At 61.8% G+C, this 57,093-nt stretch carries 51 protein-coding genes and 1 tRNA gene; 14 read left to right on the top strand and 38 right to left on the bottom strand.

Annotated features, from left to right (window positions below):
• Positions 1 to 119 precede the first annotated feature (119 nt).
• Positions 120 to 1,091, bottom strand: coding sequence for a quinone oxidoreductase (locus tag JWP26_RS00135; protein WP_299721707.1), 972 nt, complete (start codon positions 1,089 to 1,091; stop codon positions 120 to 122).
• Positions 1,088 to 1,966 carry a TerC family protein gene (locus tag JWP26_RS00140; protein ID WP_367184043.1) on the bottom strand — a complete coding sequence of 293 codons (879 nt, stop codon included), beginning with the start codon at positions 1,964 to 1,966 and terminating at the stop codon, positions 1,088 to 1,090. The genes JWP26_RS00135 and JWP26_RS00140 overlap by 4 nt, the downstream gene beginning before the upstream one ends.
• Before the next feature lie 198 nt (positions 1,967 to 2,164).
• Between JWP26_RS00140 and JWP26_RS00145 the strand changes: the two genes are divergently transcribed.
• Genes JWP26_RS00145 through JWP26_RS00155 form a run of 3 tightly spaced genes read left to right on the top strand, consistent with a single transcriptional unit; the run spans position 2,165 to position 4,241 of the window.
• A complete protein-coding gene (locus tag JWP26_RS00145) occupies positions 2,165 to 2,617 on the top strand; it encodes a YeeE/YedE thiosulfate transporter family protein (protein ID WP_299721709.1) in 453 nt (150 codons plus the stop codon).
• Positions 2,617 to 3,087 (top strand): DUF6691 family protein, encoded by a 471-nt coding sequence (locus JWP26_RS00150; RefSeq protein WP_299721711.1) that lies wholly within the window; start codon positions 2,617 to 2,619, stop codon positions 3,085 to 3,087. Before JWP26_RS00145 ends, JWP26_RS00150 begins: the two co-directional genes overlap by 1 nt.
• Positions 3,084 to 4,241 (top strand): FAD-dependent monooxygenase, encoded by a 1,158-nt coding sequence (locus JWP26_RS00155; RefSeq protein WP_299721713.1) that lies wholly within the window; start codon positions 3,084 to 3,086, stop codon positions 4,239 to 4,241. The genes JWP26_RS00150 and JWP26_RS00155 overlap by 4 nt, the downstream gene beginning before the upstream one ends.
• A 200-nt stretch (positions 4,242 to 4,441) precedes the next feature.
• Here JWP26_RS00155 and JWP26_RS00160 read toward each other — a convergent pair whose 3' ends face one another.
• The 3 genes from JWP26_RS00160 to JWP26_RS00170 all read right to left on the bottom strand — a co-directional run bounded on the left by JWP26_RS00160 (position 4,442) and on the right by JWP26_RS00170 (position 9,158).
• Positions 4,442 to 5,221 (bottom strand): invasion associated locus B family protein, encoded by a 780-nt coding sequence (locus JWP26_RS00160; RefSeq protein WP_299721714.1) that lies wholly within the window; start codon positions 5,219 to 5,221, stop codon positions 4,442 to 4,444.
• A 170-nt stretch (positions 5,222 to 5,391) separates the two neighbouring features.
• Positions 5,392 to 8,883: a transcription-repair coupling factor gene (gene mfd / locus JWP26_RS00165; protein WP_299721716.1), complete on the bottom strand. Its 3,492-nt coding sequence runs from the start codon at positions 8,881 to 8,883 to the stop codon at positions 5,392 to 5,394.
• Positions 8,880 to 9,158 carry a succinate dehydrogenase assembly factor 2 gene (locus tag JWP26_RS00170; protein ID WP_299721718.1) on the bottom strand — a complete coding sequence of 93 codons (279 nt, stop codon included), beginning with the start codon at positions 9,156 to 9,158 and terminating at the stop codon, positions 8,880 to 8,882. Before JWP26_RS00170 ends, mfd begins: the two co-directional genes overlap by 4 nt.
• 111 nt (positions 9,159 to 9,269) lie before the next feature.
• Here JWP26_RS00170 and recG point away from each other — a divergent pair, with 111 nt between their 5' ends.
• The gene (recG, locus tag JWP26_RS00175; protein ID WP_299721720.1) at positions 9,270 to 11,378 is read left to right on the top strand and encodes an ATP-dependent DNA helicase RecG; all 2,109 of its coding nucleotides are present in this window, start codon (positions 9,270 to 9,272) and stop codon (positions 11,376 to 11,378) included.
• Between the two features lie 147 nt (positions 11,379 to 11,525).
• On the opposite strand, the gene glmS is transcribed toward recG, so the two are convergent.
• Together glmS and glmU are read right to left on the bottom strand one after the other, a co-directional pair.
• Complete coding sequence (gene glmS, locus JWP26_RS00180; RefSeq protein ID WP_299721722.1) at positions 11,526 to 13,352, bottom strand: glutamine--fructose-6-phosphate transaminase (isomerizing); 1,827 nt, start codon at positions 13,350 to 13,352, stop codon at positions 11,526 to 11,528.
• A gap of 2 nt (positions 13,353 to 13,354) precedes the next feature.
• Positions 13,355 to 14,707, bottom strand: a complete 1,353-nt coding sequence (gene glmU, locus JWP26_RS00185) for a bifunctional UDP-N-acetylglucosamine diphosphorylase/glucosamine-1-phosphate N-acetyltransferase GlmU (RefSeq protein ID WP_299721724.1) — start codon at positions 14,705 to 14,707, stop codon at positions 13,355 to 13,357.
• A 140-nt stretch (positions 14,708 to 14,847) separates the two neighbouring features.
• On the opposite strand from glmU, the gene JWP26_RS00190 reads away from it, so the two are divergent.
• Positions 14,848 to 15,630 (top strand): hypothetical protein, encoded by a 783-nt coding sequence (locus JWP26_RS00190; protein WP_299721726.1) that lies wholly within the window; start codon positions 14,848 to 14,850, stop codon positions 15,628 to 15,630.
• 214 nt (positions 15,631 to 15,844) lie between these two features.
• Positions 15,845 to 15,919: transfer RNA gene (locus tag JWP26_RS00195), tRNA-Lys, on the top strand.
• 147 nt (positions 15,920 to 16,066) lie between these two features.
• Here JWP26_RS00195 and JWP26_RS00200 read toward each other — a convergent pair.
• The 14 genes from JWP26_RS00200 to JWP26_RS00260 form a co-directional block, all read right to left on the bottom strand.
• Positions 16,067 to 16,948, bottom strand: a complete 882-nt coding sequence (locus tag JWP26_RS00200) for a hypothetical protein (RefSeq protein WP_299721728.1) — start codon at positions 16,946 to 16,948, stop codon at positions 16,067 to 16,069.
• Positions 16,949 to 17,272, bottom strand: coding sequence for a hypothetical protein (locus tag JWP26_RS00205; protein WP_299721730.1), 324 nt, complete (start codon positions 17,270 to 17,272; stop codon positions 16,949 to 16,951).
• Entirely contained in the window at positions 17,265 to 18,719 is a 1,455-nt protein-coding gene (locus JWP26_RS00210) for a hypothetical protein (protein WP_299721732.1), read from the bottom strand. The genes JWP26_RS00205 and JWP26_RS00210 overlap by 8 nt, the downstream gene beginning before the upstream one ends.
• A gap of 262 nt (positions 18,720 to 18,981) precedes the next feature.
• Positions 18,982 to 19,809, bottom strand: a complete 828-nt coding sequence (locus JWP26_RS00215) for a putative phage abortive infection protein (protein ID WP_299721734.1) — start codon at positions 19,807 to 19,809, stop codon at positions 18,982 to 18,984.
• Between the two features lie 54 nt (positions 19,810 to 19,863).
• Positions 19,864 to 20,604 carry a hypothetical protein gene (locus tag JWP26_RS00220; RefSeq protein WP_299721736.1) on the bottom strand — a complete coding sequence of 247 codons (741 nt, stop codon included), beginning with the start codon at positions 20,602 to 20,604 and terminating at the stop codon, positions 19,864 to 19,866.
• 165 nt (positions 20,605 to 20,769) lie between these two features.
• Positions 20,770 to 22,641, bottom strand: coding sequence for a prohead protease/major capsid protein fusion protein (locus JWP26_RS00225; protein WP_299721738.1), 1,872 nt, complete (start codon positions 22,639 to 22,641; stop codon positions 20,770 to 20,772).
• A gap of 108 nt (positions 22,642 to 22,749) precedes the next feature.
• The gene (locus JWP26_RS00230; protein WP_299721740.1) at positions 22,750 to 23,028 is read right to left on the bottom strand and encodes a hypothetical protein; all 279 of its coding nucleotides are present in this window, start codon (positions 23,026 to 23,028) and stop codon (positions 22,750 to 22,752) included.
• Positions 23,025 to 23,609, bottom strand: coding sequence for a hypothetical protein (locus JWP26_RS00235; protein ID WP_299721742.1), 585 nt, complete (start codon positions 23,607 to 23,609; stop codon positions 23,025 to 23,027). Before JWP26_RS00235 ends, JWP26_RS00230 begins: the two co-directional genes overlap by 4 nt.
• A 315-nt stretch (positions 23,610 to 23,924) precedes the next feature.
• Positions 23,925 to 24,857, bottom strand: a complete 933-nt coding sequence (locus tag JWP26_RS22370) for a helix-turn-helix domain-containing protein (protein WP_367184044.1) — start codon at positions 24,855 to 24,857, stop codon at positions 23,925 to 23,927.
• A 441-nt stretch (positions 24,858 to 25,298) separates the two neighbouring features.
• A complete protein-coding gene (locus JWP26_RS00240; protein WP_299721744.1) occupies positions 25,299 to 25,886 on the bottom strand; it encodes a hypothetical protein in 588 nt (195 codons plus the stop codon).
• Entirely contained in the window at positions 25,886 to 27,337 is a 1,452-nt protein-coding gene (locus JWP26_RS00245; RefSeq protein WP_299721746.1) for a site-specific integrase, read from the bottom strand. The genes JWP26_RS00240 and JWP26_RS00245 overlap by 1 nt, the downstream gene beginning before the upstream one ends.
• 281 nt (positions 27,338 to 27,618) lie before the next feature.
• The gene (locus tag JWP26_RS00250) at positions 27,619 to 27,801 is read right to left on the bottom strand and encodes a helix-turn-helix transcriptional regulator (protein ID WP_299721748.1); all 183 of its coding nucleotides are present in this window, start codon (positions 27,799 to 27,801) and stop codon (positions 27,619 to 27,621) included.
• 7 nt (positions 27,802 to 27,808) lie between these two features.
• Positions 27,809 to 28,729 (bottom strand): ABC transporter ATP-binding protein, encoded by a 921-nt coding sequence (locus tag JWP26_RS00255; RefSeq protein ID WP_299721750.1) that lies wholly within the window; start codon positions 28,727 to 28,729, stop codon positions 27,809 to 27,811.
• A gap of 13 nt (positions 28,730 to 28,742) precedes the next feature.
• Positions 28,743 to 30,473 carry an SMP-30/gluconolactonase/LRE family protein gene (locus tag JWP26_RS00260; RefSeq protein WP_299721752.1) on the bottom strand — a complete coding sequence of 577 codons (1,731 nt, stop codon included), beginning with the start codon at positions 30,471 to 30,473 and terminating at the stop codon, positions 28,743 to 28,745.
• 130 nt (positions 30,474 to 30,603) lie between these two features.
• Here JWP26_RS00260 and JWP26_RS00265 point away from each other — a divergent pair, with 130 nt between their 5' ends.
• The 4 genes from JWP26_RS00265 (at position 30,604) to JWP26_RS00280 (ending at position 34,128) form a co-directional block, all read left to right on the top strand.
• A complete protein-coding gene (locus tag JWP26_RS00265) occupies positions 30,604 to 31,755 on the top strand; it encodes a mandelate racemase/muconate lactonizing enzyme family protein (protein ID WP_299721754.1) in 1,152 nt (383 codons plus the stop codon).
• A gap of 8 nt (positions 31,756 to 31,763) precedes the next feature.
• Positions 31,764 to 32,660 (top strand): 2-dehydro-3-deoxygalactonokinase, encoded by an 897-nt coding sequence (locus JWP26_RS00270; RefSeq protein WP_299721756.1) that lies wholly within the window; start codon positions 31,764 to 31,766, stop codon positions 32,658 to 32,660.
• Positions 32,661 to 32,741: 81 nt separating this feature from the next.
• Positions 32,742 to 33,488 (top strand): SDR family NAD(P)-dependent oxidoreductase, encoded by a 747-nt coding sequence (locus tag JWP26_RS00275; RefSeq protein ID WP_299721758.1) that lies wholly within the window; start codon positions 32,742 to 32,744, stop codon positions 33,486 to 33,488.
• A gap of 112 nt (positions 33,489 to 33,600) precedes the next feature.
• Entirely contained in the window at positions 33,601 to 34,128 is a 528-nt protein-coding gene (locus tag JWP26_RS00280; RefSeq protein ID WP_299721760.1) for a hypothetical protein, read from the top strand.
• Here JWP26_RS00280 and map read toward each other — a convergent pair.
• The 3 genes from map to tgt are packed head-to-tail and all read right to left on the bottom strand — an operon-like array spanning position 34,125 to position 37,689.
• Positions 34,125 to 34,880 (bottom strand): type I methionyl aminopeptidase, encoded by a 756-nt coding sequence (gene map, locus JWP26_RS00285; protein ID WP_299721762.1) that lies wholly within the window; start codon positions 34,878 to 34,880, stop codon positions 34,125 to 34,127. The genes JWP26_RS00280 and map overlap by 4 nt on opposite strands.
• Before the next feature lie 4 nt (positions 34,881 to 34,884).
• A complete protein-coding gene (pgi, locus tag JWP26_RS00290) occupies positions 34,885 to 36,525 on the bottom strand; it encodes a glucose-6-phosphate isomerase (protein WP_299721764.1) in 1,641 nt (546 codons plus the stop codon).
• Between the two features lie 36 nt (positions 36,526 to 36,561).
• The gene (gene tgt / locus JWP26_RS00295; protein ID WP_299721766.1) at positions 36,562 to 37,689 is read right to left on the bottom strand and encodes a tRNA guanosine(34) transglycosylase Tgt; all 1,128 of its coding nucleotides are present in this window, start codon (positions 37,687 to 37,689) and stop codon (positions 36,562 to 36,564) included.
• Positions 37,690 to 37,773: 84 nt separating this feature from the next.
• Between tgt and JWP26_RS00300 the strand changes: the two genes are divergently transcribed.
• Positions 37,774 to 38,178, top strand: coding sequence for a hypothetical protein (locus JWP26_RS00300; protein ID WP_299721768.1), 405 nt, complete (start codon positions 37,774 to 37,776; stop codon positions 38,176 to 38,178).
• An 8-nt stretch (positions 38,179 to 38,186) separates the two neighbouring features.
• Here JWP26_RS00300 and queA read toward each other — a convergent pair whose 3' ends face one another.
• From queA to JWP26_RS00360, 12 genes are all read right to left on the bottom strand, one after another.
• Positions 38,187 to 39,269, bottom strand: a complete 1,083-nt coding sequence (queA, locus tag JWP26_RS00305) for a tRNA preQ1(34) S-adenosylmethionine ribosyltransferase-isomerase QueA (protein WP_299721771.1) — start codon at positions 39,267 to 39,269, stop codon at positions 38,187 to 38,189.
• A 50-nt stretch (positions 39,270 to 39,319) separates the two neighbouring features.
• Positions 39,320 to 39,769, bottom strand: coding sequence for a DMT family transporter (locus tag JWP26_RS00310; RefSeq protein WP_299721773.1), 450 nt, complete (start codon positions 39,767 to 39,769; stop codon positions 39,320 to 39,322).
• 162 nt (positions 39,770 to 39,931) lie between these two features.
• Positions 39,932 to 40,411, bottom strand: a complete 480-nt coding sequence (locus tag JWP26_RS00315) for a peptidylprolyl isomerase (protein WP_299721775.1) — start codon at positions 40,409 to 40,411, stop codon at positions 39,932 to 39,934.
• Between the two features lie 198 nt (positions 40,412 to 40,609).
• Positions 40,610 to 41,167: a peptidylprolyl isomerase gene (locus JWP26_RS00320; RefSeq protein WP_299721777.1), complete on the bottom strand. Its 558-nt coding sequence runs from the start codon at positions 41,165 to 41,167 to the stop codon at positions 40,610 to 40,612.
• The gene (gene coaD, locus JWP26_RS00325) at positions 41,164 to 41,658 is read right to left on the bottom strand and encodes a pantetheine-phosphate adenylyltransferase (protein WP_299721779.1); all 495 of its coding nucleotides are present in this window, start codon (positions 41,656 to 41,658) and stop codon (positions 41,164 to 41,166) included. Before coaD ends, JWP26_RS00320 begins: the two co-directional genes overlap by 4 nt.
• Positions 41,659 to 41,703: 45 nt before the next feature.
• Entirely contained in the window at positions 41,704 to 42,912 is a 1,209-nt protein-coding gene (locus tag JWP26_RS00330) for an MFS transporter (RefSeq protein WP_299721781.1), read from the bottom strand.
• A complete protein-coding gene (locus tag JWP26_RS00335) occupies positions 42,909 to 43,388 on the bottom strand; it encodes a GNAT family N-acetyltransferase (RefSeq protein ID WP_299721783.1) in 480 nt (159 codons plus the stop codon). The genes JWP26_RS00330 and JWP26_RS00335 overlap by 4 nt, the downstream gene beginning before the upstream one ends.
• A complete protein-coding gene (locus tag JWP26_RS00340; protein ID WP_299721785.1) occupies positions 43,385 to 44,002 on the bottom strand; it encodes a LysE family translocator in 618 nt (205 codons plus the stop codon). Before JWP26_RS00340 ends, JWP26_RS00335 begins: the two co-directional genes overlap by 4 nt.
• A gap of 256 nt (positions 44,003 to 44,258) precedes the next feature.
• Positions 44,259 to 47,072, bottom strand: a complete 2,814-nt coding sequence (gene gyrA / locus JWP26_RS00345) for a DNA gyrase subunit A (RefSeq protein WP_299721787.1) — start codon at positions 47,070 to 47,072, stop codon at positions 44,259 to 44,261.
• 125 nt (positions 47,073 to 47,197) lie between these two features.
• On the bottom strand, positions 47,198 to 48,391 hold the full coding sequence (locus tag JWP26_RS00350) for a TCR/Tet family MFS transporter (RefSeq protein WP_299721789.1): 1,194 nt from the start codon (positions 48,389 to 48,391) through the stop codon (positions 47,198 to 47,200).
• A gap of 260 nt (positions 48,392 to 48,651) precedes the next feature.
• Entirely contained in the window at positions 48,652 to 49,458 is an 807-nt protein-coding gene (locus tag JWP26_RS00355; RefSeq protein ID WP_299721790.1) for an aminoglycoside phosphotransferase family protein, read from the bottom strand.
• 65 nt (positions 49,459 to 49,523) lie between these two features.
• Positions 49,524 to 49,934 carry a winged helix-turn-helix transcriptional regulator gene (locus tag JWP26_RS00360; protein WP_367184045.1) on the bottom strand — a complete coding sequence of 137 codons (411 nt, stop codon included), beginning with the start codon at positions 49,932 to 49,934 and terminating at the stop codon, positions 49,524 to 49,526.
• A gap of 144 nt (positions 49,935 to 50,078) precedes the next feature.
• Between JWP26_RS00360 and JWP26_RS00365 the strand changes: the two genes are divergently transcribed.
• The 3 genes from JWP26_RS00365 to JWP26_RS00375 all read left to right on the top strand — a co-directional run bounded on the left by JWP26_RS00365 (position 50,079) and on the right by JWP26_RS00375 (position 54,226).
• Positions 50,079 to 50,963, top strand: coding sequence for an NAD(P)H-binding protein (locus tag JWP26_RS00365; RefSeq protein WP_299721792.1), 885 nt, complete (start codon positions 50,079 to 50,081; stop codon positions 50,961 to 50,963).
• 160 nt (positions 50,964 to 51,123) lie between these two features.
• Positions 51,124 to 53,547: an efflux RND transporter permease subunit gene (locus JWP26_RS00370; protein WP_299721794.1), complete on the top strand. Its 2,424-nt coding sequence runs from the start codon at positions 51,124 to 51,126 to the stop codon at positions 53,545 to 53,547.
• Between the two features lie 151 nt (positions 53,548 to 53,698).
• On the top strand, positions 53,699 to 54,226 hold the full coding sequence (locus tag JWP26_RS00375) for a hypothetical protein (protein WP_299721796.1): 528 nt from the start codon (positions 53,699 to 53,701) through the stop codon (positions 54,224 to 54,226).
• A 58-nt stretch (positions 54,227 to 54,284) separates the two neighbouring features.
• On the opposite strand, the gene JWP26_RS00380 is transcribed toward JWP26_RS00375, so the two are convergent.
• Together JWP26_RS00380 and JWP26_RS00385 are read right to left on the bottom strand one after the other, a co-directional pair.
• Positions 54,285 to 54,962, bottom strand: coding sequence for a hypothetical protein (locus JWP26_RS00380; RefSeq protein ID WP_299721798.1), 678 nt, complete (start codon positions 54,960 to 54,962; stop codon positions 54,285 to 54,287).
• A gap of 50 nt (positions 54,963 to 55,012) precedes the next feature.
• A complete protein-coding gene (locus JWP26_RS00385; protein WP_299721800.1) occupies positions 55,013 to 56,986 on the bottom strand; it encodes a primary-amine oxidase in 1,974 nt (657 codons plus the stop codon).
• Positions 56,987 to 57,093 lie beyond the last annotated feature (107 nt).

Raw genomic sequence — 57,093 nt, forward strand, 5'->3', positions numbered from 1 at the left:
CGTTCGCCGGTTTTCAAGACCGGAGCAATCAACCGCTCTGCCACCTGCCCAGCGCGTCTCGTTTAGCCACTTGGCCCGAAGCTGTCCAGAGGCGCCCGCAGGCGCCCCTGGAGTTCGCATCAGGGGATCAGCAGGATCGAGCCGGTAGTACCGCGCGAGGCCAGCGCCTCATGCGCCTTTGCCGCATCGGCCAGCGGGAATGTCTGGCTGATCGAAACCTTGATGTCTCCACGCGCGATTGCACCGAACAGAGCCCCTGCCCCTTCGAGCAAGTCCTCGCGGCGAGAGACATAATGCGCGGTGGTCGGCCGCGTCAGGTAGAGCGAGCCTTTGCGCGACAGCACGGTCACGTCGGGAATGGCGACAACGCCCGAGGCATTGCCGAAGCTGACCATCAGGCCACGCTGGCGCAGGCAATCCAGCGACTTTTCGAACGTCGCCTTGCCCACACCGTCATAGACGACATCGACACCCTTGCCGCCAGTCAGCTCGCGCACGCGGGCGGCGAAGTCCTCGGTATTGTAGTTGATCACAGCGTCGCAGCCGTTCTGCTCGGCGAGCGCGGCTTTCTCGGCACTGCCGACGGTGGCGATGACCCGCGCGCCGAGGGCCTTGGCCCATTGCGTGGCGATCTGGCCGACGCCGCCTGCTGCGGCATGCCAGAGAATGGTTTCTCCGGGTTGCACAGCCCAGGTCTTGAACAGCAGGTAATAGGCCGTCAAGCCCTTGAGCATCACAGCTGCCGCAGTCTCGTCGCTGACGCCCTCAGGGATGGCCACGACACGTTCCGCGACCAGCAAACGCTCCTGCGCATAGGCGCCGATCTGGCCTTGATACGCCACCCGGTCACCCGGCTTGAACATAGTGACGCCCGCGCCCACGGCTGTGACCACGCCGGCGCCCTCATTGCCCGCCACGAAGGGCGTCGGCACGGGATAAAGGCCGGAGCGCTGGTAAGTATCGATGAAATTGACGCCGATCGCAGTCTGGCGAACGGCGATCTGGCCTTCGCCAGGAGCGGCCAGCGGCCACTCCTCCCATTGCATCGCCTCTGGACCGCCCGGCTGGCGAACGACCAGCGCCCGGTTCATGGCTTGGGCGTCCGCGGCTTGCGCGGCGCCGATTTGGGCCGAGATTGCGCGCGCCTGGCTGGCGTGGCCTTGGGCTTCGGCTTCACCGCCGCCTCGATCTCACGCGTCGTCACATGGCTGCCCGGCACGGTTGACGCGGCGGCCAGCCGGTTCGGATTGGCGCGGTTCTTGCGCTGCTTGGCGATGATGTTGATGGCTTCAACCAGCACCGAGAAGGCCATGGCTGAGTAGATATAGCCCTTGGGAATGTGGAACCCGAGGCCATCGGCCACCAGCGACACGCCGATCAGCAAGAGGAAAGCCAGCGCCAGCATCTTGGTGGTCGGGTGGTCGGCGACGAACTTGGCCACGGGCCCAGAGGCGACGAACATCACGCCGACGGCGACGATCACCGCCGCGATCATCACTTCGACGCGGTCGGCCATGCCGACGGCGGTAACGATCGAGTCGATGGAGAACACCATGTCGATGATGATGATCTGGCCAATGATGGCGGCGAATACGGCGCCCGCCTTCTGGGCCATGTCGCTTTCATGCGGCTCTTCGAGTTCCGCATGCATTTCGTGGGTCGCCTTGTAGACGAGGAAGGCACCACCGGCGATCAGGATCAAATCTTTCCACGACAGGTCCAAGCCAAAGGCGGAAATGGCGGGCTGGGTCAGGCTGATGATCCAGGAAATGACCAGTAGCAGCGCGATACGGAAGATCAGCGCCAGCGCCAGGCCCAGCCGGCGGGCCTTGTCGGCCTGCTCTTTAGGCAAGCGCGACACCAGCACGGAGATGAAGACAATGTTGTCGATGCCGAGAACGATTTCCATCACAGTCAGCGTAGCAAAGGCGATCCAGGTGTTCGGATCGGCCAAAAGTTCGTACATTGTCGGGCTCCATGGGTGAGTCAGGCGATGGCTATATCTAGGGTGTGTCATCCATACAAGAAAGCCGGGGAAGCGCTGTTTTTCGCATAGCGTTCCTTTGTCGCGGGTTCGGGCAGCACAAACCGGTCGCGCGGTTGCTGGTTTGGGCGCTTATCGGATGCTAGACTCTGCGCAATTCGTCCGCATTCCGAGGATTTTATGGAATCGTTTTCGCCGCTTTCAGCCGCCATTGGCGGCTCGCTGATCGGCCTCGCCGCTGCCGTACTGTGGCTGGGCAATGGCCGTATCGCGGGCATTTCCGGAATTTTCGGCCAATTGCTGCCGCCAGCGCAGACTGTGGTGTGGCGGCTGGTTTTCCTCGTGGCGCTGATCGCCGCGACCTTTGTGGCGGCAAAATTGCTGCCGGGTCTTGGTGTTGGCGGAAATGTTCGCGCGATACTCGTTGATGCGCCGGCGGCGTGGGGCGTTCCAACCCCAATATGGCTCGCAATCGCCGGCCTCTTGGTCGGCGTGGGCACCAAGCTCGGCAATGGCTGCACATCAGGCCACGGCGTCTGCGGGCTGGCGCGGCTGTCGCTGCGCTCGCTGGTGGCCGTTCTAGTCTTCTTCGGCGTGGCCATAGTCACCGTAACTGTGACGGGAGTCGTCTGATGGCCGTGCTAAAACTTCCCTATCTCGCAACGGCTGCCGTTAGTGGCGCCCTGTTCGGCGCCGGCCTTTATGTGTCGCAGATGGTCGACCCCCTCAAGGTCCTGCGCTTCCTCGATTTCACCGCCATCCCAACTGGCGGCTGGGACCCGAGCCTGGCCTTTGTGATCGTCCCCGCCATTGTCGTCATGTTCATTGCAGTCCGCATCGGCAAGGGCCGGACGGCGCCGCTATTCGACACCGCCTTCCACGAACCGGAATACAAGCGCATCGACGGCCGACTGATCGCCGGCGCGGCGCTGTTCGGCATTGGCTGGGGCATGTCGGGCATTTGCCCGGGGCCGGCGATATCGCTGATCGCCTTCCTGCCGGACAATCTGTGGATTTTCCTCGTCGCGCTGTTTGTTGGCTCCTATGCCGGCAGCGCCATCATCCCGAGCGGTCACGCAAGGCGCCTGGCGGACGCCCAATGATGGACGCAGATGCCATTGTCGTCGGCGGGGGCCTGGCCGGTCTGGCAGCGGCGATTGCCGTGGCCAAGGCGGGCCTCTCGACCATCCATCTCGCTCCGGCCGGCCCGCCGGACCGGCGCACGTCCGCGCTGATGATGCCCAGCGTTGAATATCTGCAGTCGGCTGGCCTGATTGGCGAGCCGGGGGCATTCGGACAAAAGCTGAGTCAAATCCGCATCATCGACGCGACTTCTCGCCTGTTACGTGCACCCGAGACAGTGTTCAACGCCAAGGAGGCAGGGCTCGGTGCCTTCGGCTGGAATTTTGCCAATGTTCGGCTGACCGAGGCTTTCCAGGCCAGCATGGAAGCCCTCCCCAATCTGAGGACGATTGCGCAGCCATTGTCGCAGTTCGAGCTTGGCGCGGACGGTCCAGAAATCACTCTTGCGGATGGCAGCCACCTCCGCGCGCCCCTTGTTGTCGGCGCCGATGGCAAGAAATCGCTGGTGCGCGCCGCCGCAGGCTTTCGCGCCCGCGAGAACGGCTTCACGCAAGCCGCTCTGGTCTGCGATCTGGAACTGGGTCGTGGCCTCGACGGTGCCTCGGTCGAATTCCATTATCCCAACGGGCCCTTTACCCTGGTGCCGGCCGGCGGCAACAAGGCCAATCTGGTCTGGATCGATGAGCGCGAGGTGCTCAAGCAGGCGCAGGCTTTGAGCAAGGAAGCGCTGACCGCCCTGTTGCTGGAAAAATCCCAGCGCCTGTTCGGCGGGATCACGCTGGCGACCCCGACTCACATATTCCCGCTCAGCACCATCACCGTCGATCACGCTGGCGCCAATGGCGTGGTGCTCGTCGGCGAAGCGGCCCATGCGTTCCCGCCCATCGGTGCGCAGGGGCTCAATCTGGGTCTGCGCGATGTTGCAGATCTATCGGCGGCGCTAGCCGCTACCGACCGCTCCCAGCCCGATTGGGCGGTGCGCCTGAGCGAGGATTACGCCCACCGTCGCGCCGACGACTTGAGCCGCACCGGTGGCATGGTGGATACGCTGTTCCGCTCCCTGCTCGCCGATATGCTGCCCGCACAGGCACTGCGCGCTGGCGGCCTATGGGCGCTCAAGCTGCTGCCCGCTTTGCGCAAGCAGGCCTTTGCCGTCGGCATGGGTTCGCGTTAGGCGCAAATGCTGACTAGCGAATGGTCCTTCCCGCGGACTTAATCCGCGGGCCACCATCAGCATGGCGCAAGTGTACAATGGTCCGCGGATCAAGTCCGCGGGAAAAAGCGTAGCGGGGACATATCCAAATGGACGGCGGAGCGCCCAAAAGAAAAGGGCGCCCAAGGCGCCCTTCCCCAATCCAGATATGTCGAGCCTGATTATGGCGCAGCGGGTGCCGGCGTGGCCGGAGTTGCAGCGGGGGCGGGCGTCGTGCCATTGGCTGGCGGCGTCGCGCCTTCATCGAGCTGCTTGCGCAACTGTTCGGCACGATCCTGCAGCACCTGCTCAAGCGCGTTGGAACCACTGGTTTCCTTCTGGAATTCGTCGAAGGTCAACGCGGCTGGGCCATCATAGGCAGTGGTGAAGCCGGCCAGGGTGATCTCGATGGTCAGGTCCTGGTTCTGGCGGTTCTTGGCGGTCAGCTTGAGCGTGCCGCCCTTCTTGAGTGAATTGACATAGGCTTCGTTGATTACGAGCTGAGTGGCGCACGAGGTCGGGTCGCACAGCATGAAGGGCACGCGGATCGGCTTGGCGCCGTCGATCTGCCAGGTCAGGCCGAACGGCAGCAGCACGCCAAGCGGCACAGCAGCGACGGCCAGCAAACGGCTTTCCTGGCCCGGATCGTCACGCAGCAGGAACGAGCCGAGGAACTGGCCATTCGCCAGGATCACCTGGCGCATGATGCAGGCCTGCTTGCCATCGGGCAGCGGATCGCAAACCTTGAGCCAGTTCTGCGCTGTCGCGCCAGCGGCTGGGGTAGCGGCGGCGCCGGCAGCGGGAGCCGCAGGCGTATCGGTTGCGGCAGGAGCTGCGGGTGCCGGCGCTTCGGTAGCAGGCGCTGGCGCGGGAGGCGTAGCATCCTGGGCGTAAGTCGCGACGGAGGACAGCATGAGCGCGGCCACCGCAAATCCGGCGACGAGAGGTTTCCTGAAGATCATAGAATTTCCTTGGCTTCCTTGGCAGTCCCGGTGGTCGCTTCGCCACCTCGAATAGAACTGTCCTTCAAGTGCTGAATTCGGGCAATAACATGACAGTACGGTCTTGCCAAAGCATTATGGGGCCGATGTCGTTCCGGCAAGCCTCACTAAACAGATCACCAAGGCGATAATCAGGCATTGGCAGTTTCTGCCAGCTTGGCCAGCCGCGACAGAATCGCTGCGGCTCCCTTGAGTCGGTCGTCCGGCGTCGGCCAGTTGCGGGCAAAAACCAGCTTCTGGTCGGGCTTGATGCGCACTTGGTTGGCCGGATCTGACACCAGCCGCACCAGCGCACCCGGGTTGGGGAATTCGTTGTTGCGCAGGCTGATGACGACACCCTTGGGACCGGCATCGACTTTCTCGACATTGGCCTCGCGGCACAGTGCTTTGACCAGGATGACCTTCAGCAGCGCTTCGACTTCCTCTGGCATCGGCCCAAAGCGGTCGATGAGTTCGGCACCGGCCGAGTCGATCTCGCGAATATCCTGCAGGTCGCCCAATCGGCGATAAAGCTGCATGCGCAACTGCAGATCGGGCACGTAGTGCTCGGGAATCATCACCGGCATGCCTAGCGAAATCTGCGGGCTCCACTCGTTCTTGTCTTCGTAGTCCTCATCGCCATTCTTGAGATTGGCCACGGCCTCTTCCAGCATCGACTGATAGAGTTCATAGCCCACCTCTCGGATATGGCCGGACTGTTCGTCGCCGAGCAGGTTGCCCGCGCCACGAATATCCAAGTCGTGACTGGCGAGCTGGAACCCTGCCCCGAGCGTTTCCAGCGACTGCAGCACGCCCAGGCGCCGCTCGGCCGTGTCGGTCAATTTTCTGTCAGGTGGGACGGTGAACAGCGCATAGGCCCGCGCCTTGGCGCGACCGATACGGCCACGGATCTGATAGAGCTGCGCCAGCCCGAAATTGTCGGCGCGATGCACGATCAGCGTGTTGGCATTGGGAATATCGAGGCCCGATTCCACGATCGTCGTCGCCACCAGCACGTCGAACTTGTTGTCGTAGAAGGTGTTCATGATGTCGTCGAGCTGGCCCGGCGGCATCTGCCCATTGGCGACCACGAACGAGACTTCGGGCACCTGCACCCGCAGGAATTCCGCGATATCCGGCTGGTCCTTGATACGCGGCACCACATAGAAGGACTGCCCCCCGCGGTACTTTTCGCGCAGCAGCGCCTCGCGGATCGACAATGGATCGAACGGCGAAATGAAGGTGCGGATCGCCAGACGATCCACAGGTGGCGTCGCCAGCAAGCTCAGATCGCGGACGCCGGTCAGTGCCATCTGCAGCGTGCGCGGAATCGGCGTCGCCGTCAGCGTCAGCACGTGCACATTGGCCTTGAGCTCCTTGAGGCGCTCCTTGTGGCCAACGCCGAAGTGCTGTTCCTCGTCGATCACCAGCAGCCCGAGATCGCGGAACTTGATGGTCTTGCTCAGCAGCGCATGAGTGCCCACGACGATATCAACCTGCCCGTCGACCAGGCCTTCTTTGGTGGCCTTGAGTTCGGCGGCCGATACCAGCCGCGAGGCATGGCGGACATTGACCGGCAGGCCGGCAAAACGGTCGCGGAAGGTCTTGAAATGCTGGCGCGCCAGTAGCGTGGTCGGCACCACGATGGCGACCTGCTTGCCCGACATGGCGACGAGGAAGGCAGCCCGCAGCGCCACTTCGGTCTTGCCGAAGCCGACGTCGCCACAGACCAGCCGGTCCATGACCTTGCCGGTCGTCAAGTCCTCGAACACCGCGTCGATAGCCGCAAGCTGGTCTTCGGTTTCCTCATAGGGGAACCGCGCGGCGAATTCGTCATAGGCGCCCGGCACCAATTCGACCGGGTCTGTCCGCGTCAACAGGCGGGCAGCAGCGATCTTGATGAGCTGCTCCGCCATTTCGCGGATGCGTTGCTTGAGCTTGCCCTTCTTGGCCTGCCAGGCGACGCCGCCGAGCTTGTCGAGCGAGGTGGTCGAATCGTCCGAACCATAGCGCGACAGCAGCTCGATATTCTCGACCGGCAGATAAAGCTTGGTATCGCCGGCATATTGCAGCTCGGCGCATTCATGCGGCGCGCCACCGGCCTCGATGACCTTGAGCCCGAGGAACCGCCCGATACCATGATCGACATGCACCACCAGATCGCCGGCATTCAGGCTCGCCGCCTCGGTCAGCGCGTCGCTGGCCTTGCGCTTGCGCTGCGGCCGCAGGATGCGCTCGCCGAGAATGTCCTGCTCGGAGAGAACCAGCAGGTCCTTGGTCTCGAAGCCGCTTTCCAGCGCCAGCACGACCAGCGAAGTGGTTGCAGCGCTCGTGGTCTCGGCATCGCGCCAGTTTTCCGCCATGCGCGGATTGGTCAGCCCGTGGTCCTTGAGCACCTGCGCCATGCGGTCGCGCGTACCCAGGCTCCAGCAGGCGACGACAGTCCGACGCCCCGCTTTGCGTTCGGCCATCAGCCGATCGACCACAGCCTTGAACAGATTGACGTCGGTCGCCTGCCGTTCGGCGGCAAAGCTGGGCGCGATCCGCCCGCCCATATCGTCGGACGCCTTGGCATTAGGCGACTGATACTGCGACAGTTGCAGCACAGAAGCGCCCGCCAGCGTGTAGGGATGCTGATCGACGGCATAGAGCAGATGCGGCTCCACCGGCTTGTACGGCGCCCCGCCCCCCGCAACCTGCGGGCTCCGCCGCGCATGTTCGCGGGCCTCGTAGTAATCCTTGATCTGCCCCTGCCGGTCGGCAAAGGCTTCAGCGGCCTGATCGTCGAACACAAACGGCGCGTCACCGACATAGTCGGCCAGGCTATCGAGATGCTCGTAGAAGAACGGCAGCCAGTGCTCGGTGCCCGAATAGCGCGAGCCGCCGCTGATCGTGGCGTAGAGCGTATCGTCCGCAGTGTTTCCACCAAACGTCTTGGTATAGTTCTGGCGGAAGCGGCGAATGGTGTCTTCGGTCAGCACCACCTCGCTCATCGGCGTCAGGTCGATGCGCTTGAGCGTGCCATTGGTGCGCTGGGTATCCGGGTCGAAGGTCCGAATGGACTCAAGCTGGCTGCCGAAGAAATCGAAGCGCAGCGGGAAATCCGCGCTGGCCGGGAACAGGTCCACCAGCCCGCCGCGCACCGCGTATTCACCCGATTCCCGCACCGTCGGCACGCGCAGATAGCCATTATTGGCCGCCCAGCCGATCAGCTTTTCGCTATCGACGACGCGCCCAATGGCCGCCGAAAACGACATGCCCTCCACCACAGCGCGCGGTGGCAGCTTCTGGATCAGCGCATTGACCGCGGTCAGCACGACGGCGCCTTTGGTAGAGCCGTTGGTCAGCGCCGCCAGCGTATTCATCCGCGCAGCGATGGTGACGTTATTAGGCGAAACGCGATCGTAAGGCAGGCAGTCCCACGCCGGCAGCGTCAGGATGGTATGGCCCGGCAACATCTGCGCCAAGATTTCCGCCATCCGCTGCAACCGCCGCCCGTCGCGTGCCACGAACACAATGCTCGCCGCATCGTCCGGCGCGGCCGCCAGCCTTTGTTCTACAAGACGCGACAGCGCCAACGGCTGCATGCCATCGGGAACACTGCCAATCATGCGGGGGGGATGAATCGGGGCGGCCTCGTTCATTTGCTCATCCGCGCCTGATGGTCCGCAACGATCCGGCCAAGAAATTCGATATCCACATCGGCTGGCGGCACTTCCTGCCCCATGACCCATTTCAGCAAAGCCGGATCTTCCTGATCCATCACTGATTCCAACCGGTCGAGATCGGCCTCACTCAGCGCGTTGATATGGGCGTCCGCGAAAGGCCCGAGCACACGGTCCATCTCCAGCGTTCCGCGATGCCAGGCGCGGTAGCGCAGCATCTTGCGGCGAATAGCAATGTCTTCACCGGCTGTCATCGACGCCATGATCCTGCGGAGGTTGATTTGCGCGCTCTCTTTATCGTCATTGGCGCCCTTTGTCAGCCGTGCTCGGCCAGATAGGCTGGGAGCAAGGAGATCCCTCGAATCGTGTCGCGTCCGTCAACCCTCGATCCATTGTTCCGTTCCCTCCAGTCGATCAAGGGTGTGGGGCCGCAGCTTGCCGCGCTGTTGACGCGCTATTTCGGCGCGCCAGAGGGCCAGGAAGCGATCGCGCTCGATATCCTGATGCACATGCCCTCCGGCGTCGTCGACCGCTCCCGTCAGGTCGGCATTGCCGAAGCCTATCTCGGCCAGGTCGTTACCCTGCTGCTGCATATCGATCGCCACCAGCCGCCACCCCGCGGCAAGCCGCAGGTGCCGCACCGCGTCTTCGCCCATGACGAAACCGGCGAGATGCAACTGGTGTTTTTCCGCGCCCAGGGCGGTTGGGTGGAAAAGGCCCTGCCCGTCGGCGAGCAACGCTATGTTTCCGGCAAGATCGATTTCTTCAACGGCGAAAAGCAGATCACCCATCCCGATTACGTGGTGGAGGTCGACAAGTTCGCCACGCTGCCGCTAGTCGAGCCGGTCTATCCGCTGACGCAGGGCCTTAGCTCGAAGGCCCTGACCAAGCTGACACGCCAGATCATCGAGACGCTCCCCGAACTTCCCGAATGGATTCCGCCCGCGACGCTAAGCCATTTCAATTGGCCGACTTTCGGCAATGCGATGCGCTCGGTCCACACCCCCACCAACCCCGCCGAAGCCGAATTGTGGGCCCCTGCCCGCATGCGACTGGCTTATGACGAATACCTGGCCGGCCAACTGACTCTGCAGATCGTGCGCTCGACCATGGTCGCCGCCCGCGGCATTGCCCGCACCTTCACTGGCGAGATCACCAGCCGCGTCCTGTCCACCCTACCCTTCGCCCTGACCGCCGGGCAGGAACAGGCCATCGCGGAAATCCGCGACGACCTAGCCTCGTCCGACCGCATGTCCCGCCTGCTGCAAGGCGACGTGGGTGCCGGCAAAACCGTCGTCGCATTGATGGCCATGGCGGCGATGGCCGAAAGCGGCGCGCAATCAGCGATGATGGCGCCAACCGAACTGCTGGCATCCCAGCACTTCAAGACCCTCAAGCCGCTCTGCGATGCCGCCGGCCTCGGCTGCGTCCTGCTCACCGGCAAGATGCCAGCGGCCGAACGCCGCCCGATTCTCGCCGGCCTCGCCAGCGGGGAAATCACCATCGCCGTCGGCACCCATGCGCTGTTCCAGAGCGGGGTCGAATTCAAGGACCTCGGCCTCACCGTCGTCGATGAGCAACACCGCTTCGGCGTCCACCAGCGCCTTGCGCTCTCCGACAAGGGCCGCCATACCGACCTCTTGGTGATGACCGCAACCCCAATCCCGCGCACCCTCGTGCTCACCCATTTCGGCGACATGGAAGTTAGCGTCCTGCGCGAAAAGCCCAAGGGTCGCCAACCGATCGATACCGCCGTCCTCTCCATCGGCGACTACCCCCGCGTCATCCAGCGCCTCAAGACCCGTATCGAGGAAGGCGCCCAAGCCTTCTGGGTCTGCCCGCTGGTCGAAGAAAGCGAACATCTCGACGTCGTCTCCGCCGAAGATCGCTTTGCCGAACTGCGAAAGGTTTTCGGCGATCAAGTCGCCCTGATCCACGGCCGCATGAGCGCCGCCGCCAAGCAGGAGACGATGCAGCGCTTCTCCACCAATGAGGTCAAACTGCTCGTCGCCACCACCGTCATCGAAGTCGGCGTTGACGTACCCAACGCCTCGATCATGATTATCGAGCACGCCGAACGCTTCGGCCTGGCCCAGCTCCACCAGCTTCGCGGCCGCGTCGGTCGCGGTGCGCAACGTTCCGCCTGCCTGCTGCTCTACAAGGACCCGCTGAGCGAAACCGCCAAGGCCCGTCTCGAAACCATCAAAGGCACTGAAGACGGTTTCGAAATCGCCGAACGCGACCTGGAACTCCGCGGCCAAGGCGACGTGCTCGGCACGCGTCAATCCGGCATGCCCGGCTACCGCCTCGCCGTCCCGGACGTCCATCGCCACCTGCTGGACTATGCCCACGACGACGCCAAGGCGGCCTTCGCCGCCAATCCCAGCCTGACCGGCCCGGACGGGGAGGCCCTGCAAACCCTGCTCTACCTGTTCCGCAAAGACCTCGCGATCCCGCTGCTCCGGGCGGGGTGATCGAGCGCGGACACTGAAGCGCCGACACCCACCGTCCTTTCCCGCGGACTTGATCCGCGGGCCACTATCAGCTTGGCACAAGTGGCGAACGGCCCACGGATCAAGTCCGTGGGAAGGACGGTGGTTGGGGAAACGCTGCAGAAACGCCTACTCCACCGTCACACTCTTCGCCAGATTCCTCGGCTGATCCACATCAGTCCCCATGAACACCGCCGTATGGTACGCCAGCAATTGCACCGGTATCGTCGCCAGGATTGGCGCCACGAAGCTCGAAACGCGGGGGATGAGGATGATATCCGCCACGCCCTCGCCCACCGTCTTGGCGCCCTCGGCATCGGTGATCAGGATGATCTTGCCGCCGCGCGCCGCCACTTCCTGCATGTTGGACATGGTCTTGTCGACCAGCTCGTCCGATGGCGCCACGACGATGACCGGCATGTCCTCGTCTACCAGCGCGATCGGGCCGTGCTTGAGTTCACCCGCCGCGTAGCCTTCGGCGTGGATGTAGCTGATTTCCTTGAGCTTCAGCGCGCCTTCCATGGCGATCGGGAACATCGGGCCGCGCCCGAGATAGAGCACATCCTTGGCCCGCGACAGGCGCTTGGCGATGTCCACGATCTGCGCTTCTCCCGCCAGCGCCGCCGATACGGCCGCCGGCAGGCTGGTCAATGCCCGAACATGCTCGGCTTCCTGCTCGGCGCTCAACACCCCACGAGCTCGGCCGGCAGCGATGGCAAGGCTGGCCAGCGCCGTCAGTTGTGCCGTCAGCGCTTTGGTCGAGGCGACGCCGATTTCGGGGCCACAGAGGATGGGAAACACCACGCTGGATTCCCGCGCAATGGTGGATTCCTGCGTGTTGACCAGCGAGGCAATATGTTGCCCCTGGCTGGCGCAATAACGCAGCGCCGCCAGCGTATCGGCGGTTTCGCCGGACTGCGAGATGAACAGCGACAGCCCGCCCTTTTCCAGCGGCGGCTCGCGATAGCGGAATTCGGACGCCACATCGATGTCCACCGGCAGCCGCGCATAGCGCTCGAACCAGTATTTCGCCACGGCGCCGGCGAAATAAGCCGTGCCGCAGGCGCTGATCGTCAGCCGGGTCAGGTCGGCGAAATTGAACGGCATCATCTCGCGGATCGCCACGCGCTCGGCGCCCATGTCCACGTAATGGCTCAGCGTGTGCGAGATGGTCTCGGGCTGCTCGTAGATTTCCTTGGCCATGAAGTGGCGATAATTGCCCTTGTCCACCATCAACGCCGAGGTCTGCGACACAAGCTGCTCGCGCTGCACGATGGCGTCCTTGCCATCGCGAATGGTCACGCCGTGCGGGGTGATCACGGCCCAGTCGCCGTCTTCCAGATAGGTCAGGCGTGAGGTGAACGGCGCCAGTGCCATGGCGTCGGAGCCGAGATACATTTCGGTGGTGCCATAACCGATGGCTAGCGGCGCGCCGCTACGGGCGGCGATCAGCATGCCCTCCTCGCCCTTGAACAGGAAGGCCAGCGCGAAGGCGCCCTTTAGCTGCTTGAGCGTGCGCGCAACCGCCAGTTCGGGATCGGCGCCATTGGCCAGTTCGCGGCTGACCCAGAGCGCGACCGATTCCGTATCGGTCTGCGTCTTGGGCAGATAGCCATCCTTGGCGAGATCAGCCAGCAGCTCGCGGAAATTCTCGATGATGCCGTTATGGACGACAGCGACGCGGTCGGTGGCGTGCGGATGCGCATTGGCCTCGGTCGGCGCGCCATGCGTCGCCCAGCGCGTGTGGCCAATGCCAACATTGCCGTCGAGCGGCTCGAAGCTGAGCTTCTGCGCCAGATTGCCCAGCTTGCCCTCGGCCCGGCGGCGGGTGATCGCACCATCCTCCAGCGTCGCCACGCCGGCGCTGTCATAACCGCGATATTCCAGCCGCTTGAGCGCATCCACCAGCCGGGGAGCAACCGGCGCGCTGCCGACGATGCCAACAATACCGCACATGGCTATTTCCCCTTGGACGTCTTGAGTGCTGCAGCACGCTCGAAAATGGTCTTGGCACGGCCCGGCTTGTTGGTCTGGCGGCTGCGTCCGAGCGCCAGCGCATCGGCGGGCACGTCCTCGGTGATGACGCTGCCGCTGGCCACGAGCGCACCCTCGCCCACCGTCACCGGCGCCACCAGCGCGCTGTTCGAACCAATAAAGGCATGATCGCCCACCACCGTACGATGCTTGTTATAGCCGTCGTAATTTACGGTAATCACGCCAGCACCGATATTGACCTCTTCGCCTATTGTGGCGTCGCCGATATAGGTCAAATGGCTGACCTTGGCACCCTTGCCGATGTCGGCCTTCTTGATCTCGACGAAATTGCCCACCTTGGCGCCCTCGCCCAGCCTGGCTTCCGGCCGCAGCCGCGCGAACGGTCCGACCGAGGCACGGGGCCCGATGCTGGCGCCTTCGATGTGGGAGAAGGCGTGTATCACGGCGCCCTCACCAATAGTCACGCCGGGGCCAAAATACACGTTCGGCTCGATGGTGACATCGCGAGCGATCTCGGTGTCGTAGGAAAACCAAACGCTGCCTGGGTCTTTGAGCGTCACGCCGGCCTTCATGAACTCTTCGCGCTGCACGTCCTGGAACAGGCCCTCGGCCCGCGCCAACTGGCTGCGGTCATTGACGCCCATCACGTCGTTTTCGGGCGCCAGTCCCCAGCCGACCTTCTTGCCGGCGGCGTTGGCCAGTTCCACCAGGTCGCCCAGATAAAACTCGTTCTGCGCATTGTTGGATTCAACCTTGTCGATCAGGTCGCGGAACACTTCGGCCCGGAACGCAAGAATGCAGGCGTTGCACAGGCGAATGCGGCGCTCGTCCTCGGTGGCGTCCTTGTGCTCGCGGATCGCCAGCAGCGTCTCGCCGTCGGTGATCAGGCGGCCATAGCCGGTCGGGTCCTTGGGCTCAAAACCCAGAATCGCCACGTCGAGCCCAGCATCGAGCCGATCCAGGACCGCGCGGAAATTGCCACCGCGTAGCAGCGGGTGGTCGCCATAAACGACCGCGACATAGCCTTCAGCGGTCTCAAACAGGTCACGCGCCATTGAGGCGGCGTGGGCCGTGCCCTTGGCGACAGTCTGCTCGAAATGCACCACTTCGGGATGCATGGCCGTCACCGCCCGGCGAATTGCGTCGTGCCCAGGCCCTGTCACCAAGGCAATCTGGTCCGAGCCGGCTGCCCGCGCCGCGCGCGCCACATGACCCACGATCGGCATGCCGCCAACTTCGTGCAGCACCTTGGGCATGGCCGATTTCATGCGGGTGCCTTCGCCGGCAGCAAGAATGATGGACAATAACTGGGTCATGAGGCCTCTCCGGACAGCGCCCTATTGGCCGCGTAATTCTACAAATTTATGGCATGCAAGCGTTGGCGAAGCGATAACGCCTCGCGCAGTGTTATCCTAGCGGCAATACTTGATTCGACTACGCTTCCGGGGGCGGACGATTGGCTAAAGCATCAGAACAATTCCGGCAATCCGATGTCACCACCTGGGCCGTCGTGGCGCTGGTCTGCGGGGCCATGGCGGTGTTCGGGGCCAACGTGTCGGCATTGGTGCCGCAGGGCATGCTGTCTGGCCTGCACAAGTCGCGGCTGGCCGGCGCCAGCATCGATCAGTTGCGCAATGACGTGGTTGAGCTCAATACCGAAACCGCCCGATTGCGCCGCGATAACAATACCTTGGTGAACCGCTTTTCGCTACAGGAAGAAGCCGGCAACGACGTGACCCAACGCGTCGGCGCGCTGGAAGTCAGCCTGCCCAAGCTGCTGGAGGCCATTCCCGATACCGCCCAGATCGACCTCACGGCGGAGACGGCGTCGATCGATCCGGGCAATACGGTGACCTACGAGGCCGATGGCGGTTCGGTGGCGATCCGCCAGCAGCCGATGCAATTGCCCGCCGTGATACCGGCGCAACCCCTGCCCGACGCTGTCGCCAGTACTCCTAAATTGTTTATCCCCAATGACTCCGCCTTCGGCATCGCCGTGGGCACCAACGTCACCGCCGAAAATGCCGCCGCGACCTGGGATGATCTGTCGAACAAGCTCGGGCCCTTGCTGATTGGCCTGTCGCCATTACTGGTCGATCAGCAGGACAGCGACAAAAAGCGCATCGTTGTCGGGCCGATTACGCGCATGACGGAAGCAACCGCCCTGTGCAAGCGCCTGGAGCGGGTATCGATCTCCTGCATGCCGATGCCGTATGGCGGCACGCCGCTGAGTTTTTAGTCCAGAGATTCGCTTTGGCGAGTCCGATGCCGTGGTTTTCAAGAACCGGAGCGCAGCGCACGTTGGTACGTGAGCACCGGAAGCATAGAAAGCCGCGGCAGATGGCCGCCGGAGTAGAATTTCCAAACAGCACTCCGGCTGCTGCAATTGCGGTTGACAGCCAAGCTTGTGCCGCTATGTTCCGCCGCGACGCCACGGCGTCCGCATTTGGTGCGTGCCGGTAGCTCAGTGGTAGAGCATTCGACTTTTAATCGAATGGTCGAGGGTTCGACCCCCTCCCGGCATACCAATTTTTTCAATAGGTTAGATCGGCGCACCTCGCTGCACAGGCAGCCAGGGTAACGACTGGGGTAACGTGCGCGACTTCCAGTGGTTGGATAAATGCCTTCCGTCAGAGGCGTCGATCACAATTCGGCGGTCGTCAGTCTGGCGACTTTCAAACGGAGCGTTGTCCGGCGACTTTTCTCAGAGCTGCAGCAACCCGGCGGCGGGCCCGCCAGGCCCGCAGGTATCCAAATACTGGTATTCTCCCCGAGACACTTGGAACTGCTTTAGAAAAGTCATAACCATTTACCGTTGCCTCGAGGGAAAAAACTGCATCCTCGATCGCACGAGATATCTTAAGGCAGTGCGCACGCAATTCAGCGCAAAGTGTCACGTTGGTCGATGTAAGGTCCCCTGGCGCCTCGGGACCGTTGGAGGGCCCCATGACGTCCACAGAGCTCGTGACGGCGGCTAACGAAATCCCCTCGCTGTTTGCTTCGGAAACTACGTCCACTGGACGCCCCATTCCGTTAGCCACCAAAATCAACATGTTGTCGTAGCTTTTTGAGAATTCTTCCGCAAAGGTTGGGACTTGGTCGCTCCACTCAGGCGCCCATTCTTGCGCCCATGTCTTCACGCGCTTCAGCCGAGCATGAAAGCTATGGGCAGCACCTAAGGTCCGAAACCTAATCGTCTCCAACACAGAGCCGATTTGCACCTCCGGCCCGAGCAGAGCCAGTACCGACTCCCCCAACTCGTCGAATGAGGATGCAACGACATTTAAGGGCGCGACTACTTGGCGAAATTCGTCCTGAACGAACTTGCGTTTAGTGGAGATGTCTCGATCCCGACCATATTGCAGCGTGGCATAATAGTAAGAAAACGCCGTCAGAAGTGCAAAAAGCGCCAGAGTAGGAGTGGCATAATCAATCAGGCTGAACGACGGACTGACCTGGGATTGTGATGAGCACACAAAGGCACTGCCCCCGCTCGCTAAGCTGTCATTGACGACGGATGCTGCCTCCGCCGGGACGCGGCAGAGTTGGGTAGCCAATTAGTGGCTCCCGGCGACAGACCTGCTAATCATGACGCGATCGATGCCTTCTAAGATATCGTATCTCAGGCCTTCGGACAGCCGAGACAGAGAGTAACGCTTCAGGAAAGCTTCTTTGCCACCCAAGGTTCTGACGCTGGGGCCAAACATGCCCTGTACGAAAGACGGAGTTATGCTCCGAAGAGTTTTTGGCGCGGCAATCTCGATGAAATCGGACGAGCCGTCCAAAGCGTCGACGTGATAATGTTGACGCGCAGCCTCACCACGAGGGCGCCCAATTAAGGTGTCGACCCTGTCGTTAAGCAAGTCTTGGAGATCAATCATTACTATCGCCATTGCTGGATGCCCTGAGGTATGCCTCATCCACTGTGAACGCCATAGTTATAAGCGTTCCTTGAAGTTTACCTGGCAGCGCGTGCACATAACGTAAATCTGGAGGAGTGTCACGGTGATTTTCCGGATTGAACCAGATCGTTCGCGGCGGCGGCTTCCCAGGATCGAAGTCGGTGAAGTCTAGTTGCCCCTTAACGTATGCTTCTTTGAACTGGATGCAAGTGGAACCGGACACGATAGCCATGCCGCCAATGGCCGTGCTCGGGTCGGCATTTGCAGAAAGGGCGGCATAGAATTGCAATACGTCCTGCAGTCCTGTGCCCCCGATGTTGTTTTCGAATGCTTTTGCATCGCTCGTCACACCATCCTGAAGAGCAAAGATAGTGGCAAGCATCTCTGGTGTGTAAGGGCCATTCCTAAGATGCTGACCTACATACCGATTTAACGCCCTTTGGGTGTCTGGCGCACAAGTGCGCATGCTTTCCGCAATGGTTTCCCCTGGGCTGAAGAGAGCCAAGTGGAAAACATAACGCTCTTCGGTCTCAATCTCTCGGCGAGAGACAAAACCAGCCAAACTCCAGTTTCCATCGCCTTTGGCGTCGCTATGCTGCTCGGCATTACCGAGCGCTTCACCTAGCATCTTAGCAGCCAAACGTTCACCCTGCACAGAAAGTCTTACCTTCGCCATCCGAGAGAGCCAACGATTAACCGTGTCAACCAGTGTCTTCGTTGCTTTCTCAGCATGCGTAGGGTCGAGCTGTGCGCGTGCCGACTTGGTCATGCCCGGCGGGCGCCGTTGTTGAAGCCTTAAGGGCCAGACGTTGTCCTTCTCAGGATCTCTTTTGCGCATTCTCATTTGCATTGCCTTGTCTAGGCCCAGCAAAATGAAGACGTTCCGAATAGAGTCTGAGATCGCTCCACCATGAAATACGGATATCATCTGCACCTTCATAGCATTCAGGATCAAATATGCCCCAATGTCTAAGCACTCATCATCGCTAAAATTAAGCATAACGTTCGCATTTCTGCATTCGGCGATGGCAATCTCTTGCAACACGCCCATTGTTTCCACTGGGTTGGATACAAACGAAAAACCATTGAGATCAATTTCAAGTCTTTCCGTAGATCTATGTATAAATCCCTTCCAGATTTTTTTTCTGTCCGGATGCATTCCGTTCAATAGTGGATGATCTTTATAGGCACAAATTAGCAGAGATTTGTCGAAGGACTTTGCTCCGCCAAGATACCGGCGGCGGAAATACGACCTAACTTTGTTTTGTGCGTAGCGAGGTATATTGCGTTTCTCGGAGGCTTTTCCCTCTGTAACCGCGCCCTGGCTCAATCTCAGCTTGGCCTTTAGCTGGCGGAGCTCAGCTCGGATTGTCAATATTTCATGGGCTGAAAACCCCATGAGCCTTAACCGTAGATATTCGCTCACGAGATGCTCCCATCGACGCCATTCGAAATTTCGAAACTGGCGCCTCCCTGCCCTATATTGGGTGTTTTAATTTCAGTGCAAAAGGTTAGACGGTAGCACAGCGGCTTTTCCACCTAGATTTGTAGCCGGCCGCAGCACAACGACTTCAATGTTGGCGGCCCAATGGAGGCGCCTCATTCAAGGGGATGTGGTCCTAGGATCGTTCGTTAGCGTCGCCCTGGAGAACCCTCTACCAACACTTTTATCGAACATGAATTCAGACTCAGTCGGCACGCGGAGCAAAAGCTTCGGGTGGGTAAATTGTCTCGAGCAAATCACGCATTGGTCCACCGGGCATATACTTCAGCATTTTGAAATTTGTTAGCAGCACAGAGAAATCTTTAGAAACGTCGGAGAGGCCATTGAGTGCCGCCAGTGTGACCTCGTGTCCGTTCAATTGGCTTCTAAGCAACTTGCTCATGCGGATTTTATCTTCCTCGGGCAAGATTTTGTCGCTGCGCAATCGGTCGAGCATTGTGTAGATAACGCGGAAATAAGGTCCCATCCCTGTTTCCCCCTTGGCAAGGACGAACTCAGTGTACCAGTTCTTTAGCCGGTCACGATCGATCGGGGGGCTAGAACTCGGATACATTTCGGAGAGGGTCACTTGATCTACTACCGCCGACAACGCGGCAGCAATGCCGCCGAAGCTGCGATACGTAGCGCCCGGATGAGACCCGCCTCCGGTGTAAAAATCGATGTTTTCTCTTAGTTCGCGCATAAGTCCGAGCAACTCAAAGAACGAACTTTCGAACCGCTCTTGATGCTGTGATTTCCGTGACTGGTCAATTTCGTCTTGCTGAAGTTTCAGGGCTTCGCTCTGCCCTTGAAAGGTGGCCAGTACGGCAAGAAAACCAAGCATCGTGAATAAGGAGTTCAGGACGCCAAACGAGTCACCGACTTGGCCTGCATCTGAAAAGGCGCCGCCGCCAAAACTGAGTTGGCCAACGTAGCGACCAAAGATAAGCCACGCGGCCCAAATAACTAGGAAAAGAACAGCTGCAAAAAATAATATCGGAGGAAACCTGCTATAAACAGATTTAAATTTCACGGATTTCACCCTAGGTGCGTTATTGAGTCAATAATGGCGCTTGGCCAAATAGTACTAGCGTAGACCTGTCAGCTTACTAGAAACAGCATCTTGGGAGCACCTAAGAGCAGTCGCCAAATGCTCATCTGTGTCGCCGACGATATGCTCTTGCACTTCCGAAGCTAGCAGGTTTCGAAACTTCTCGTAACGTTCAAGAAACTCGGCCCCCCCGTCCCCTCTCCCCCACTGAAAGTCGCTGAAATTAAGCGAATAGCCCGCGGCTTTCGCCTGATCGAAGACGCCAATATGCTTGAAGAGGTTAGAAGCTTCTAGCTGGTCAAGCGCCTTAGCCAAATCGGGAGAGCAATAATATTGAAGCCCACGGTCGTAGATCTCCGCAATCATGTTTAAAATCTCCCGCCGCGAGAATGACAATGAGCCTGTCCAGGGTCCTGGGGGCGCAACTGGAGCTGTTGTATGTATTTGCAGGGTGCTGATAGTTTGCGCTGCTGTTATTGAAAAAACGTCATCGGCAAATTCTCCGCGCGACGCACCGTGCAGCATCTCTCGCCAAAATTTGTTAATTCGAGCGTCTACTTGCAGGAGCTTGTTCAGAGCTAGGTACCGAAGGGGCCGTTCTCGTTGCAAGCGTTGATGCTCGATCAGGCGATCAACCCCAAAGATGGTGGCACCGATGCCAGCCATTTCCCAAAAGAGATTTCCAGCAAATTGGCCTACTACCTCGCCTGAGAAGCTAAAAATACCTGCAAGAACTAGCGCCCCTACAAAAACTGGAAATGCCCATTTCGGTACCATTGCGTCGCCCCCTGATGCCTATCAGAGCTACCCTAGTTGTGCCTGAGAGCAACATGGAATTCAGAGCGCCCGCCTCCGGTCAAGGGAGGCGGGCGGTCGGTCGAGGACCCAGCTCGACCTAGCGCCGCGTCGAAAGGAATTAAGCCACGGCGATCTAAAATTGCCTTATGGCGTTACGCCCGGGTTTTTCCAGAAGCCGCGGAAGTCCTGCCAGCCACCGCCGAAGTCCAAACGAACTTTCCACTCTGTTCCGTCGATATCGAACCCTGCGCGCGTATCGATTTGCGGACCTTCGGCGCCTTCCAAATAGGCAAATTCGAGTCCGCTTTGATCTCGCCCGGCCGCGAGGTACCAGGCCTGAGTGTCGGCGAGCCGTGGTTCGACCAAGAGCTCCAGCTTTCCGGAGAACGGATTTACGTCGCTGGGCTTTTCCGCGTTGATCACGGCCAAAACCTGTTCTGCGGTCAGTTCCAGATCACTTGGGACCACCAAGAAGCGCGGTATCATACCAGCGAGATCCCCGTCTGGGTTACGCTGCTTGCGCATTGCCAAGCGGCCGGCTGCGAGCGCGGCGACTGAGAGCGTTGCGCCTGAGCCAAGATTGCCATGGGTGGCGTGGAAAACCGCTGCGCCATCAGACATTTTTCGTGTCCCCTCGACCAACTTCGCAAGGAAATCGGCTTCGAAGTTCTTGGCCTTTTGGCCAAGCTCTTGCGGCAGCCGATCGAACAGGGACAGATCGTCATTAATCAGTGCTTGTCGTGTCAGACCGAAGATTTTGCCATAGGTTTCAATGGCATACAGTTCTGCACCTTCGGAGAAAGTCCCACGCTTAAACTCGCCGTGCTCATTCACCTTTTCCAGGCCGCCTTTCGTCGCCAAGAAGATGCTGGCGCGCGGCTTGAAATCCCGAGCTGTCGCCTGCCGGGCAACCTGCTGAACTGCCGAGGGAGTGGCCTCATAGCCCTTTCGCACCAAACGGTTAGCGACGTTGCCCAACGCGATCGGAAAGTCAGAACCGGTGTGCAACGCGCGTGTCACGAGTTCGCCGGCTGAACAACCGCGCGTGCCTTCGCCGCGCGCCTCGATGGCGCGTCTTGCAAGCTCTGGGATCGAAAGGCCAATGAGGCCGCGAGCGGCGTCGCTTGGTTTGTAGGTACGATCCACTCTCGCCTGAATTGCCTGGGACATGATGTCCGAAAAGGACACGTCCGAACGCTCGCCGTCGGAAGGCGCGATGCCGAAGATTTGCGTCTTTTCTTGCTCTTTACGGATGGCCTCCATGGCCATCAGGCGAAATTCAGCGATGCTGTTGCCGTCCTTAACCGCCTTGCGAATGACACGGCTTGGAACATTATGGCGTTCTCCAATTGACAGAATTTCATCAGCTCGGGAGCGCTCAAGCGTCTCGGCAGGGTCGGCAGCAATGCTGGTAGTCATATCGATATTCTCCACTTTTGCGGCAGCGCCTTCGGCGCGCCGGGTGACGGGTACGGATTGGCGACTGCGGGTGTCTTGGGTTTCGGCGCGAGCCATCGCGCCCGCATCCGCTGGGATCGGAACAGCAGACAGCTCCAGCGGCTCCCAGCGGGTAGCGGTGAAGATCGGGAGGCTGTCGCCTTCTCCTTCGGACTTTTCATAGGCAGAAACGCGATAGCCGACGCTGATCAGCAACGGCAAACCGGCGCGGAGATCCGTGAGGATTTGCTCGCCTGATTTGGAGCTTGAAAGGATGATTGTGGCCAGGCCTTTGCCGCCCTCAATTCTGGCCGATCCGGGAACAACCGCTCCAAGCCGATCGGCCATGGACGTTTGGGCGTGAGTATCTAGAAACGACGCTCCGGCATTGAGCCGCGCCAAGTCGACCGACTCGGCCGACATCGAAAGCTGTTCCCAGTACGCGCCTTCATCCCAGGACCAGCGCTTCACGCTTGCCCCACTTGACCAGATCACCTCGACGGTGCGGGCTTCCGCGTCGAGCGAGCCAGCACGGAATTCTGCGGGGCGAAATGCGCGATTTGTGATGGTGATCGACAAGGTTCGGCTCCAGAGATGGACACCGTTGGCCTCGGATTTCGATCGAGTGAAATCTCCCACAGTTCGTTTTGTCGTGCAAGTGGGGCAGCCTATCGGCTGCCCGATAAATCAGGAGATCGGTTGTGTTGTTTGCTCCAAGCGGGCAACTATGACCTCGACGGCCCGTTCGACGACGATCCGGGCGGACTCTTGGTGTTCGATGGGAAAGGTGCTTGGCGTTTCTCCTAGAGCGCTCGTGTAGGTGGCGACGATCGACGCCATGCCCGCGGCAAAGTCTTCCCGGCTTACAAGTCCGTGCGCACTGGCTAGGGCATCGCCAATGGCACGAATTTCAGCGGGCGTAAGTCCGTACTGGCGGGCCAGGGAGGCATAGGCATCTTCGGTCATGGTTGGACCCTTTTGCCGGTCAGCAACTCATCGATTTCCGGGGTCATGCGCGCTTCGAGTTGCGCTGCCGCTTGTCGGGCGATTTCACGACGTCGGGCGCGTTCGGGCTCATCCCACCCTTCACCGGCCCTCTCCCCGACTTCGATAATCCCGTTCAAAAATCCGCTTGTGATGTCTTGAGCGATCTCCGTCAGCTCCACTCGGCCGATCAGTCCCGCCAGCTCGCGCTCGAGGTGGAGGCCAAGAAGGTCGGCCTTTCGCTTCCGCAGACCATCGGAGGCCACCGTTAATGTCTTATGGGCGACAAAGCGGTCGATGCTTTCCAGGCGGCTGTATCGACCACTTGGAAGTTGCCGTAGCACGCCCTGGCGGGTCAGCCGGCGAACATGCCGCTCCCCGATGCCCAAAATCTCACCCATCAGGCCCGCGTCGGCCTCGTTGCGTTCAGGATGCGGATCGTTGTCAGCGTCGTAGTCGTCATCGGCGTCGAGCCAATCTTCGTAGCTTTCCATGGTCATTTCCTTTTGTTTTTCCAATTCTAGGCTGTCGGCTGTCGTTTTTTTTGAGCCGAAACCGTTCATTCCTTGCGCTGCACGTTGCCCGCGGAAAGCCTGGTTGGAGGAGAACCTATAGGCCCCCCGGGGGGTCATCGGGGACGAGAGCGCGTCACCAGGTACGCGTTCATATTTCATGGATCTGCACCAAGTGCCGGCCGCTGACGACCGAGCCACACGGCCGCGGTCGGCGGGTCGATATCACCGCGCACGACCTGATGGGCCAACGCGCCAAGGCGCTTGGCCATCTCACCGTCGCCAATTTGTAGGGCGAGTCTGTTTAGGGCACTGGCATCAAGCTCGCCTAAGGGGCCCCACACAACGGCCGCATGGTCTTGCAACTCACGCGACATTGGCCACTCCCACCAAGCCCGCCTGACGGAGCCAGCGCACCGTCGGTATGCGCTGGATCGCGCCCCCCTCTACCCCTGCTTGGTATGCGGCCAATCGAGCCACGACCTCCTCGCGCCCCAGTCTGTTGAGCAGGTCGATGAAGTGTGAATGCTGATGCGCATGCAACGGCTGCCCCAAGGCTTCTTCGATCAGTGCGACCAAGCGGCCAGGGAGGCGAGCGCATTCGGGCGCGCTCGCCCTGCCCTGCCCAGACTCCGCCGTCACCGTATCAACAAGCGCGGTGTGAGGGGCGGCGCTACGGGCGCCGCCCTCCCTATTCGATCTCTGTTCTTCACTATTAGCGCGTGCCCCCATACGCGGGTCGCGCGTGTCCGGGGACGCGAGTGGGACGTTTCCGGAAACGCGCATCCCTCCATCGGAATGCGCGTTCTCCGGAAAGCATGTCGCGCTCTTATCCGCGTGCCCCCAAACGCGCTTCCGGTGCCCGCCATCCGCGTCCCCGGGAACGCGCATGGCAAGCCGATAACGGTTGCCCCGGCCATCCTTCTCGACCTGGAGATGGCCTAGCCGAACCAATGCGGCGACCGCATGAGCGACGTTCCCACGATGCGAACCGACCAGCTCGGCAATCCGAACTTGCGACGGCCAAGCGTCCCGGGTCTCTGCGTTCAAGTGCTGGGCAATTGCGACGGCAACACGTAGCGGCACGAGCTTGACCGCGGGATCGCCGACGGCCTGGAGCACCCAAGCCGATCGCTCTACGGCGACATGTGGGGCGCCGCTCATGGCGTGCCCCACAAGCAGACAATGACGTCTGAGCCGCAGCCGACAATCTGTCGGAAAGTGGCAAGACGAGCGTCGTTCAGGTGTAGAGGGCTGACCACATGAATGCGGAACACCGACGCGTCCAAAGAGGCCCATGCCACCACGGCTCCCAGTTCGAGAGCAACAAGCCGGCCAGGCATCGATCCGACAAGTTGAATTCGAAGGGAGGCGACGGTATTGTCGACGGGCTTTCCAAAGCTAATGTCATTCCCCCGGCCTGCCGCCCCAACGGCGGCCGGGGTATTCGTTTCAGGCGACATCACGCCGCCCCCTTCCGAGAGCGGGCAGCGTCCCAGGCATCGAGCTCCGATTGGGTCCAGTAGTTGCGCGAATGGATTTTGAAGGGGCGGGGAAACCTCAAGTTGTCATCGCCCAGCCACCGATGAATGGTCATTTTTGTAACGCTATATCGCGCCTGGACCTGAGGGCCAGTTAGGTAGGTAATTCGCTGCTGTTGCATGATGAGCCTCGTTGTTACGGAGGCCTTTCAAAAATCACACAAAAGTCGCTTCACGCAATCGGGGGGCGTGAAGCGTTTTAGCTGACGAAGATACGACGATCCTGGAGCAGGTCATAACAAATCGCGTCGTACAGGTTGAAGTCCAGACTCCAGGTCGCTGCAAATGCCTCCCGGTCCTTCCATCCCTGGTTGACGACAGGAATGCGCTGAATGACTGGGAGATGGCGCTGATCTGGTTTGAATTTCCCGTCATCGATATGCGCCAGTCCGGCGCCAACGTGCCCACAAAGGCCTTTGAGGCTGCCAAGGTTCATCCCATTGTAGTGGCGAACTAATTCTCGAGCCTGAGAGGCGGGCTTCTTGATCTTTTTCCTCTTACCGACAGCGCTGAAGATCAGGGTGGCGGCAACCGCCCGAGCAAGGGCATCAAGCTCTGCCGGTGTGCGATCAGTGCCATCAAAAATTACCGGTGTCATGCCGGCATCTAACGCATTTAATGCGCCGATGAGATGCTGGCCGGGGGCGCCTGCTCCGGGCGCGACCTGTTCCGCGAATGCGACTGCGCCATTCAGCCAGTTGACTAGCGCGGCACGCTTCGCCAATCGAGTCTTAGCAGCACTAAAGGCGGCCGCTCCCTGTTCGATAAGCTCGAATTCGTCGTCCATTACACTGCCCCCCTGATACCGACCACGTTCCCTGAATCGCCACGAAGTGCGGACAAGAACGACTCCCAGCGCTGTCCGCCGGCCAGGATCGCATCGCTAAACTCAAGCCGCTTTTCATACTCATCGTCGGCCGCCAGGACCAACGTCTGCCAGGCGCCGTGGGAGTCTGCGTCAGCAGTAAAAAGCACATATCGCGCCCAGGCGTTGGTGGCGCGATACCTTAGTGGTTCAAGTTCAGCCCGATTGTAAACGCCAGCCACGCCCGCTCGAGAGGCCCCGCTTTTGTGGTTGAGCAGCGCGTCCACGACTGCTGAGTGTATGCCTAGCTCGGCCATCTTCGTGGCCGCGGTCCGACGCAGGTCATGAAAGGTCCAGCCTGTGACTCCGGACAATCGATCCAGTTGTGCCTTGGCATCAGAGTAGTCGCCTACCGGCGCCAGGCCCCGACTGAACACGAACTCCCGGTCAGAGGGTAGTCTGGCAAGTTCGGCCAACATTGGCGGCGACAGGTGGACAAGATGAGCTAGACCATTTTTCGCTCGCTCCGACGGAATGGTCCATTTTTTGGCGACGAGATCCAACTCGCTCCAAGGAAGTCGGGCGACTTCATCACGACGCTGAGCAGATAGGATGAGCATACGGATCAAGCTAGACCAAGGCTGCCCCATGTCTTTGGCTGAATTCCAGACTCTGCGCAGTTCTTCGTCCGAAAGCACCTTATCTCGCGATGTCTCAGGCGTTTGTCGCTCGATGCCCTCTAGTGGATTTGCCGTGGCCAACCTGGCGCGAGGCGATCGAGCAAATTGCCAAAGCGTCCGCAGGGTATTCAAAAATCGGTTTGCTTGGACGGGCGCCTGCGCATCCAGTTCCTTGATAATCTCCTCGACCCCGATCGAGTCCAAAGTCCGCGCCTTCCACCTATCGCTCAGACCTCCAGCACGGGAGGTAAAAACCAGGTCCATTGGTCGGAGGGGTGTGGCTTTATCATCGGCGGGGACGACGTATTTGATCAACGACTGATCATGCTGCTCCAAGCCACTAGGCTTGAAGGGCACGAAGCCAAGTTGCCGGGCCACTTCCTTCCAAGTTCGATTGCCCTTCGCGATCTGGTGCCGAATAATATAGCGCCAGGCGACGGCAGGGAAATGGCGATCGCTGTCCTTATTGGCCTGCAACTCACTTCGCCTTGATGCCGCAGGATCTTCCCCTTCGGTGACGGCACGCAAAGCCTCTCTAGCTAGCGTACGCGCCTCGGCCAGCTTGATCTTCAAGGCATTTCCGAGGGTATACTTTCTCGATTTTCCGCCAAAGCGATAACGCAGGGCCCAGCTTCGAACGCCGCTCGCCTGGATGATCAGATAGAGCCCTGGGACCGTCCCATCAGGTATTTCCTGTCGCGTCTTAGTTGCCTTGAGCTTTCCCACGGCAGCAGCAGTCAGCACCTTTGGCATGTTGTGTTACCCCAGCTTCCCAAGGGGTAACAAACTGAGACCGATACCTCGTGTTACCCCTTTTTCGTATCAATTGGTAACACCGCACAAAACCTTAGGGAAGCAGGGAATTGTGAAGGCGTAACGTTCTCAAAGGTTACTTCGAATTTTACAAACCCTCCGACTTTTAATCGAATGGTCGAGGGTTCGACCCCCTCCCGGCATACCAATATCTTTTGCAACAAAATCAGTGAGTTGGGTTCAAGACGAATAGTCCTGAAGCCGGAGGCACCTCGCCAGCCTCACCGCTCGTCCAAAACCGTTAAGACTGCACTGCGCGACAGAAGCGCCACCAGTTCCTGCTGCCGATTGACGCCAGCCTTGCGGAAGATGTTGCGCAGGTGGAAGGCAAAGGTGGTGCCGGTGATGCCCATGTCCAGCGCGATCTCGTCTGTCCGCAGCCCCCGGGCGATCGAGGTGGCCACGCGAGCCTCAGTTGGGGTAAGCGCGAAGAGCTTGGCCGCCAGGGCTTCGGAGATCGGCGGGGTCGCGCCGGTATCGATCAGGAACATAGCGGCGCTCGGGCCGAATGCCGATTTCGCTCGGCTTGGCGGCAAGGTCCGGCGGCACGCGCACGGAGCCACCGGGTATGGCAAAACGCTGGTCACCGACCCCGGCGCCCAAGGGCAGGAAATTCATCCGCGGACTGCCGATAAAGCCGGCGACAAACCGATTGGTGGGCTTGTTGTAGAGATCGAGCGGCGAGCCCACCTGCTCCACCTTGCCGGCATTGAGCACCACGATCTTGTCGGCCAGCGTCATCGCCTCGACCTGGTCATGGGTGACATAGACCATGGTGGTGCCGAGCCGTTCCTTCATCCGCGCGATTTCTATGCGCATCTCGACCCGCAGCGATGCATCAAGGTTGGAGAGCGGCTCGTCGAACAGGAAAATGCGTGGCTCGCGCACGATGGCCCGGCCAATGGCGACGCGCTGGCGCTGCCCGCCCGAAAGCTGGCGCGGCTTGCGGTCGAGATAGCTCTCGATGCGCAGCACCTTGGCGGCGATTTCGACCCGCGCCCGGATTTCGGCCTTGGGCGTGCCCGCCAGCCACAGCGCGTAGCCCATATTGTCGGCCACAGACATATGCGGATAGAGCGCATAGCTCTGGAACACCATGGCGATGCCGCGCTTGGCCGGAGGCACGTCGTTGACGATCTCCCCGTCAATGGCCATCTGTCCGGCGGTGATTTCGTCCAGCCCACAGATCAGGCGCAGCAAGGTAGACTTGCCGCAGCCGGAGGGGCCCACAAAGGCGACGAATTCGCCGTCTTGCACGGTCAGGTCGATGCCCTTGAGCACTTCGGTGGTGCCGAAGGATTTCCTGATACCGCTGAGTTCGAGTTTGGCCATGTCGGTTCCCTGGTCAGCCGGCAAACATCGGGTCTTGCAGACCCTTGATGCCGGTATCGATAGCGAAGATGCTGCCGGATAGCGGCGCTTCGGTCAGTTGTGCGGCTGAAAGCCGGATACGGGCGGTGGTAACGAACAAGGTCTGCATGTCCGGTCCGCCGAACACGCACGAGGTCGGGCGCGGCACCGGCAGGTTGATCACCCGATCGACCTTGCCGTCCGGATCGTAGCGTGTGACGCACCAGCCATCCCAATGGGCGGCCCAGACGAAACCTTCGGCATCTACCGTCAACCCATCCGGTTTGCCCTCGGATTCAGGCACCGAAATGAACACCCGCCGATTGGCGATCGAGCCGCTGTCGATGTCGAAATCATAGGCGTAGATGAGCTGCTTGGCGGTATCGGCGAAGTAGAATGTCTTGTCGTCCGGGCTCCAGCCCATGCCGTTGGAGACATGAAAGCCCCGGTCCATCTCGAAGGCGCGTCCATCGGGATCGAGCCGCCACAGGCGGCCCTGGTCGGGCGCAGTATCGATGGCCAGCGAGCCGGCCCACAGCCGCCCGCGACGGTCGCATTTGCCGTCATTGAAGCGGTTGCCCGGCCGGTCGGCTTCAGGGTGGGAAATGGTGGTGATGCTGCCGCTGGGCAGGTCGATGCCGCGGATTTCGCCATGCATGGCGGTTACGAACCCGCCGCGCGTGCGCGGAATGATGAACCCCACCAGTTCCGGCACCGGCATACTCACATAGGTGCCCTTGACCGTGTCGCCGGTATAGACAGCGGGCGCCAGGATATCGACGAAATAGAGCTTCTTGTCCCGCTCGGACCAATGGGGACCCTCCCCCAAAAAGGTGCTGGCGGGAATGACACAGCGCACGTCGGCACGGTCGACCCCAAGTGGGCGCGGCTGGATGCCAAGCGACATAGCGAATTCCCCGAAATTGCCAGATGTGCGGCGCGCCGCCTCGATGACTTCGCGCCCCAGCGCATGCAACCGTTCGACCGGCAGCCGGAACGACGGCCCGATAATGCCGATAGCCCCGATAGGCTCGCCCCGGTGGTTGAGAACCGGCGCCGCGACCGAGGAAATCCCCATATTCTGCTCGTCTACCGACACCGCGTAACCGCGCGCCTTGGTTAGATCGAGCTGGCGGATCAGTTCATCGACGTCAATGATAGTATTGGGCGTCAGCCCTTCGAGATGAGCATCGGCCAGCAACGCCCGGCGCTTTTCCAGCGACAGATGCGCCAGCATCGCCTTGCCCAAGCCGCTACCGTGAGCGGCCGCGCGACTGCCCACGCCATTGTTGAGGCGCAGCGGCTGGGGCACGTCGCTCTGGTCGATATAGAGGACGCTAGCGCCATCCATCACCCCAAGGCGGATCGCTTCGCCGGTCAGGTCGCGCAGCCGCACCAGTTCCGGTTGGGCGGCACCGCGCAGGTCGAAATCGTCCCAGACCTTGTGGGCCCATTGAAACAGCCGCGCCCCCAGCCGGTAGGTCTGGTCGCGTCCGTCAAAGGCCAGCAGATGCTCTTCCACCAGGGCCTGGAGCAGCCGATGCAGCGTCCCCTTGGGTACGTTGGTCTGTTCCAGCAGCTCGGTAAACCGCAGCCCCTTGGGCGCGGAGGCGACGATATCGAGCAGTTGGATGCCGCGCGTCAGCGCCTGCACCCCGGGCGTCGATGGACCATCGGCCTCGCCGTCCTTGTCGCCCGCGCTGGCGCTGAGTTGGGGCTTGCCCATCATCTCTCCCGAGAACCGAAACTTGCCGGTTTGATTGCCTAGCGTTGTTCGCCGTGTTGCCAATCGAATATCTTGGAACTAAGTTTCATGTCAAGACGTCAACAGCGGCATGGACCGCGTGGGAGCGAATGTGAAGATTACCAAGGTCGACCACTGGCTGGTCAGGATGCCCTTTACCGAGGACATTCTGTGGGGCTCAGGCCGCCGCATTGGCACCACCCGCCTCTTCTGTCGAATCGAGACGGATGGAGGAATCACCGGCTGGGGCGAAACCATCTCGCTGATCGCCAGCGTGCCCGCGGTGTTCGCCGATATCGTCGCGCCCTTGGCCATCGGCTACCCGGTGGCCGACGTGGAGCGGCTGCATCGGCACGTGCTCGGCGCCGGCTTCTACCATCACAAGCGCGCCGCCGTGATGGCGATCGCAGCGCTCGAAATGGCGATGTGGGACGCGCTCGGCAAGCAGGCGAAACTGCCGCTCTATGCCCTATGGGGCGGCAAATGGCGCCAGGACGTAGCCGCCGCCGCCTATCTTTTCACCAATGAACCCAAAGCCTTGACCGAGCGGCTGCAACGCTTTCTCGACAAGGGCTACGAGACTTTCAAGGTCAAGATCGGTTTTGACGAGCGCACTGACATCGTCCTCGCCGAAACCGCCCGTAAGGTGATCGGCGACCACCCATTGCGGCTCGACGTCAACGGCGCCTGGCACCCCGGAACCGCCAAGCGCCAACTGGAAAAACTGCGCCCCTTCGATCCCGCCTATGTCGAACAGCCGCTGGAACTGGACGACCTCGCCGGTCACGCCGCGCTCGTCGCCCAATCCTCCGTCCCGATCGCGCTGGACGAAAGCGCCTACACGCTGGCCGATGTCGGCAACATCATCCGCGCCAGCGCTGCCGATGTCGTTCTGCTCGATCCTCATGAGGCGGGCGGCCTGTGGCAGACCATCAAGGCCGCGGCGATCTGCGAAGCGGTCGGCATCCCGGTGACACTACACTCCGGCGCTGAATTGGCTTTGTCCCAGTCCGCCTACATCCACCTCGCCGCCTCGATCCCCAACCTGTCGCTGGCCATCGATACGGAGCGCGCCTATCTCGGCGGCGACATCAGCCCCAATCCGCCGGTTCTAACCGATGGCCGCTTCGCGATTCCCGAAGGCCCCGGGCTGGGCGTCGAGGTCAATGTAGAAGCCCTCGAGTGCTATCGCGTCGACGGCATTGTCGGCGCCTATCTCGACACGTCCCGCAAGGACTGGTTCCCCATCAAGCCCGCCTATTGAGTGCAGCCATGTATATCGCGATCGAATGGACCTCCGCGGCGTTTCACGCCTGGCAATTGCAGGCCGATGGCAGCGTGAGCGCCGAACACAGCAGCGCGCGCGGGGTCAATAGCGTATCCAACGGGGCATTTGAAACGGCTCTGCGGCAGGAAATCGGCCCCTGGCTGGGCGAGGCTCGTGCCATCCTGCTCTCGGGCATGGTCACCAGCCGGACCGGATGGATCGAGTCGCCCTTCGTCATGGTGCCGGCCGGCCTTCCGGACTTGTTGGCGCAGGCGGTCCGGCAGGACATCGATGGCCTGCCCACGCTCTATTTTCTGCCCGGAATCGCACGGCAAATTCCGGTCCCGGACGTCATGCGGGGAGAAGAATTGGCGGTCTTCGGCATCGGCAACCAAATGCCTGGCCTCGTGGTCCTGCCCGGCGCGCACAGCAAGTGGATCACCACCGATCGCGGCCGGATCACCGACATCGCCACCTACATGGGCGGCGAAGTTCTCAACCTGCTGAAAAAGGACTCGCTGGTGTCCCGGCTTATTCCGGCCAGTTACGAGCCGCATCCCGACGCCTTCGAACGCGGTACGCGCTTTGCCCTCGACAAGTCGGCCATGCCGGGTGGCGTGCTGCAACGCATCTTCTCGGCCCGCTCCCTCGTGCTGTTCGGGCAGCTCGAACCGGCCGAAATCGCCGACTACCTTGGCGGGGTCATGGTGGGTTCGGAAATCGCCGAAGCTCTTGCGGGCATCCCGCAGCCGGATTCCATCGCCGTCATGGGCACAAGCGCCTCCGCCGTTGCCTACAGAACCGCGGTTGAGATTGCCGGGATTCCCAGCCCGATCCTGGCGAGCAGCACCGTTTCGGCCTTTGCGTTTCTCGCGGCGGAGTTGCAAAAGGCAAGAATTTAAGGCTGCCCACGCTGACGCTCTATGCGCGATAGAATAGCACGAATCAAAAACACGGCCAAAGGCCGCGTGAAGGGACGAGACATGAACGAGATCGATCTGAAGGGCCGCATTGCAGTGGTAACCGGCGGCGCGCAGGGCATTGGCTTTGCCATTGCACGACGGCTGGTGGCGTCCGGCGCCCGGGTTAGCCTGTGGGACAACAACGCCGCGGTTCTGGCCGATGCCAAGCTGGCGCTCGGCGACGCCGCCTCGACCGTTGAAGTCAATATCGCCTCCTACGACGCCGTCGAGGCGGCCGTCGTCGCCACCGAGCAAGCGCTGGGTGGGATCGATATTCTTGTGCATTCCGCAGGCATTGCCGGCAAGAACGCCCCGCTCGATGAATACGAACTGGACGAGTGGCGCCGCGTCATCGACATCGATCTCAACGGCGCGTTTTACGTAAATCGCGCCATCCTGCCCGGTATGAAGGCCCGCAATTATGGCCGCATCGTCAACATCGCCTCGATCGCCGGCAAGGAGGGCAATCCCAACGCCGCCGCTTACGCCGCCGCCAAGGCGGGCGTGATCGGCATGACCAAGGCCGTCGGCAAGGAATGCGCCAAATACGACATCGCCATCAACGCGATCACTCCGGCCACGGCAAAGACGCGTATCCTGGATGAACTGAAGCCCGAATTCATCGACTACATGCTCAGCCGCATTCCACGCGGCCGGTTCCTCGAAGTCGAAGAAGCGGCCAGCATGGTCGCCTGGCTCGTCTCCAAGGAAAACAGCTTCACCACTGCGTCCGTTTTCGATCTGTCAGGCGGCCGCGCAACCTATTGAGGGCCGGCCGATAACGGCGCTTCAATTGCGAATCGACGCGAAATGCTCTTTCAGTCGCTCGTTGGCGGGCTCTGCCGCCGACGTCCATTCCCCTGCAATTGGCGGTTAGCCCATGTCTCAGGACACCATCGATCTGATCAAGGTGATGGTGGTGAGCCTGCTCATCTTTGCCATCAGCACCATAGCTGTCGTCTATCTGCTGGTGGTGTTCCGCACCTATGGCGGCAGCGTGCCGGTGATCGGCAAGCTGCCGAGCCTGGATTTGGGCGCCATCATTCCCGCGCTGGCGGAAACCCGCTTGCTGGTCATCCTGGGCGCCATGTTCGTGATGGCCAGTGGCATCAGCCTGATCTTGACCAGCGTCACCATCGATATGGCGATGCTGATCATTGCCAAGGCGATGACTCTTTTGATCACCGCCATGTTCGGCGTATTGGCCGGCCTGTGGGGCTATGTGCGCCTGTCGCAGGGCACCGAGCTGGCTTTGCCCGGCATCAACCGCTTGGCGATCGCCTTGTTCGTATTCTTCGTGCTGTCGTCGGTGCTGCGCAACGCGACCTTCCGCGGCTGGGGCGCGATGCGCTTCGTCGCCGCGGCCGCCATGATCATTCTGGCACCCGTGCTGCTGGTTTCCCTCTAGGCGGCCAGCGTCACCACGACGGCACCGCGCGGCGTCGCCACCACCGTATGCTCGTACTGCACGCAAGGCGCAGCCGGCCGGGCAATCAGCGTCCACTCGTCATCCGCCGACTTCTGATCGGCCATCCGCCCACCCAGCGACAAAAACGGCTCGATGGTGAACACCAGACCATTGGTCATGCGTCGGCGTTCGGATTTATCCGGCCAGGTCGAGATTTCGCCCGGCTCGTCATGGAGGCTGTCGCCCACGCCGTGGCTGGCCAGGTTGCGGATCAGCGTATAGCCGCCCTTGCTGGCGAATTTGCCGATGGCCTCACCGACATCGGCCAGAGGCGCACCGGCGCGCACGGCGCGAATCCCGGCCCACATCGCCTTCTTGCCATCGCGGCATAGCGCATCGAGCCTGCTGGTGCTGGGCGCGACGACAAACGACGCGCCGGTATCGGCGAAAACGCCGTCCTTGACCGCCGAAACGTCGATATTGACCAGATCGCCCGCCTGGATCACCCGATCCCCAGGAATGCCGTGAGCGATTTCCTCGTTGATGGAAATGCAGGTGGCGCCCGGGAAGTCATAGGTCACCTGAGGCGCCGACAGTGCGCCGTGCTGTTCCAGCAGAATCCGGCCCAGGTCATCCAGCTCTGCCGTGGTCATGCCCGGACGCATGGCAGCGGCCATAGCGTCGCGGGTCAGCGCGCAGATGCGGCCGATGGCCTTGAGTTTCTCCAGCTGTTCGTCGGTCTCGATAGTCAAATGATCAACCCTTGTGGCTCAGGTAGTAGCCCAGCAGGCCCTTGGTGGAGCTGTCGTGCCCATCGCTGCTGGCCTCGCCCTTTACCTTTGGCAACAAGGCCTTGGCGAGCTGCTTACCCAGCTCAACGCCCCACTGGTCATAGGAATTGATGTTCCAGATAACGCCCTGCACGAACACCTTGTGCTCATACATGGCCACCAGCGAGCCCAGCATTTCGGGCGTCAGTTGCGGATAGAACAAGGTGTTGGACGGGCGATTGCCTGGAAACACCTTATGCGGCGCCAGCTCTTTGATCTTTGCCTTATCAATGCCCTGGGCCTTGAGTTCGAGCACGACTTCTTCCTCGGTCTTGCCCAGCATCAGCGCTTCAGACTGCGCCAGCACATTGGCGACCAGCTTGTCGTGATGCGGCGGCAGGCTCTCATGCGGCTTGGCGGCGATCAGGAAATCGGTGGGGATGACGTCGGTCCCCTGATGGATCAGTTGGAAGAAAGCGTGCTGGCCATTGGTGCCCGGCTCGCCCCAAACGATGGGTCCGGTAGACCAGCCGACAGGCTTGCCGGCCAGCGTTACCGCCTTGCCGTTGCTCTCCATGTCGAGCTGCTGCAGGTATGCCGGCAGGCGCGAGAGGCGCTGGTCGTATGGGATCACGGCCTGGGTCGAAAAACCCCAGGCATTGCGATACCAGACGCCGAGCAGGCCGAGGATGACGGGAAGATTTTGTTCCAGCGGCGTGGTCAAGAAGTGCTGATCCATCGCGTCAGCGCCCTTGAGAATCTTGGCGAAATTCTCGTAGCCGACGGCCAGCGCCACCGGCAGGCCGATGGCAGACCAGATCGAATAGCGCCCGCCGACCCAATCCCAGAAGCCAAAAATACGGTCTTCACGAATGCCAAAGCCCTTGCAGGCCTCGATATTTGTCGAAACGGCGGCGAAATGATCGCTGACCGCGGCGTCGCCTAGCGCATCGGCGATCCATGTCCGGGCCGAGGCGGCATTGGTCATGGTTTCGTCGGTGGTGAAGGTCTTGGAGGCGATGATGAACATCGTCGTCTGCGGCTTCAATCGCTTGAGGGTATCGTGGATATGGGCGCCGTCGACGTTGGAGACGTAATGCACGCGCAGATCGGCGCGGGTATAGGGCTCAAGCGCCAGTGTGAGCATGGCCGGGCCGAGGTCGGAGCCGCCGATGCCGATGTTCACCACATCGGTGATTTGCTCATTGGTATGGCTGCGGATGACGCCGTTGCGGACGTCATTGGTATAGCTCTCGATATGGCTCAGCACCGCGCGGATATCGGGCATGACATCCTGGCCGTCGACCGGCACCGGCTTGTCGCCCTGATAGCGAAGCGCCATATGCATCACGGCGCGGTCTTCGGTGATGTTGATGTGCTCGCCTTCGCACATCTGGGTGCGGCGTTCCTCGACCCCGGCAGCGCGCGCCAGGTCGAACAGGGCGGCCATCACGTCTTCATCGATGCGGTTCTTGGAATAGTCGAGCAGCAGGTCGCCGGCCGTGGCGGAATAGCGCTTGAAACGGTTCGGATCGATCGCGAACTGGACGCGCATCGGCGTCTCCGCGAGGCGCTTGCGGTGCTTGTCGAGCGACGCGAAACTGGCCTTGCGTCCTGATTTAGCCATGTCGATAAACCTTTGCTGACCGCAAATGAACGGAAATTAGAGTGGTGGCAGGTCGCCGGCGTCCCATGCTGAACGGGTCGCTGCGGCGTAGTCGGAAAAACTGTTGGTCTCGATTGCCGCGCGGGCGCCTTGGACCAGCTCTTGATAATAGGCCAGGTTGATCTGCGAAAGGATCATCGCCCCTAAAATCTCTTCAGTCCTGACCAGATGGTGAAGATAGGCGCGCGAAAAACGGCGGCAATTGGAATTGGGCGACGCCTCGTCGATGGGACGATGATCATCCTTATGCCGGGCATTCTTCAGGTTGATGACGCCGAACCGGCTATAAACATGGCCATGACGGCCGGCGCGGGTCGGGTGGACGCAATCGAACATGTCGATGCCCCGCCCGATGGTGCCCAGAATGTCGTCCGGCTTGCCGACGCCCATCAGATAGCGCGGCCGATCGGTCGGCAATTCCGGCGTGATGTCCTCGATGACGCGGAACATCACTTCCTGAGGCTCGCCCACGGCAAGGCCACCCACCGAGTAGCCGTCAAAGCCGATGGAGGTCAGCCCAGCAGCCGAACGGGCACGCAGTTCGGCATTATCGCCGCCCTGCACGATGCCGAACAGTGCGCGGTTCTGCTGGTTGTTGAACGCGGTCTTGGAGCGATCGGCCCAGCGGAGCGACAGCTCCATGGCGCGCTCCATCTCCTTGTACTCCGCAGGCAGCGCGATGCACTCGTCGAGCTGCATGATGATGTCGCTATCCAGCAGCGTTTGGATTTCGATCGAGCGCTCCGGCGTTAGCTCATAGGCGGAGCCATCGATATGCGATTTGAACGTCACGCCCTTCTCGGTCAGCTTGCGCAACTTCGCCAGTGACATGACCTGGAAGCCGCCGCTATCGGTCAGGATCGGGCGCTGCCAGTCCATGAACGTGTGCAGGCCACCCAGCCCGGCGACGCGCTCGGCACCCGGCCGCAGCATCAGGTGATAGGTATTGCCCAGCAGAATATCGGCGCCGGTTTCGCGCACCTGTTCAGGATACATCGCCTTGACGGTGCCGAGCGTCCCCACCGGCATGAAAGCTGGGGTCTGGATGTCCCCGCGCGGCGTATCGATACGGCCGCGCCGCGCCATGCCATCCGTGGCGGAAAGGGTAAAAGTCACTTGTTTCATGGCGGGGTTTCTAGCTGGTCGCGCCAATGGTAACAACCATTGCGTGCAGCCGATTATGGCCACGCGCGAACGCCGAGGTTGCCCATGCTTCGCCTATTGTCCGCCGCCGTGATTTTCATGGCCCTGAGCACCGCCGTCTACGCCCAGGAAGGCAGCTATTCGGGCAGTGGTGAGGGCGATCTGACGGCGGTTATCCAAGCGCCCGGCGCCGACGGCTTTACCGACATCGAGCTGTCGACAGCGACGCCGATCGAAGACGGCATGGGCGGTTGCTCTGGTGAGGTCAGCGGCAGCGCCGAACTAAACCGCACCGGCGGCACCTTCTACGCCTCCAACGAAGACTACGACCCAGCGGACGAATTCAGCGATGAATATTGCGAAGTCGCCATGACCTTCAAGAACGGCAAGCTGGTAATCGAGGAGGGCCCCGGCTGCATGCAGTACCATGGCGCCGCCTGCGGCTTCACCGGTGAGCTAACGCTGGACTAGGGCGCGAACTAGAGCCCATCGTCTTCCGGCATTTCCGCTCGCAGCAGCAGCGACGAGTCCCCGTACGAATAAAACCGATACCCCTCGGCGATGGCGTGCTGATACGCCTCGCGCATCGTGTCCATCCCGGCAAACGCGCTGACCAGCATGAACAGCGTCGATTTGGGCAGATGGAAATTGGTCATCAGCACGTCGACCGTCTTGAAGCGAAAGCCGGGGGTGATGAAGATCGAGGTATCGGCGCTGAAGGGGGCGAGCACGCCGGTACGCACTGACGCGGATTCGAGCAGGCGCAGGCTCGTGGTGCCAACGGCGACGACACGCCCTCCAGCGGCCTTGGCGGCCAGAATACGCTCGGTGGTCGCCTCGTCGATCTCACCCCATTCGGCGTGCATGACATGATCGTCCGTGTCCTCGGCCTTCATCGGCAGGAAGGTCCCTGCCCCAACATGCAGAGTGACGCGCTCGATGGTGACGCCGTGATCGCCAAGTTTTTGCAGTAGCTCCTCAGTGAAATGCAGCCCCGCTGTGGGCGCGGCGACCGCGCCATCATGGGCCGCATAGACTGTCTGATAGTCAGTCTTGTCGCGTTCCTCGATGCCGCGCTTGGCGCCGATATAGGGCGGCAGCGGCATGGCGCCGTGCGATTTGATCGCCTCGTCCAACGCGGCGCCGCCAAGGTCGAATTCCAGCGTGACTTCGCCGGTTTCGCCCCTGCCCGCGACCCGAGCCGTCAGCGCCGTGCCGTCGCCATTGCCGAGTTCGAGCCGGTCGAGCAGCGCCAACCGCTTGGCCGGGCGGGCAAAGGCGCGCCAGGTATGGGCATCGTCGCGCTTATGCAGGTTGAACGACACCGACGCGCGGTTATCGCCGCGAATGCGGGTGCCGCGCAGTTCGGCGGGCAGCACGCGGGTATCGTTGACCACCAGCACGTCGCCTGGCTTCAGCAGCCAGAGCAGATCGGGAATATGGCGATCGGACAGCCTGTGGACCGGGTCCACCACCAGCATGCGCGCGCTATCGCGCGGCTCCGCCGGATGGAGCGCAATGAGGGATTCGGGAAGCTCGAAGTCGAAATCGGAAACACGCATAAGGCGTGGTTAGCATGGCGGACGGCCATAAGGCGAGATTTGAGTGGCGGCTAAAGCACGCGGATCATGATGGCGCCTGCAACTAGCAGCGCAGCGCCAGCAGCACGCCCAAGGGTGATCTCACGCACCGCAATACCCATGAAGCCAACGCGGTCCAGCGTCAGGCCGGCGAGCAATTGGCCGGCAATGGCCAAGCCCATGACGGCGGTCGCGCCGATCATCGGGGTCAGAAAGACCGAACTGGTCACGTAGACCGTGCCCAGCGCGCCGCCGGCTACAAATAGCCAAGGCGCGGGACCGCTGAAATTGATGCTCGTGCCCTGCACCTTGGCAAACACCAGGGTCACGACCCAAAGAATGATCGCGCCCGCGAGGAACGACATGGCCGCCGCCGCGATCGGCAGGCCCAGGCCCTTGCCCAGCTGGACATTGATCGGCCCCTGCGTGGCGATGCAGGCACCGGCGATAACGCCTAGCAGGGTCCACAAGATGGTTTGCATGGGGCGCACTCGGGTTCTCGGGGTATCAGATAGATTGAAAGCACCCCCACCTAACCTCCCCCTGCTAGGGGGAGGAACGCGCCACTCTTGGGGCAGGATCTCAGTCCCACCACAAGACGGCTCCTCCCCCCTGCAGGGGGAGGATGGGTGGGGGTAGTCGCGTTACTCGGTCAGATCAGCCGCAACGCGGACGGTGACCATCTTGTCGGGGTTCTGCACGGGCTCGCCGCGCTTGATCTGGTCGACGTTTTCCATGCCTTCGATGACATTGCCCCAAACAGTATACTGCTTGTTGAGGAAGGGCGCGTCGGCAAAGCAGATGAAGAACTGCGAATTGGCGCTGTCGGGATTGGACGAGCGGGCCATCGAGGCGGTGCCGCGAACGTGCGGCTCGGCCGAAAATTCCTGCTTCAGGTCCGGGTACTTCGAGCCGCCGGTGCCGGTGCCGCGCGGATCGCCGGTCTGGGCCATGAAGCCGTCGATGACGCGGTGGAACACGATGTTGTCGTAGAACTTCTCGCGCGCCAGCTTCTTGATGTGGGCGACATGGTTCGGGGCTAGGTCAGGGCGCAGGGCGATGACGACATTGCCCTTGGTGGTTTCGATGACGAGGGTGTTTTCGGGATCAGCGTAATCGGCCATGGGGCTCACTTTCTGAGTTTTTATTGAATGCGTGGTGCGCATGTAAGGGGAATGGGCTTGCGGTGCAAGGCGGGCCGCGCACTACCCCCACCTAGCCTCCCCCTGGAAGGGGGAGGAACAGACCGCGTTTCGTCACGCAATATTGCCACGCCACAAACGGTTCCTCCCCCTTCAGGGGGAGGTTAGGTGGGGGTGCGCTTACTTATATTCGATCTTGGCCGAGATGATGCTGTCCGGACCGTCGACGACGCCGCTCTGGTCGGTGCCCTTCTTCAGCGCATCGACAGCTTCCATGCCGGAAACGACTTTGCCGAACACGGTGTACTGGCCATCGAGGAAGCTGGCATCCGCATAGGTGATGAAGAACTGCGAATTGGCGCTATCGGGGTCGGACGCGCGGGCCATGCCGAGCACGCCGCGCTGGAATGAAACCGAATTGGTGAATTCGGCCTTGAGGTCCGGCAGGTCCGAACCGCCGGTGCCGTCGCCCTTCGGATCACCGGTCTGGGCCATGAAGCCATCGATGACGCGGTGGAACTTGAGGCCGTTATAAAAACCCTGATTGGTCAGGGTAACGATGCGCTCGACATGGGCGGGCGCCAGGTCGGGCAGCAGCTCGATATCGACATCGCCCTTGGGCAGCGTCAGGATCAGATGGGGTGTGCCGGCGGGCGTCTGGGCCCAGGCGGGAGCGGCGAAAACGGTGGCAGCGGCAATGGCGAGCGCACCGAACAGACGGCGGGAAACAGCGATCATTTTGATTTCAGGGCCTTGAGAACAAGCTGCGGGACGAAGGCGGAAATGTCGCCGCCCATCTCGGCTATCTGGCGCACCAATGTGGCCGAGATGTGCCGCACGGGCGGGCTGGATGGCAAGAAAACAGTCTGCAGATCGGGCGCCATCTGGGCGTTCATGCCGACCATCTGCATCTCGTAATTATAGTCGGTGGTGTCGCGCAGGCCGCGGATGATCAGCTTGGCGCCATGCTCGCGCGCGGCCGTGACCATCAGCCCACCGAAGTCGACAATCTTGAACTCGGTATCGGTGCGCTTGCCGACCGGCGCCAGCACCTGCTCGAGCAGCGCCAAGCGGTCCTCATGGGCGAACAGCGGCGTCTTCTTGCCGGAATTGATCCCGACCGCGACAACCAGCGTATCGACCAGCTTGCAGGCCCGCTCGATGACGTCGAGATGGCCATTGGTCACCGGATCGAACGAGCCGGGATAAAAGCCCACCAATTTGCTCATTGTGCCCTCCCCAAAGTGTCGTCGGGTTTTGTCATGGTGGGTGAGTCAAGGCAAGCGGCGCAGCATCGTGGCGGCGGTGACGAGGCCAAGCAGCAGCACCAGCGCGCCGCCGCTGAGAAAGGCGGCGCCGGTTCCATACGCCGTGGCGATCACGCTGCCGATGAAGGGTGCGGACAGCATCACCGCGGTAATCAGCGCCTCGCCGGTCGCGAAGACCCGCGCAATGCGGTCGGGCGGCGTCTCGGCCTGCACGATGGTTCGATAAGGCACCAGCATGAAGGCAGTGGAGCCGCCCATCAGGCCCAGCGCGAGGAAATAAAGCCAGGCCGGCACCCCAATATGAGCCATGGCGGCCAAGGCGATGGCTATGGTGACGCAACCGGAAAACACTGCCGACCAGGTCATGCAGGCAATGGGATGGCTGGCAAGGCGTCCGGCGACCAGCGCGCCGATCAACCCGCCTGCCCCCGATGCCGCGATACCGACACCGAACGCCGTGGCGCCAAGCCCGAAATCCGCGGCCAGCAGCGCAATCAGCGCGTCGTAGAGAAAGAACGCGAAATACGCGACAGCGGAGAACACCAGCGCCAGCAACAGGCGTCGGTTGCGGCGAAACTCGGCGACGCCGGCTGTGATTTCCGTGCGCAGATCGGATGGTGCGCGAGCCTCACGTTGCGGCAGGTTGAGACGGATCAGGCTCAGTGCCGCCACCAGCGACAGCACCGCGTTGAGCCCAAACACGGACTGCGCCGGGATGAAAGCCAGCAGCAGCCCACCGAGCGCAGGGCCGGCAATCTTGGAGGTCTGATTGATCGCCTGATGCAGGCCATTGGCACTGGCCAACAGTTCGGGCGGCGTCGAAGCCTGAATGGCCGCCTGCCGCGCCGGGGTGAATGCGGAATCCACCGACGACCGGACGAAGACCAGAAGCAGCACCAGCGGTGTGTTGCTGGCGAAAACCAGCGCCAGCGTGGTCAAGCCCCGCCCCAGATTGGACAGCACCAGCACCCGGCCCAGCGGCGTCCGATCAATATAGACCGCCAACAGCGGGCCGATGGCTATATAGGGCAGCGTCAGCGCAAAACCGAACAGCGCCAGCACGAAAGGCCCCTCGCCCCAGGCAAATACCAGCAGTGCGACGACCGCCGCATAGTCGAGCCAATCCGCAAAATCCGCCGGAATGCTCGCCAGCGCCAACCGCCGGGGCACCCGCAAAGCGAGCAGCGCGCGGTAGCCGGTTTTGCCGCGCGTCATGCCGGATGGCGTCCGGGTGCGTAGCGGACGAAAATATCGACGCCATGCTGACCGACCTGCTCCTCAAGCAAGGTCCAGCCAAGACCGAGATAGAACGACCGCATCGGCGCATTGGCGTAGAGATAGACTTGGGCGTGGCGCTGATCGAACAAAGCCTGGACCGCCCGCTCCACCAGCGCCCGCGCCAGCCCGCCGCCTCGGTCGTCCGGCTCAACCCAGAGCGCAGCGATCCATGGAGTCAGGTCGGGACGTTCCTCAAGATCGGAGGCTATCGCCGTTACCGTGCCAGCGAAGCGGCCATCGGCATTGGCCACCAGGGTAAACGGGAAATCGGTGGCGGCGACGACGTCGGACAGTCTTTCTTCAAGCTCCGCCAGCGCCGTTCCGCCCGACTTCCACCAGGCGCGCCAGATGCGATCGGCGACGGCGGGGAAAAACTCCCCGGCGTCGCGGAGATTGACTATATCGAGGGTCATGCCCGCCTTTGCAGCGCGAGCCAGACGCCGCCGCACATCAGGATGGCGCCCGAGACCCGGTTGACCATGCGAACGCGGGCGGCAGTGAGCAGGTGGCGCATCTGGCCGGCCGCGACGGCGTAGACGCTGTCGCTCAGCGTGGCGACGGTCATGGTAATGAGGCCGAGGATCATGATCTGGCCAAAGGCCGGACGGCTCATGTCGATGAACTGGGGCAGGAAGGCGCTGAGGAACAGTAGGGTCTTGGGATTTGACCAACTGACAAGCATGCCCTGCCAGATATAGCGACCGATCGGCAGGCGATCTCCCGCATTGAACTGCAATTCGCCGGTCGAACGAAGCATTTTCCAACCGATCCAGATCAGGTAGGCGGCGCCGGCCAGCTTGATGATTTCGAAGGCGCCGGAGACGAGGGTCATCACGGCTTCGAGGCCAATGGCGACGACGAAGACCATGCTGAGCATGCTCAATTCGGTGCCGAGAATGGTGAACAACCCGGCCCGCGTACCGCCCGCCAGCGAATTGGCGATGACCACGGAGACCGATGGTCCGGGAATGACGGCGAACAGGATGCAGGCGATAATATAGGGCAGCAGGATGGCTGTATTAATCATGGGAGACTCCTCGGGGACAAGGAAAGACAGGCGATAAGGAAGTTGGCAAGGGGTGATCGAAAGGACTGGGTCTGCCGAGGGCTTCCCCCTCACTCGGCCTCCGCTTCGCTCGGCCACCCTCTCCCCGATGGGGAGAGGAATTCTGGGAGCATGGTGCTTCCTATTCTTCTCCCCGTCGGGGAGAAGGTGGCGCGTAGCGCCGGATGAGGGGGAATCTCACCCAAGAAGAAGGGCGCCGGAGCGCCCCTCAAATTCCTCAATCAGCTGCCGGTTCATCCGGTGCGTCAGGCGCCTCCGGACCATCCGAACCGTCCGGCGCATCGGGCGTATCGACTGCCTCGGGGGCATCGCCCTCTTCGTCGTCCTCGGGCTCGCTGATGCGTTCCACCGAGACCACCTTTTCGTCCTCGGCGGTATCGAACACGATGACGCCCTGGCTGCCGCGCGAGACGATGCGGATCGGCTTCTTGCCCTCGACGGGCATGCGGGTCATCTGGCCCTTGTCGGTGACCAGCATGATCTGGTCCTCGTCAGCCACCGGGAAGGAAGCGATCAGCTTGCCGTTACGCTTGTTGACGGCCATGGCGGTGATGCCTTTGCCGCCGCGCCCGGTGATGCGGTATTCGTGGCTCGACGTGCGCTTGCCATAGCCGTTTTCCGAGATTGTCAGGATGAACTGCTCGGCTTCGCTCATCGCGACATAGCGGTCCTGGCCCAATTCGCCCGCGACCACCGCCTCTTCGGCATCGTCGGTCGCGTTCTCTTCGCTATCGCCTTCGCCACGCACCGCGCGGCTCATCTTGAGATAGGCGACCCGCTCTTCGGACACAGCGTCGAAGTGCCGGATGATCGCCATCGAGATGACGATATCGCCTTCGGCCAGCTGGATGCCGCGCACGCCGGTGGAGTCGCGGCCCTTGAAGACGCGCACTTCATCGACCTGGAAGCGGATCGCCTGGCCCTGGGCGGTGGTCAGCAGCACGTCGTCGGCGGCCGAGCAGGTATCGACGCCGATAATGCCGTCGCCCTCGTCCAGCTTCATGGCGATCTTGCCGTTCTGGCGCACTTCGACGAAGTCGGCCAGCGAGTTGCGGCGCACCGTGCCGCGATCGGTGGCGAACATGATGTCGAGATCGGCCCAGGTGCCTTCATCCTCGGGCATGGGCATGATCGAGGTGATGCGCTCGCCCTGCTCCAGCGGCAGGATATTGATCAGCGCCTTGCCACGGGCATTGGCGGCCGCCAAAGGCAGGCGCCAGACCTTGAGCTTGTAGACAATGCCACGGCTGGTGAAGAACAGGATCGGCGTGTGTGTATTGGCGACGAACAGGCGGCTGACGAAATCCTCGTCGCGCGTGGCCATACCCGAACGGCCCTTGCCACCGCGGTTCTGCGCCCGATAAGTCGAGAGCGGTACGCGCTTGATGTAACCGCCATGGGTCACGGTGACGACCATATCCTCGCGGGCGATCAGGTCTTCGTCCTCGAAATCGGCGGCGCTATCGGTGATTTCGGTCTTGCGCGGCGTACCATACTGATCGCGGATCGAGGTCAACTCGTCGCGGATGATGGTGATCACCCGCTCGCGCGAGCGCAGGATATCGAGATAGTCGGCGATTTCGGTGCCCAAGCCATTGAGTTCGTCGCCGATTTCGTCACGACCCAGCGCGGTCAAACGCGCCAGACGCAGTTCGAGAATGGCGCGAGCCTGTTCCTCGGACAGGTTGAACGTGCCGTCTTCGTTGATGCGATGGCGCGGATCGTCGATCAGCGCGATCAGCGGCGCGACGTCGCTGGCAGGCCAGCGGCGGGTCATCAACTGCTCGCGTGCCGTCGCCGGATCGGGCGCGGTACGGATCAGGGCGATGACTTCGTCGATATTGGCCACAGCCACAGCCAGGCCGACCAGGATATGGGCGCGGTCACGCGCCTTGTTGAGCATGAACCGGGCGCGGCGCGTCACCACTTCCTCGCGGAAGGCGATGAAGGCCACGAGGATTTCCATCAGGTTCATCAGCTGCGGCTTGCCGCCGTTCAGCGCCACGAAATTGCAGCCGAACGAGGATTGCAGCGGCGTGAACCGATAGAGCTGGTTCAGCACGACATCGGGCAGCGCATCGCGCTTGATCTCGATGACCACGCGCATGCCCTCGCGCGAAGATTCGTCGCGCATGTCGGCGATGCCTTCGATGCGTTTTTCGCGCACAAGATCGGCGATCTTCTCGACCATCAGCGCCTTGTTCACCTGATACGGCAATTCGGTGATGATGAGCGCTTCGCGCTCCTTGCGGATTTCCTCGATGGCGACACGACCGCGCATCATCACGCCGCCGCGGCCGGTCTCGTAGGCCGAGCGGATGCCGTGGCGGCCCAGGATAATGCCGCCGGTGGGGAAATCGGGGCCGGGCATGACGGCCATCAGGTCTTCGGTGGTCACATGCTGCTGGTCGAGCACCAGCAGCGTGGCCTCGATGACCTCGGCGAGGTTATGGGTCGGGATATTGGTGGCCATGCCCACGGCGATGCCGCCGCCGCCATTGACCAGCATATTGGGAAACCGCGCCGGCAGCACGACGGGCTCGTGCTCGGAGCCGTCATAGTTGTCGCGGAAATCGACGGTGTCCTTGTCCAGATCGTCGAGCAGGTTACCGGTGATGCGCTGCATGCGCACTTCGGTGTACCGCATCGCCGCTGGCATATCGCCGTCGACAGAGCCGAAATTGCCCTGCCCTTCGATCAGCAACTGCCCCATGGAAAAGTCCTGGGCCATGCGGACCAGCGCCATGTAGACCGATTGATCGCCATGCGGGTGATACTTACCGATCACGTCGCCGACCACACGCGCCGACTTGCGATAGGGCTTGTTCCACTCGTAGCCATTCTCGCTCATGGAGAACAGGATACGGCGATGCACGGGCTTGAGACCATCGCGCACATCGGGCAGCGCCCGGCTCACGATCACGCTCATGGCGTAATCGAGATAGGATTTGCGCATCTCGTCGGTGATCGAAATCAGCGTAATATCGGACGGCGGCAGCGCGCCGGCCCCGTCATCGGGCGTATCTGTCACTGGGGTGATTCTATGTTGTTCGAACTGGCTATTTATATAGGCGATTATGGGCAGGAATGCCAATTTTCGAGGCCGTCAGCCTGTGGATAGGCATCCCTGCAAGTCCATCTCCGGAAAACGCCGCCTTACGTCGCTGGAGCCGTGGCCGGCTTGTTGAATCGCAAGCCGAGCACCAGCGGCACGATCATCACGTAAACCACGACGACCGAGAGCCAGATCGCGCCGGGCCACTCCTCGCGGAACACGAAATAAAGGCTCGAGAACGCCAGCGGCGCGATGATCGAAGACAGGCTCACCGCCGATTGCAGCACGCCCTGGAACTGTCCCTGCTGGCTCTCGTCGACCTGCCGCGTCGCCAGCGATTGCAGCGCCGGCACGCCGATACCACCCAGCACCATGATCGGCATGATGGCGAAGACCACCCAGCCGTCATGGGCGAAGGCCAGCACGATCAGCGCAACCGAGGCGCCGGCGATCCCGGTCAGGATGGCGCCGCGCTCGCCGAGCAGCTTGACCGCCGGGCCGGGCAGGAAGGCCTGCGCCAGCGTCTGGCAGACGCCATAGGCACCGAGCGATAGCCCGATCCACAGCCCGTTCCAGCCGAACGCGTCATTGCCCCACAGCGCCCAGCAAGTGCCGTAGACTTCGCCGGTGCCGCTGAAGATGAAGAAGATCAGCACGATCGGCAGCAGACTCTTCAGCGAAAACACCCAGCGCAGCGGCCGCAGCGGGTTGAGCGCTGAGAAGGCGATTTTCTCGCGGGTCGGGGTCCGCGACTCCGGCAGCATGAAGAAAGCGAGCAGCAGGTTGGCCCCGTTCAGCACGGCCGCCGCGATGAACGGCAGCCGCACCCAATAGTCGCCCAGCAGGCCGCCGAGAACCGGCCCGATGATGAAGCCGATGCCGAACATGGCGTTGAGCAGCCCGAAGCGGCGCGCCCGCTTGTCCTCGGGGGAAATGTCGGTGATGTAGGCCGCCGCGACGGAGGTATTGGCGCTGGTCAGGCCGGCAATGGCGCGCCCGAGCAGCAGCAGCCAGAGACTGGGTGCAAAGGCGAGGAACAGGTAATTGACGGCCGCCCCGGCCAGCGAGATCAGCAGTACCGGGCGGCGCCCCAGCCGGTCGCTGAGCGAGCCGAGCACGGGCGCGAAAATGAACTGCATGGCCGCATAGAGGGCCGTCATGATGCCGATATAGGTCGCCACGTTGCCGGCGTGGGTCACCTCGGCCAGCAGCGTTGGCAGGATGGGAAAGATAAGGCCGATGCCCACTGCATCGAGGACAATGGCAGTGTAGATGACGACAAGTGGTTTGTTCATGGCGTGTTTCCGGTCGGCACGGACATGCAGCGCCGAACGGCGCCGATGGCGTGCGATGAGGCCTGATCGATGTCAGGCATGGGGATTTTGGAAACGCTGGCCGACCATGCCAAAAGGCGCATGGAGGGCGTGTGCTTGACCGCCTGGACGACTATTCGTCCACCTGTTTACTCCGCCACTAAGCGGATCAAGGGAAGTGGTCGCTTTTCGCGATAACCGACCACATACGCCCGGCGAAAGGATGCCGCAAGCCATTTTACTCAGGACGGCGCGGTGACGATGCGCTCGAGGGTGTCGTGGTGCTTGACCATCCACGCGGCACTGCGGGCTCGCCAGGTCACGGCCCATAACGGCGTTGGGTCGGTGCTGTCCGGCGTGACCTTTGCTTCTACGGCTTCATTGGCGGCGCTGCGGATGGCGAAGTCCCGCATCTCGCCAACGAACCCCAGGCGACGGGACCGTGGCAACTCATAGCCATCGAGCAGCATCTTCGCCTGCCGCCCCCTGGCCTCCGCGGAGCCCAGCCCGAGAACCTCTGCCAGGTCGTCATCGAAGAGCAGCGCATTGAGCCAGCAGGCCTGCGCCAGCTCGATGATCGGATCGACCGGCCCAGCTTCTTCCCAATCTATCAAAGCGACCGGCAACCGCTCTCGCGCGATGATATTCCATGCGCCGGTGTCACAATGGCCGATGACGCTGGGCTGGCCGAGGTCTCGCCCGAACCACGGCCGCCATAGGGCATTGGCCGGGGGCACAAATGATGTCGAGGCGATGTGCAGTTTCCTGAGCATCTCGCCTAACACCGGCAATGCGCTGTCGTCCCACGGGCTGGGGTGGATGCTCTCGCCTTCGACAAAGGTGAGCATCTCGCGCCCGTGTTCATCAAAGCCTTCGCCGATGAGACGCGGGGCGTACTCGAACCCTTCCTGCTCCAAGTGTCGCAGCAGGGCCGCCGTGGTTGTCGACCATGGCGCGGCCTGCCGAAACACCACATCTCCCAGTCGGGTGACGGTCGACCGGCCGCCAACCAGCGACAACTCGTCGGTAGGATTATCTTGCTCTGTCATGACGCCATTGTGGGGCAGCGCATGCAGAAATCAAGATTCTTGCCGGTCTCGACCAGCGGGTTGGCTTACGCCCCTGCCCCGTCATACTCCGCCCGTGCCACGTCGATATCGGGATGGTTTGCATTGGCCCAACGGATCAAATGCCCGAACGGCACGATGATGGATTGCCCCATCGGCGTCAGGCGGTATTCCACCGAGGGCGGCTTGGTATCGAACACCTGACGCGAGACCATGCCGTCGCGCTGCAGGTCGCGCAGGGTCTGGGTCAGCATTTTCTGGGAAATGTCGGGCACGTCGCGCTTGAGCTGGTTGAAGCGGCGCGGGCCGGTTGCCAGGGTCATCACCAGCAGCATGCTCCATTTGTCGCTGATCTTGTCGAGCACGCCGCGGACGGGGCACTCCATATCGAAGGGCGTGTCGGCCGAAGCCTCGATCCATTGATTGATGATAGTGTCTTCGTCGAGCCGATCAAGCATAGGTTACCTCAAGGTGCGCTTATGCGCTCAAAGTGCCTCCTTTCGCCGCGCGCCGACGTGTCCTAGATAGCACTCTCCAATCGATACTTACTCTCTGGCGGAGCCTTCCGCAAGGCAGGGGATCGACCAACACGGAGTGAGACTATGAGCGATTTCAAGAACCAGACCCTGCTGGTAACCGGTGCGTCGGGCCATTTCGGGCGGCTGGCGGTCGATGAACTGCTGGCGCGCGGCGCGACCAAGGTCGTCGCAGGTACACGCGATCCGGCCAAGCTAGCGAATCTGGCGGCCAAAGGCGTCAAGGTCGTGGCGCTGGATTTCGATGACAAGGCAAGCCTGGCGAGCGCCTTCGCCGGCGTCGACCGGGTGCTGATGATCAGCACCGATACCGTCGGCAGGCGCACCGAACAGCAGCGGGCAGCGGTTGCGGCGGCGGAAGCGGCTGGCGTCAAGCATGTGGTCTATACGTCGGCTCCGACACCGCGCCCGAACCCCGAAGGCGGCGCCGGCATCGAACACTTCTGGACCGAGCAGGCACTGGCGGCGTCGGGCATGGATTGGACCTTCCTGCGCAATCATCTCTACACCGATTTCATCGTCTCGATGAGTGCCGCGCCGGCCCTGGCATCAGGGCAATGGTTCGATGCGACGGGCGGCCGCGCCCGCGCCTATGTCACGCGCGCCGATACGGCCCGCGCCGCTGCGGGCGCACTGCTGCAGGCCGAAGGTCGCACCATCTATGACGTTACCGGCCCCGGTGCGGTTACGCAGGAAGAAGTGGCGGCATTGCTGGCGGCGGCTGCGGGCAAGCCAATCACCCGTGTCGGCCTGACCGCCGAACAACTCAAGGGCGGCCTGGTGGCGGCGCATGTTCCCGCATTCATGGCCGAGCTTCTGGTGGCGTTCGACACCGATGCCGCCGCGGGCTTCCACGATATCGTCATGGACACGGTCGAGCGCTTCTCCGGGCGTGCGCCGCAATCGGTAGCGTCGTACATCGCCGAGAACGCCGCCGCTCTCAAGGCCTGAGTTCAGACCGCCAATACTACGCCTCGCAAGACGTCGATGGGCAGCAGTACATGCATTATTGTTACTAACTGTTGTCCATCGCCGCCGCCCGCTAGACGAAACCCCAGTGACACCGTAGGAATCGCGCCACTTTGTCGCGGTTACTGCGGAGTCGGGTCGGTTGGCTGGGTTTGGCTTCAAGCGCCTGTGGGCGCACTTCACCTATGATCGCTCCATCGGCTTTGGCCTCGAATATATCGGGCTGACCACACTGCGCTATCCGCGAGCCATCGCCATCGCGGTGCTGCTGTTCTCGATCCTGTGTTTTTCCCAACTGCCCAAGGCCAGTGTCGATGGCGACCTGCTGCGCGTCTATGCAGATTCGGGCGAGCACTACGACGCCTACAAGCGTCTTGCCGACACGTTTGGCACGTTTGAAAACGACATCTATGTGCTGGTCAATTCACCCAAGCTGACCGACCCGGTCGTCCTCGAACAGGTTCGCAATCTGGCGTTCGACCTGGAACTTAACGACTACGCTGTCGGCACCATGTCGCCGTTCACGCTGCGCAAGCCGAATGGTAGTGGCGGTACCGTGCCCTCCGTGCCCGAGGGCATGACCGACTTTTCGCAGGTTGCTCTGGCGCTGACCGACCTGCAGCAGAACGACCCGATGATGCGCAATCTCATCACCCCGGACCTGACCGGCGTGGTGCTGATTATGTTCCCTAATCCGTGCCAGTTGAGCCTGCATCCGCAGACGACCTGCGACGCGGATAGCCTACTGCCGCCAGAGCAGCGCAGCACCAAAGCGATGATCGCGTCGCTGCGCGAGACCATCGCACCCTATCAGTCGGCAGACCTGACAGTGGAACTCACCGGCCCGCCGGTGTGGACCTCCGAAATGCTCAATGCCGCCGTCGACGACCAGGTCAAATTCACCGTCTGGGGCTTTGGGCTCGGTGCGCTGATCGCGCTGCTGGCGCTACGCTCTTTGGTCGGCGCGCTGATCGTCGCCGCCACGCCATTCCTCGCCGTGATGTGGACCATGGGCATGGTGCTACTGTTCTTCGGTTCGTTTTCGTTCCTCACCATTATCGTGACCACTCTGGTGCTGGTGATTTCGTTCGCGGAGTCGATGTTCTTTGTCTTCAACTGGCTGGCCTATTGGCGCGACGACGGCATGGAGCCCAACCAGGCCGTGGACGCCACGGTCAAGCTGGTAGGCCCCGCCACTTCGCTGACCATGCTGACCACGCTGGTCTCGTTTGCCTCGCTGTCCTTCACCTCGGGCAAGGGCATTCTGGAATTCTCCATCGCCGGCTCGCTGGGCTGTTTCCTGCTGTTCGCCTGCCTGATGACGTTCATGCCGCTGCTGCTGAAGTTCGCCATCCGCCGCGGCTTCAGGGCCCCCAAGCGCTCCAGCCTGGTGCTGACGGCGCCCCTGCCCCTGGCCTGGTTCATCGCCCGGCGCTATGGCCGTCTGATGTCGATCATCGCTATCGTGGGCACGCTGCTGCTGCTCATCCCCTATGCGCTGATCAAGCCGCACTTTTCGTTCGAGGACTTCGTCGCCAAAGATTCCACCGCCATCTCGGCCGCCGAGGAAATCGACTCCGGTGTCGGGGGTGTCGCGCCGCTCTATATCCGCGTGCCGCTGAAGGAGAACGATCCCAATGTGGGCCCGCAGGATTTCGAGACCATCAAGAAGGTCCACGAAATCCTCGAAAGCGAGCTGGGCAAGAACAAGGTCATCTCCGCCGCCGCCATGTCGAATTACACCGATACCGGCTTCAGCCGCGAAGAGGTGCTCAACGCCGTGGGCAAGCTCAAGTCGCGCTTCGTCACCCCCGATGGCTCGGAGGCGCTGGTCACCGGCTTCATGCCGACGATCATCGATTCCGAGGATCTCAAGGCACTGGTGGAGCGCATCGATACCAAGCTGCAGCAATCTGGCGTGGAGGGGGCCGAGATTGGCGGCTTCCGCATTATGACCACCTTCGCCACCGACCAGATCGTGCGCGGCCTGCAGCTCGACCTGACCATGTCGGTGCTGGTCAACTTGGCGCTGATCGGCTTCGCCTTCCAATCGTTCCGGGTGGCGCTGGCATCGGCCATCCCTAACCTGTTCCCGGTACTAGGCACCGAGGCTTGGCTCTATTTCAGCGGCCAGGGCCTGCAACTGACCACGGTAATCGCGCTCACCATCGCCTTCGGCATCGCTGTCGACGACACGGTGCATTTCCTGTCGCATTACCTGCATTCGCGGCGCGAGGAAGGGCACAGCCATATGGAGGCGGTCAAGCACACGCTGGACCGCATCGGCGGCGCCATCGTGGCGACCACCATCATCCTGTGCTCGGGCACGGTGATCGTGGCCTTCTCCGCCCTGCCCCAAGTCGCGCTGTTCGGCACGCTGTTCGTGATCACGCTAGCGCTGGCGGTGCTGGGCGATCTGTTCATCCTGCCGTCGCTGCTGGCGGCGGGAGGCAAGTTCTTCCATCCGCTGGGCCGTTTGCGGGTGCGGACCGCCGATCACGAACCGACGCCGGACGATCCGACCGGCGACACCAAGACCGACGTGGCCCATCCCAAACAGGCGTGATCGTCGCCTCGCGTCAAAGCCACGGCCGGCGCGTATTTGGGGGCACCCAGTCAATTTAAGCGGCGCGATGGTGCAATCATTGCGCGTTTGTTATCAAGTCCGGCGCAGATACAGCCGGGGGGCACACATTCTCACTTGGAGGCGTCGTCAAATGACTATTTTCGGACCCCTGTCGCGGTGCATCGCGCTCGCCGGTCTGCTTGTTTCCTTGGGCGCAGCCGCGACCCCGGCCTTCGCTGCGCCGGCGGATGTGGCGCTGCTCAAATCCTATATCGGGGAATGGCGCGGCCGCGGCACCCTGACCGGCGCCGATACGGAAACCGTGGTGTGCCGCCTGTCCCTCAAGGAGGGCAATAGCGACAAGGTCAATTACTCGGGCCGCTGCACCCTGGCTGGCACGAACCTGGCAATCAACGGCACGCTGGCCTATGTGGAGGCCAGTAAGCGCTTCGAGGCCGCGATGACCACTAATGCCACCTTCACCGGCATCGCCGTCGGCCAGAAGCGCGGCAATGGCCTCGCGTTCAACCTGCGCGAACGCGACCAGGATGAAGAAGGCAAGGAAATCAACATTTCCGCCAATATCACGCTGTCGTCCGACGCGATCAACGTGTCCTTCGAGGTGGTCTACGTCGCCACCGGCGAAAGCATGCGCGCCCAGGTGCCGTTCAGCAAATAAGCATCGCCAGGCGTTAGAAATGCAAACGGGCGGCCACTGGCCGCCCGAATTGTTGAAATCACGCGGCCGCGGTGCTGGCTGCTCTGCTGTGCCCCCGCATCAGGCGTTCGAGAACGACCATCCCCAACGTCAATGCGACCATCCATGCCAGGTTCATCGATCCTCCGGCCAACTGCAGGCAAATCATGGCGGACGTAACCGGCAGCTGATCTATTGCGCGTGAAACGCCCTGAGCCAAAGGCCCGCCCCATGCCGTCGATGAAGGAACGCGGCTGCCCGCCAGCAGCAGACCAACGGCGACAACAATCAGCGCTATTTGCCACTCAAGATCCGGCGGCTGCCCAGCCACCAGAAGCCCCAGCGACTCCATCGCCCACTCAACCGCGGCCGCAGCGACGATAATCGGTCCAATCAGGCACAGATGACCAATTCCATAGGCCAGCGATGCCGTGAGGAACCCGTAGCTGGAACGCCATCGCCAGCCCGCAGAGACCAATGCCGTGATCCTACACGGCACCAGCATTGCGGTCATCATGGCGGCCCACATCGCCACAAGGCCCACTAGCCGTCCCTCATCCCATGGGTGAGCGAAGGCGAATACCCCATTGGCGCCGCATAGCTCCGCCAGCCTGCCGCTGCCCGGATTGGCGAGCGACCACCAGGCCAGCGTGCCAAGCAGTGCCGCCGCCAGGGCGACCAGCCAGGCCTTGGGATAGCGATAGACCTCGTTCGTCATCTGGCCCGCCATGGAAACGAGACCGGGGCCTTGCGACCCCGGCCGGACGATCAGCAGTGGCAGGTCGGTGCGCCGCCATCGGCCAGCACACTGGCCTTGTTGACCTCGCGCGGCAGGTCGTTGGACGGGTTGAGGTTGAAGAACCCCGAGGGCATCAGCGAGAAACCCGACGACATGCAGGGCTGCACCGGAAAATCCTCGGGCCGCACCACGTGATGCAGGCCGAAGCAGTGCCAAACCACGATGTCGGTATTCTCCACCGGCCGGTCCTGCTTGACCACCTCGGCCAGGCCATGGCTGCCGTCGGAATTGCAGACATATTCGCCCGCCGGATAGCGCTCATCCTCGTTGAAGGGCGTGACCCAGATGTGGTTGCGGACGAAATTCGAGCGCTGCCCGGACGGACCATCCTCGTTGAGGAATGGTGTCACGCAATCGGGCGTATGCAGCCGATAACCCACTGGCCTGCCCAGCTTGTTGAGCTTGTTGGGGTTAATCACCCGCCAGGTGCGCTGCGTGTCGGCATTAGCGCGGCGTGCGGCGCCCAGCTCGGTCTTGAGCACCGTCTCCTCGGCATAAAAGCCGTTGCCGTATTTGTTGGTCGGGCCCATCGGCTCGGCCTTGCTGTTGACCTCGACGACACTGTTGCCGCCGCCATCCAGGTCCATATCCAGACGAGCACAGAAGATATGCTGGTGGATCGGCGCGGACAGGCCGGGCGACACTTCGCTGGCGAATTTGCCGGGCTCACCCGGATCGCACGCCATGGTATCGACGATGCCCGTCGCCTTGACCTCGCATTCGATCTCGCCGGCCTGGTCGAGATACCAGTATTGCGCATACTCGTAATTGCCCACGGTATTGACACAGGAGATCACCAGCCGACGGCCGCGGCGCAGCTCGGTGCGGTCGACGCGAAAATCCCAGTGCTTCCACAGGATGCCGGTATCCTCCTCGTGGATGCAGATGCCCTTTTCGATGGTGATGGTGCTGCCATCGAGGCCGCAATAATGGGAATCCAGATAATGGATGGCGCCCAGGCAATCGCAGCCGAGCTTGAGCGAGTGGTTGAACTTGCCGAAGCCGTACTCGCCGATATCGAAGATGTTCTTGCGATAATGGCCGCGCTCCGGCGAGCCATAGGGCACCACCAGTTCGGCCAGCGCGGCGCGGCGCACCACGGGGCGGCCGTCATAGCGGATGTCGTGCAGGATGATGCCGTCGCGGGGCGAGAAGCCGATGCCCAGCGTCCACTTGTCCCACGCGATGGCATGGCCATCCATGGTGAAGCTGGTGCCTTCGGGCTGCACCACGTCGAGCGGCTTCATCGGCGCGCGCGGCGCCGGCATGAATTCGGGATCGTAGGGCACATCGATCATCGGGATCGGCGGGCCGCCATGATCATCGATGCGCAGGATTTCGCCGGTCTTGACGTCGATCGATACGTTCAGGCCATCGATCGGATGGGCATAGAAATTCTCGTTGGCATAGAGCCGCAGCCAGCAATGCACATAGGAGATCATGTGGCCCTCCTCTTCGGGATGGCCGAAATTGCCGCCGGACCAGCTGTCGACGCAGACCCCCGTCATGTCGGTGATGCCGCGCTTGCGGCAGGCTTCGATGAAGGCCGGATCGGCCTTGACCACGCGCTCGACGTCGAGCAGTTGCTCGACCTGGAACGCCGAATGAGCCGTGGGGAAATTGCGGCGGAAGGTGATGGCCGGTTTGCCTGTCGCCACATAGGCCTGCCACACGCCCGGCCGATCCTTGTGCGAGATGTTGATGCGGGCTTCCCGCAGCAGCGGCTTGCCGGCGAGATAGTCGCGCCAGGCCTGGGGGCTGGGTTCGCGCAGGTCGATATTGCCGAACAGGGCGCCCGGCCCCAGCTCGGGATCGGCCTTGACCACATCGACAACGGCCTTGATTTCGTCGGGGCCGAGTGGCGCCAGCGCCCGCAGATAGGCGGGCGGCGGCAGGGCGGCCTGGCCCTTCGCCTGCGGGGCAGCCGTGTGAACGTGCGTCATCGTCTTCTCCATCAATGGTCACCGAATGCACCCCGCCACGCCGCGAGGCGGACGGGGCAAGGTCGTCGCTGGAGCCACAGTCATCCTTCGTCCGATAGCCGACCAGA

This window comes from Devosia sp. (assembly GCF_028290435.1).
Lineage (GTDB): Bacteria > Pseudomonadota > Alphaproteobacteria > Rhizobiales > Devosiaceae > Devosia.

What these genes read in the sequence shown, in the direction of transcription:
- JWP26_RS00330 (WP_299721781.1), bottom strand. Translation starts at nt 42,912, where the DNA reads ATGACGCGCGGCAAAACCGGCTACCGCGCGCTGCTCGCTTTGCGGGTG.
- coaD (WP_299721779.1), bottom strand. Translation starts at nt 41,658, where the DNA reads ATGAGCAAATTGGTGGGCTTTTATCCCGGCTCGTTCGATCCGGTGACC.
- JWP26_RS00245 (WP_299721746.1), bottom strand. Translation starts at nt 27,337, where the DNA reads ATGCCAAAGGTGCTGACTGCTGCTGCCGTGGGAAAGCTCAAGGCAACT.
- JWP26_RS00260 (WP_299721752.1), bottom strand. Translation starts at nt 30,473, where the DNA reads ATGGGCAAGCCCCAACTCAGCGCCAGCGCGGGCGACAAGGACGGCGAG.
- JWP26_RS00280 (WP_299721760.1), top strand. Translation starts at nt 33,601, where the DNA reads ATGTCTCAGGACACCATCGATCTGATCAAGGTGATGGTGGTGAGCCTG.
- JWP26_RS00300 (WP_299721768.1), top strand. Translation starts at nt 37,774, where the DNA reads ATGCTTCGCCTATTGTCCGCCGCCGTGATTTTCATGGCCCTGAGCACC.
- JWP26_RS00135 (WP_299721707.1), bottom strand. Translation starts at nt 1,091, where the DNA reads ATGAACCGGGCGCTGGTCGTTCGCCAGCCGGGCGGTCCAGAGGCGATG.
- JWP26_RS00255 (WP_299721750.1), bottom strand. Translation starts at nt 28,729, where the DNA reads ATGGCCAAACTCGAACTCAGCGGTATCAGGAAATCCTTCGGCACCACC.
- queA (WP_299721771.1), bottom strand. Translation starts at nt 39,269, where the DNA reads ATGCGTGTTTCCGATTTCGACTTCGAGCTTCCCGAATCCCTCATTGCG.
- JWP26_RS00360 (WP_367184045.1), bottom strand. Translation starts at nt 49,934, where the DNA reads ATGCTTGATCGGCTCGACGAAGACACTATCATCAATCAATGGATCGAG.
- JWP26_RS00315 (WP_299721775.1), bottom strand. Translation starts at nt 40,411, where the DNA reads ATGGCCGATTACGCTGATCCCGAAAACACCCTCGTCATCGAAACCACC.
- JWP26_RS00365 (WP_299721792.1), top strand. Translation starts at nt 50,079, where the DNA reads ATGAGCGATTTCAAGAACCAGACCCTGCTGGTAACCGGTGCGTCGGGC.
- JWP26_RS00380 (WP_299721798.1), bottom strand. Translation starts at nt 54,962, where the DNA reads ATGACGAACGAGGTCTATCGCTATCCCAAGGCCTGGCTGGTCGCCCTG.
- JWP26_RS00375 (WP_299721796.1), top strand. Translation starts at nt 53,699, where the DNA reads ATGACTATTTTCGGACCCCTGTCGCGGTGCATCGCGCTCGCCGGTCTG.
- JWP26_RS00160 (WP_299721714.1), bottom strand. Translation starts at nt 5,221, where the DNA reads ATGATCTTCAGGAAACCTCTCGTCGCCGGATTTGCGGTGGCCGCGCTC.
- JWP26_RS00150 (WP_299721711.1), top strand. Translation starts at nt 2,617, where the DNA reads ATGGCCGTGCTAAAACTTCCCTATCTCGCAACGGCTGCCGTTAGTGGC.
- JWP26_RS00145 (WP_299721709.1), top strand. Translation starts at nt 2,165, where the DNA reads ATGGAATCGTTTTCGCCGCTTTCAGCCGCCATTGGCGGCTCGCTGATC.
- JWP26_RS00355 (WP_299721790.1), bottom strand. Translation starts at nt 49,458, where the DNA reads ATGACAGAGCAAGATAATCCTACCGACGAGTTGTCGCTGGTTGGCGGC.
- JWP26_RS00275 (WP_299721758.1), top strand. Translation starts at nt 32,742, where the DNA reads ATGAACGAGATCGATCTGAAGGGCCGCATTGCAGTGGTAACCGGCGGC.
- glmS (WP_299721722.1), bottom strand. Translation starts at nt 13,352, where the DNA reads ATGTGCGGTATTGTTGGCATCGTCGGCAGCGCGCCGGTTGCTCCCCGG.
- pgi (WP_299721764.1), bottom strand. Translation starts at nt 36,525, where the DNA reads ATGGCTAAATCAGGACGCAAGGCCAGTTTCGCGTCGCTCGACAAGCAC.
- JWP26_RS00205 (WP_299721730.1), bottom strand. Translation starts at nt 17,272, where the DNA reads ATGATTGATCTCCAAGACTTGCTTAACGACAGGGTCGACACCTTAATT.
- JWP26_RS00385 (WP_299721800.1), bottom strand. Translation starts at nt 56,986, where the DNA reads ATGACGCACGTTCACACGGCTGCCCCGCAGGCGAAGGGCCAGGCCGCC.
- JWP26_RS22370 (WP_367184044.1), bottom strand. Translation starts at nt 24,857, where the DNA reads ATGGGCCTCTTTGGACGCGTCGGTGTTCCGCATTCATGTGGTCAGCCC.
- JWP26_RS00230 (WP_299721740.1), bottom strand. Translation starts at nt 23,028, where the DNA reads ATGACCGAAGATGCCTATGCCTCCCTGGCCCGCCAGTACGGACTTACG.
- JWP26_RS00340 (WP_299721785.1), bottom strand. Translation starts at nt 44,002, where the DNA reads ATGATTAATACAGCCATCCTGCTGCCCTATATTATCGCCTGCATCCTG.
- JWP26_RS00220 (WP_299721736.1), bottom strand. Translation starts at nt 20,604, where the DNA reads ATGGTACCGAAATGGGCATTTCCAGTTTTTGTAGGGGCGCTAGTTCTT.
- JWP26_RS00335 (WP_299721783.1), bottom strand. Translation starts at nt 43,388, where the DNA reads ATGACCCTCGATATAGTCAATCTCCGCGACGCCGGGGAGTTTTTCCCC.
- JWP26_RS00155 (WP_299721713.1), top strand. Translation starts at nt 3,084, where the DNA reads ATGATGGACGCAGATGCCATTGTCGTCGGCGGGGGCCTGGCCGGTCTG.
- glmU (WP_299721724.1), bottom strand. Translation starts at nt 14,707, where the DNA reads ATGACCCAGTTATTGTCCATCATTCTTGCTGCCGGCGAAGGCACCCGC.
- JWP26_RS00140 (WP_367184043.1), bottom strand. Translation starts at nt 1,966, where the DNA reads ATGTACGAACTTTTGGCCGATCCGAACACCTGGATCGCCTTTGCTACG.
- tgt (WP_299721766.1), bottom strand. Translation starts at nt 37,689, where the DNA reads ATGAAACAAGTGACTTTTACCCTTTCCGCCACGGATGGCATGGCGCGG.
- JWP26_RS00310 (WP_299721773.1), bottom strand. Translation starts at nt 39,769, where the DNA reads ATGCAAACCATCTTGTGGACCCTGCTAGGCGTTATCGCCGGTGCCTGC.
- JWP26_RS00170 (WP_299721718.1), bottom strand. Translation starts at nt 9,158, where the DNA reads ATGACAGCCGGTGAAGACATTGCTATTCGCCGCAAGATGCTGCGCTAC.
- JWP26_RS00350 (WP_299721789.1), bottom strand. Translation starts at nt 48,391, where the DNA reads ATGAACAAACCACTTGTCGTCATCTACACTGCCATTGTCCTCGATGCA.
- JWP26_RS00320 (WP_299721777.1), bottom strand. Translation starts at nt 41,167, where the DNA reads ATGATCGCTGTTTCCCGCCGTCTGTTCGGTGCGCTCGCCATTGCCGCT.
- JWP26_RS00235 (WP_299721742.1), bottom strand. Translation starts at nt 23,609, where the DNA reads ATGAACGGTTTCGGCTCAAAAAAAACGACAGCCGACAGCCTAGAATTG.
- JWP26_RS00270 (WP_299721756.1), top strand. Translation starts at nt 31,764, where the DNA reads ATGTATATCGCGATCGAATGGACCTCCGCGGCGTTTCACGCCTGGCAA.
- mfd (WP_299721716.1), bottom strand. Translation starts at nt 8,883, where the DNA reads ATGAACGAGGCCGCCCCGATTCATCCCCCCCGCATGATTGGCAGTGTT.
- JWP26_RS00240 (WP_299721744.1), bottom strand. Translation starts at nt 25,886, where the DNA reads ATGGACGACGAATTCGAGCTTATCGAACAGGGAGCGGCCGCCTTTAGT.